At 66.2% G+C, this 57,671-nt stretch carries 46 protein-coding genes (2 of these 46 running past the window's edge); 25 read left to right on the top strand and 21 right to left on the bottom strand.

Annotation, left to right across the window (positions count from 1 at the left end; genetic code table 11):
- From MNR01_RS13270 to MNR01_RS13280, 3 genes are all read right to left on the bottom strand, one after another.
- Positions 1-453, bottom strand: the 5' portion of a protein-coding gene (locus MNR01_RS13270) for an alternative oxidase (protein WP_241918244.1). 195 nt of this gene lie to the left of the window's left edge; the window shows 453 of its 648 coding nt (coding positions 1-453); its start codon is at positions 451-453; the stop codon falls past the left edge of the window.
- 80 nt (positions 454-533) lie between these two features.
- Positions 534-1,565 (bottom strand): DUF2955 domain-containing protein, encoded by a 1,032-nt coding sequence (locus MNR01_RS13275; protein ID WP_241918245.1) that lies wholly within the window; start codon positions 1,563-1,565, stop codon positions 534-536.
- 13 nt (positions 1,566-1,578) lie between these two features.
- Positions 1,579-2,640, bottom strand: coding sequence for an HlyD family secretion protein (locus MNR01_RS13280; protein ID WP_241918246.1), 1,062 nt, complete (start codon positions 2,638-2,640; stop codon positions 1,579-1,581).
- Positions 2,641-2,905: 265 nt separating this feature from the next.
- On the opposite strand from MNR01_RS13280, the gene MNR01_RS13285 reads away from it, so the two are divergent.
- Both MNR01_RS13285 and MNR01_RS13290 read left to right on the top strand, forming a co-directional pair.
- A complete protein-coding gene (locus tag MNR01_RS13285) occupies positions 2,906-3,553 on the top strand; it encodes a TetR/AcrR family transcriptional regulator C-terminal domain-containing protein (protein WP_241918247.1) in 648 nt (215 codons plus the stop codon).
- Complete coding sequence (locus MNR01_RS13290) at positions 3,522-4,670, top strand: TetR/AcrR family transcriptional regulator C-terminal domain-containing protein (RefSeq protein WP_241918248.1); 1,149 nt, start codon at positions 3,522-3,524, stop codon at positions 4,668-4,670. The genes MNR01_RS13285 and MNR01_RS13290 overlap by 32 nt, the downstream gene beginning before the upstream one ends.
- Before the next feature lie 75 nt (positions 4,671-4,745).
- Here MNR01_RS13290 and MNR01_RS13295 read toward each other — a convergent pair whose 3' ends face one another.
- Positions 4,746-6,752 carry an alpha/beta fold hydrolase gene (locus tag MNR01_RS13295; protein WP_241918249.1) on the bottom strand — a complete coding sequence of 669 codons (2,007 nt, stop codon included), beginning with the start codon at positions 6,750-6,752 and terminating at the stop codon, positions 4,746-4,748.
- 260 nt (positions 6,753-7,012) lie between these two features.
- On the opposite strand from MNR01_RS13295, the gene MNR01_RS13300 reads away from it, so the two are divergent.
- Both MNR01_RS13300 and MNR01_RS13305 read left to right on the top strand, forming a co-directional pair.
- Positions 7,013-7,378 carry a hypothetical protein gene (locus MNR01_RS13300; RefSeq protein WP_241918250.1) on the top strand — a complete coding sequence of 122 codons (366 nt, stop codon included), beginning with the start codon at positions 7,013-7,015 and terminating at the stop codon, positions 7,376-7,378.
- 101 nt (positions 7,379-7,479) lie between these two features.
- Positions 7,480-7,923 (top strand): hypothetical protein, encoded by a 444-nt coding sequence (locus MNR01_RS13305; protein ID WP_241918251.1) that lies wholly within the window; start codon positions 7,480-7,482, stop codon positions 7,921-7,923.
- A gap of 45 nt (positions 7,924-7,968) precedes the next feature.
- Here MNR01_RS13305 and MNR01_RS13310 read toward each other — a convergent pair whose 3' ends face one another.
- The 3 genes from MNR01_RS13310 to MNR01_RS13320 form a co-directional block, all read right to left on the bottom strand.
- Positions 7,969-8,550 carry a manganese efflux pump MntP family protein gene (locus tag MNR01_RS13310; RefSeq protein WP_241918252.1) on the bottom strand — a complete coding sequence of 194 codons (582 nt, stop codon included), beginning with the start codon at positions 8,548-8,550 and terminating at the stop codon, positions 7,969-7,971.
- 57 nt (positions 8,551-8,607) lie between these two features.
- Positions 8,608-9,279, bottom strand: a complete 672-nt coding sequence (locus tag MNR01_RS13315; RefSeq protein WP_241918253.1) for a protein N-lysine methyltransferase family protein — start codon at positions 9,277-9,279, stop codon at positions 8,608-8,610.
- A 277-nt stretch (positions 9,280-9,556) separates the two neighbouring features.
- A complete protein-coding gene (locus MNR01_RS13320; RefSeq protein WP_241918254.1) occupies positions 9,557-9,967 on the bottom strand; it encodes a hypothetical protein in 411 nt (136 codons plus the stop codon).
- Positions 9,968-10,249: 282 nt separating this feature from the next.
- On the opposite strand from MNR01_RS13320, the gene MNR01_RS13325 reads away from it, so the two are divergent.
- The gene (locus MNR01_RS13325) at positions 10,250-10,780 is read left to right on the top strand and encodes a DUF4136 domain-containing protein (RefSeq protein ID WP_241918255.1); all 531 of its coding nucleotides are present in this window, start codon (positions 10,250-10,252) and stop codon (positions 10,778-10,780) included.
- Between the two features lie 12 nt (positions 10,781-10,792).
- Here MNR01_RS13325 and MNR01_RS13330 read toward each other — a convergent pair whose 3' ends face one another.
- A complete protein-coding gene (locus tag MNR01_RS13330; RefSeq protein ID WP_241918256.1) occupies positions 10,793-11,623 on the bottom strand; it encodes a hypothetical protein in 831 nt (276 codons plus the stop codon).
- A gap of 173 nt (positions 11,624-11,796) precedes the next feature.
- On the opposite strand from MNR01_RS13330, the gene MNR01_RS13335 reads away from it, so the two are divergent.
- The 4 genes from MNR01_RS13335 to MNR01_RS13350 all read left to right on the top strand — a co-directional run bounded on the left by MNR01_RS13335 (position 11,797) and on the right by MNR01_RS13350 (position 15,121).
- Positions 11,797-12,684 carry an iron-containing redox enzyme family protein gene (locus MNR01_RS13335; protein ID WP_241918257.1) on the top strand — a complete coding sequence of 296 codons (888 nt, stop codon included), beginning with the start codon at positions 11,797-11,799 and terminating at the stop codon, positions 12,682-12,684.
- Complete coding sequence (locus tag MNR01_RS13340) at positions 12,681-13,100, top strand: VOC family protein (protein ID WP_241918258.1); 420 nt, start codon at positions 12,681-12,683, stop codon at positions 13,098-13,100. The genes MNR01_RS13335 and MNR01_RS13340 overlap by 4 nt, the downstream gene beginning before the upstream one ends.
- 12 nt (positions 13,101-13,112) lie before the next feature.
- Positions 13,113-14,489, top strand: coding sequence for an aspartate aminotransferase family protein (locus MNR01_RS13345; protein WP_241918259.1), 1,377 nt, complete (start codon positions 13,113-13,115; stop codon positions 14,487-14,489).
- A gap of 140 nt (positions 14,490-14,629) precedes the next feature.
- Positions 14,630-15,121 (top strand): transposase, encoded by a 492-nt coding sequence (locus MNR01_RS13350; RefSeq protein ID WP_241918260.1) that lies wholly within the window; start codon positions 14,630-14,632, stop codon positions 15,119-15,121.
- Between the two features lie 80 nt (positions 15,122-15,201).
- On the opposite strand, the gene MNR01_RS13355 is transcribed toward MNR01_RS13350, so the two are convergent.
- From MNR01_RS13355 to MNR01_RS13370, 4 genes are all read right to left on the bottom strand, one after another.
- Complete coding sequence (locus MNR01_RS13355) at positions 15,202-15,945, bottom strand: putative DNA-binding domain-containing protein (RefSeq protein ID WP_241918261.1); 744 nt, start codon at positions 15,943-15,945, stop codon at positions 15,202-15,204.
- Complete coding sequence (locus MNR01_RS13360; protein ID WP_241918262.1) at positions 15,938-16,795, bottom strand: DUF692 domain-containing protein; 858 nt, start codon at positions 16,793-16,795, stop codon at positions 15,938-15,940. The genes MNR01_RS13355 and MNR01_RS13360 overlap by 8 nt, the downstream gene beginning before the upstream one ends.
- 64 nt (positions 16,796-16,859) lie before the next feature.
- The gene (locus MNR01_RS13365) at positions 16,860-17,333 is read right to left on the bottom strand and encodes an EF-hand domain-containing protein (protein WP_241918263.1); all 474 of its coding nucleotides are present in this window, start codon (positions 17,331-17,333) and stop codon (positions 16,860-16,862) included.
- Positions 17,334-17,424: 91 nt separating this feature from the next.
- A complete protein-coding gene (locus MNR01_RS13370) occupies positions 17,425-18,102 on the bottom strand; it encodes a DoxX family protein (protein ID WP_241918264.1) in 678 nt (225 codons plus the stop codon).
- Positions 18,103-18,356: 254 nt separating this feature from the next.
- Here MNR01_RS13370 and MNR01_RS13375 point away from each other — a divergent pair, with 254 nt between their 5' ends.
- Positions 18,357-19,298 (top strand): enoyl-CoA hydratase/isomerase family protein, encoded by a 942-nt coding sequence (locus MNR01_RS13375; RefSeq protein WP_241918265.1) that lies wholly within the window; start codon positions 18,357-18,359, stop codon positions 19,296-19,298.
- Between the two features lie 123 nt (positions 19,299-19,421).
- Positions 19,422-20,681, top strand: a complete 1,260-nt coding sequence (locus MNR01_RS13380) for a cation:proton antiporter (RefSeq protein ID WP_241918266.1) — start codon at positions 19,422-19,424, stop codon at positions 20,679-20,681.
- Positions 20,682-20,805: 124 nt separating this feature from the next.
- On the opposite strand, the gene MNR01_RS13385 is transcribed toward MNR01_RS13380, so the two are convergent.
- From MNR01_RS13385 to MNR01_RS13395, 3 genes are read right to left on the bottom strand one after another with little or no spacing between them, the layout of a single operon-like run.
- Positions 20,806-22,107 (bottom strand): sugar MFS transporter, encoded by a 1,302-nt coding sequence (locus MNR01_RS13385; protein WP_241918267.1) that lies wholly within the window; start codon positions 22,105-22,107, stop codon positions 20,806-20,808.
- A 28-nt stretch (positions 22,108-22,135) separates the two neighbouring features.
- Complete coding sequence (locus MNR01_RS13390; RefSeq protein WP_241918268.1) at positions 22,136-23,002, bottom strand: polysaccharide deacetylase family protein; 867 nt, start codon at positions 23,000-23,002, stop codon at positions 22,136-22,138.
- Positions 22,974-25,475, bottom strand: coding sequence for a glycoside hydrolase family 3 N-terminal domain-containing protein (locus tag MNR01_RS13395; RefSeq protein ID WP_241918269.1), 2,502 nt, complete (start codon positions 25,473-25,475; stop codon positions 22,974-22,976). Before MNR01_RS13395 ends, MNR01_RS13390 begins: the two co-directional genes overlap by 29 nt.
- Positions 25,476-25,826: 351 nt before the next feature.
- Between MNR01_RS13395 and MNR01_RS13400 the strand changes: the two genes are divergently transcribed.
- The 9 genes from MNR01_RS13400 to MNR01_RS13440 all read left to right on the top strand — a co-directional run bounded on the left by MNR01_RS13400 (position 25,827) and on the right by MNR01_RS13440 (position 38,353).
- A complete protein-coding gene (locus MNR01_RS13400; RefSeq protein ID WP_241918270.1) occupies positions 25,827-26,834 on the top strand; it encodes a LacI family DNA-binding transcriptional regulator in 1,008 nt (335 codons plus the stop codon).
- A gap of 317 nt (positions 26,835-27,151) precedes the next feature.
- Positions 27,152-30,184, top strand: a complete 3,033-nt coding sequence (locus MNR01_RS13405) for a TonB-dependent receptor (RefSeq protein WP_241918271.1) — start codon at positions 27,152-27,154, stop codon at positions 30,182-30,184.
- A gap of 95 nt (positions 30,185-30,279) precedes the next feature.
- Positions 30,280-31,833, top strand: coding sequence for a tryptophan halogenase family protein (locus tag MNR01_RS13410; RefSeq protein ID WP_241918272.1), 1,554 nt, complete (start codon positions 30,280-30,282; stop codon positions 31,831-31,833).
- Between the two features lie 89 nt (positions 31,834-31,922).
- Positions 31,923-32,645: a SapC family protein gene (locus MNR01_RS13415; RefSeq protein WP_241918273.1), complete on the top strand. Its 723-nt coding sequence runs from the start codon at positions 31,923-31,925 to the stop codon at positions 32,643-32,645.
- On the top strand, positions 32,629-33,648 hold the full coding sequence (locus tag MNR01_RS13420; protein WP_241918274.1) for a cupin-like domain-containing protein: 1,020 nt from the start codon (positions 32,629-32,631) through the stop codon (positions 33,646-33,648). The genes MNR01_RS13415 and MNR01_RS13420 overlap by 17 nt, the downstream gene beginning before the upstream one ends.
- Before the next feature lie 10 nt (positions 33,649-33,658).
- Positions 33,659-35,188 carry a tryptophan halogenase family protein gene (locus MNR01_RS13425; protein WP_241918275.1) on the top strand — a complete coding sequence of 510 codons (1,530 nt, stop codon included), beginning with the start codon at positions 33,659-33,661 and terminating at the stop codon, positions 35,186-35,188.
- Positions 35,189-35,198: 10 nt separating this feature from the next.
- A complete protein-coding gene (locus tag MNR01_RS13430) occupies positions 35,199-36,971 on the top strand; it encodes a cellulase family glycosylhydrolase (RefSeq protein ID WP_241918276.1) in 1,773 nt (590 codons plus the stop codon).
- Positions 36,968-37,993: a glucokinase gene (gene glk, locus MNR01_RS13435; protein ID WP_241918277.1), complete on the top strand. Its 1,026-nt coding sequence runs from the start codon at positions 36,968-36,970 to the stop codon at positions 37,991-37,993. Before MNR01_RS13430 ends, glk begins: the two co-directional genes overlap by 4 nt.
- Positions 37,994-38,002: 9 nt before the next feature.
- Complete coding sequence (locus tag MNR01_RS13440; protein ID WP_241918278.1) at positions 38,003-38,353, top strand: gamma-glutamylcyclotransferase family protein; 351 nt, start codon at positions 38,003-38,005, stop codon at positions 38,351-38,353.
- 66 nt (positions 38,354-38,419) lie between these two features.
- Here the strand turns inward: MNR01_RS13440 and MNR01_RS13445 are convergent, their stop codons facing one another.
- From MNR01_RS13445 to MNR01_RS17510, 5 genes are all read right to left on the bottom strand, one after another.
- On the bottom strand, positions 38,420-38,605 hold the full coding sequence (locus MNR01_RS13445; RefSeq protein ID WP_241918279.1) for a hypothetical protein: 186 nt from the start codon (positions 38,603-38,605) through the stop codon (positions 38,420-38,422).
- A gap of 495 nt (positions 38,606-39,100) precedes the next feature.
- Entirely contained in the window at positions 39,101-42,409 is a 3,309-nt protein-coding gene (locus MNR01_RS13450; RefSeq protein ID WP_241918280.1) for a hypothetical protein, read from the bottom strand.
- Between the two features lie 50 nt (positions 42,410-42,459).
- Entirely contained in the window at positions 42,460-43,734 is a 1,275-nt protein-coding gene (locus MNR01_RS13455) for an alpha/beta hydrolase (RefSeq protein ID WP_241918281.1), read from the bottom strand.
- A 29-nt stretch (positions 43,735-43,763) separates the two neighbouring features.
- A complete protein-coding gene (locus tag MNR01_RS13460; RefSeq protein ID WP_241918282.1) occupies positions 43,764-44,936 on the bottom strand; it encodes a DUF2235 domain-containing protein in 1,173 nt (390 codons plus the stop codon).
- Positions 44,937-45,000: 64 nt separating this feature from the next.
- Entirely contained in the window at positions 45,001-47,127 is a 2,127-nt protein-coding gene (locus tag MNR01_RS17510) for a DNA/RNA non-specific endonuclease (RefSeq protein ID WP_305852240.1), read from the bottom strand.
- A gap of 581 nt (positions 47,128-47,708) precedes the next feature.
- On the opposite strand from MNR01_RS17510, the gene xylB reads away from it, so the two are divergent.
- The 3 genes from xylB (at position 47,709) to MNR01_RS13485 (ending at position 52,139) form a co-directional block, all read left to right on the top strand.
- Positions 47,709-49,214, top strand: coding sequence for a xylulokinase (xylB, locus tag MNR01_RS13475; protein ID WP_241918283.1), 1,506 nt, complete (start codon positions 47,709-47,711; stop codon positions 49,212-49,214).
- 52 nt (positions 49,215-49,266) lie between these two features.
- Positions 49,267-50,604, top strand: coding sequence for a xylose isomerase (gene xylA / locus MNR01_RS13480; RefSeq protein WP_241918284.1), 1,338 nt, complete (start codon positions 49,267-49,269; stop codon positions 50,602-50,604).
- A gap of 101 nt (positions 50,605-50,705) precedes the next feature.
- Positions 50,706-52,139: a sugar porter family MFS transporter gene (locus MNR01_RS13485; RefSeq protein ID WP_241918285.1), complete on the top strand. Its 1,434-nt coding sequence runs from the start codon at positions 50,706-50,708 to the stop codon at positions 52,137-52,139.
- A gap of 95 nt (positions 52,140-52,234) precedes the next feature.
- Here MNR01_RS13485 and MNR01_RS13490 read toward each other — a convergent pair whose 3' ends face one another.
- Positions 52,235-53,311, bottom strand: coding sequence for a LacI family DNA-binding transcriptional regulator (locus tag MNR01_RS13490; RefSeq protein ID WP_241918286.1), 1,077 nt, complete (start codon positions 53,309-53,311; stop codon positions 52,235-52,237).
- Positions 53,312-53,526: 215 nt separating this feature from the next.
- Here MNR01_RS13490 and MNR01_RS13495 point away from each other — a divergent pair, with 215 nt between their 5' ends.
- Positions 53,527-55,659: an alpha-glucuronidase family glycosyl hydrolase gene (locus tag MNR01_RS13495; protein ID WP_241920628.1), complete on the top strand. Its 2,133-nt coding sequence runs from the start codon at positions 53,527-53,529 to the stop codon at positions 55,657-55,659.
- Between the two features lie 6 nt (positions 55,660-55,665).
- Positions 55,666-57,671 carry the 5' portion of a sialate O-acetylesterase gene (locus tag MNR01_RS13500; RefSeq protein ID WP_241918287.1) on the top strand. Its footprint extends 31 nt past the window's final position, so 2,006 of the gene's 2,037 nt are visible here — the first part of the coding sequence; the start codon lies at positions 55,666-55,668; the stop codon falls past the right edge of the window.

Genomic DNA, 57,671 nt, shown 5'->3' on the forward strand with positions numbered 1-57,671 from the left:
CAGGTAGCGCGTGTAACTCACGACCGCTTCCTCCTCGAAATAGCCGACCAGGCGGTGCGCGGTGCGCGAGGAGACCAGGTACAGCAGCAGGTAGAACGTGAAGAACAGCGCCTGCGCGACCAGCACCATCATCCGTTCGAACCAGCTTGGCCGCGCGATCTCCATGAACGTCATCAGGTGCATGCGCTCGTTGTCGGCTTCGCTCAGCAGTGTGCGGATCCAGCCCTTGTCGTCGAGCATCCAGCGCAGGCAGCGCAGGTGCAGCAGCGCGCCGCCGACCATCCCGGGTACGGCCGCGACCGTTTCCAGGACGATGGCCCTGTTTCCGTAACGCTTGGCGAACAACGTGTCGGCGAAGAAGCGCAGCACGCGCGTGGTGCCGTAGGCAACGCGGTCCGACAGGGTGCGGACCGGGTGGTGCAGGTCGACGGAAATCGGTGAGGTGGGTTTCAACTGGATTCTCCGGGGCCGGAACCAGTGCCGGCCGATGGTGGGATCAATTACCGGTGCCGCCCGGACGATTCCAGCCGGGCTCAGGTCCGCACCGGTGCGATGCGGGTGGCGGCAAACCGGTTGAGGACGGTTTCGACGGCGAACATGCACAGCAGCATGGCGAGGATGGCGACTGCGACCGAGCTTAGTCGATAGAGCGATACGCCATAGAGATCCGAACTGGGCGCCAGTTGGCCCATCAGCACGGCGATGGCGGTCGCTGCGCTCAGGCCGACTGCCGGTCCGGCGTTCTCGCGCACGTGCATGGTCGCAAACAGGAGCGCGCCTATGCCGTACAGCGCCAGGACGAACACGGCGTTGCCCAGGTGTGTGTACAGCAGCAGTTGCACGGCGAGCGCAAACACCGTGCCGAGCAGCGTGCCGACGACGCGCGTCCAGGCCGCGCGCCGGCCACCGGCCAGTGTCATCGGGAACAGGATCAGGACCGTGGCGGCCTGTGCCGAGGGCGAATCGCTCAGGTCCAGCAACTGGAACGCAACGAAGGATACCGTCGCGCAGACTCCGCCCAGCATCATCTGGTGCCGCACGAACGGCACGGGCCTGGGAGGTCCCGGCGGCTGCATGGGCCGCCGCTCCGGCAGCAGCGCATGCACCGCGGCCGACAGGAAGGCGGCGATCAACGTCGCGATGAACTGCGCGGCAAACAGATCGCGCACCGGCACGAACGGGTAGCTCGCAAGGTGCACGAGCACCGACGTCGAGACCATGGTCAGGGCGCCGAAGAGGAAGAACGGCCCCAATGCCATCAGCCGGAAGCAGAAGACGGCCAGCAGGAAGAAGGCGCATATCGCCAGCACCGGCGACACGTTGCCCAGTATCGCCAGCACGTTGGCGGCCGCGATGCTCACCACGCTGCTGGCGATGAACTGCGCAGCCACGCGGAACTTGTAGAACGGCACCAGCCCCAACAGGAGTACCGGATACAGCGCGAAGAACACGCCGAACGGCCAGTCCAGCGCTTTCGCGATGGCAAGCCCGGCCAGCGTGCCGATCGTCAACCGGCACGCCTGCCGCCAGGCGTCCTCGCTGATCGCCAACGGTTGGCGGGCCATTACGGCGGGTGCGTCAGTAGACATAGTGGAGCAGGGTGATCACGCGTATCTGCACGCGTCCCAGCCAATGCCGCAGGCCGCTGGATTGCGGATGCAACTGCACCGTGGCGCGCGCCCCGGTGATGAGCTGGCGGGGCGGCGTCTCGAGCAGGCGAAGGTTCACGCGCACGCGCTCGGCGTCGCGGACCCAGCGGTCGCTCTGATCGGTGGAGGCGAGGCGGCCGTCCGGGTCGATCTGGCCGCGGGCCACGCCGGCATCGAGCGAGGTGACCACGGCATCGAACAACCGGCCCGGCAAGGCATCAAACGCGACCTGGGCCAGCGTTCCGTCTTCGACGTGCAGCAGCGCCTTCTCGCGGAAGTCCGCCTGCAGGTTGGGGGTGGTGCTGATCAGGGCCACCTTCGGCGCACCGGCCTGGGCATAGGCGCCGGCTTCCAGTCGCATGTTGCTGACGATGCCCGGTGCCAGGGCGAACACTTCCGAGCGGCGCAGGTTGAGTTGCGCGTTGGCCAGGACATTGCGCGCGCGGCGCAGCCGAAGGCTGCGGTCGCCATCGCTGCCACGCTGGGCACGGGCGGCATTGAGTGCGGCCCGCGCGGACTGCAGCGCAGCATGGGACACGTCGGAACGTGCCTGGGCCTGGTCCAGGGCCGAGCGCGATACATAGCGCTCATCGACCAGTTCGCGATAACGGCGAAGCTCGCGCCCGGCATCGTCGGCGTTGGCCTGGGCGCGACGGACCTCTGCAGTGGCTGCCGCAATCGTGGCATCGAGCTGCGTGTTGTCCTGCATGGCCTGCTCGACCAACAGCTCGGCATCGTGGACGGCGGTGCGATAGGTGTCGGGGTCGACCCGGAACAGCAGCTGGCCGCGCTCGACCTTCTGGTTGTTGCGGATGCCGACATCGACCACGCGGCCGCTGACGTCGGGAGCGACCTGGGTCACGTGGTAGGTCAGGCGTGCTTCGGGCGACACCGGCATGTGGATGTCGGCGACGAGGTAGTAGAGGAAGCTCAGGCCGGTCAATGCCAGCGAACCGAGCATCCAGGCACGAAAGCGGGCGTCGGGGCTCATTTGCGGTGCTCCTGGCGGGATCTGCGGACCGTCCAGGCGTCATGGCTGGCCGGGCGTGCGCGAAATCTAGATCCCGGCGCGGCAAGCCGGAAGACAGCTCCGCGTAAATTCGGTGTTTCCCGTCCGGCATCAATGCCGAACCGCCGCGCAACGCGGGGCCCGGCGCGACTGATGCAGGACGGGAAACACGGTGCTGATGCGCCGACGCCTTCAGGCGCCGAACGCGACGTCCTACGATCCATCGGCTCCGACGTGGGCTGACCCGATGACTGCAATTGAAGAACCGACCCGGCGGCCGAGCGACCGCCGCTGCGCAATCCTCCAGGAAGTGTCGGACGCACTTCGCATGGCCAACGATGGTGCGACCAGCATCGAGGCATTCCTCGCCGGCACCTCCGTGTCGCAACGGGAGGTCATCGACGAATTCGGCAGCATGGATGACCTCGTCATCGCCCTGGTGGAGAACATCGTCGCCTTCATGCTCGAGCCACTGGACGAGTCACCGACGGAAGCGACCTTCATGCGCCAGCTGGTCGCCTACGGCCGTCGCGTCACGGACGAGTACGCCGACCTGCGCCTGAAGAACCTCTATCGGATCGCGATAACGGACACCATCCGGGATTCGCGCATGAAAGGAGAGTTCTATCGGCGCGGACCCCATGTCGTGCAGAGCGAGCTGGCCCGGTTCTTCCGCTCCGCGCAGCTGGCCGGCGTGAGGCTCGATCTGGACAGTCGTCGCCTCGCCGGCCACTTCATGGCCTATCTGCGCGTCGGCTGGGACTTGTCTGGCACGGGCCCGCAAGCGGATGGATCACAGCCTGCGGACGGCGTCGGCCGGCGGGTCGAGGGGTTTCTCAAAGGCATTCGACCGGAATCGAACGATGCGTGCACTGCTGTCCATGATCAACGCTGAGCAGATTGGTCGCACGGCGGTGACTATTCCGCGGCCGGTGCGCGGCACGTGGCCGATCACCGATGCGAAGGACACCGACGCCATCGAAGTGGACGCCAATGGATCGCCGGTATCGATCGAGGCCAGCACCTGGTTCATCTGCTTCGTGCCCGGGCTGAGGCGGCAATGGTGGCACCGGTTCGCCGATGCCCGGCACAAGCACGTCTTCGCGCTGCGGTCACTTGGCGATGGCAACTGGCTGCTGGTGGAACCGTGGTGGACGCGGTTGATGGTCAACGTGCTCACCCTGGACCAGGCGGTGAAGTTCCTGCGCTGGGGCGCGTCGGGCGACATCCTGAAGGTGCGCGAATCGATACCCGGCCGTGGCAGCCAGATGCGCGGATGGTCGAACTGCAGCGTGCTGATGTCGTTCCTGCTGGGACGCTCCTACTGGACGTGGACGCCGAACGGCCTGTTCCGCAAGCTGCGACGGGAACCCGACGTGGAGCAGGTCAATGTCCACCAGCTCCTGCGCGAGTACTTCCTCGTCGAGGCGAACAGGAATGCCAATGCAGCGCTGAAGGCCTCGCGCGTCCGCCAGGGCGAGCGCTTCGACGAGGTGCTGGTCGAGCTGGGAATGCGGGTCTTCAGCGCGATGACATCGTCTGCGGCGATCGGCTTGCACAAGGCCGCTGTCTCCGAGCATGGCCGATTCGGCGATGCGGCCGATGCGTTCTGGACGTTCGGCCCCGAGCGTGCCGTGGAACACATCCGCGGTGTCCTGCTCGATCCCAGGATCCGCAGCGAAGTTCGCCCGGATGATTGCGATGCCGCCGCGCGGGCGTTCCTTGCAATGCTGCGCAGCAACCTCTACCTGGAAATCGTGTTTGGTCTGCGCCCGTCGCTGGACATGGGCGAGGTCCGTGAGCACGTGATGTCCGTCGTCGACGTGTTCCTGCGCGGAGCGTGGCTGACGGGTGCCTTGCCCGTCGCGTCTGTTGCGGAGCCGCGTGCCCTGGTTTCGGATGCCGGCCCGCCGGCCGCCAACCTGCTGATCCATGAGATCGGAGCCTCGGTGCGTGAGTCGGTCCGCAGCGACGACTGGCAATCGGTTTCCGCATGGGCCGAGGCGCTGTGAAGCGAGTACTCGACTGCCACCGGCTTGTCCTGGGCGCAGGCATCCGGGCGGATCCGCCAGGCGTGGGAAGCGCATTCAGAGCCGGGCGTGCTGGCGAATGTCCTCGTGCAGGATGCGCCGCAGTTCGATGATGCTGGCGGCGTCCTTCTGGACGCTGTGGTCGGAGATGACCGCCACCTCCGATGAAGCCGACGGCAGATGCGAACTCCAGTAAGGCACCAGCCCATCGGTCGACGCCTGGAGCGGGCCATTGCCGTTTCGCCGGGCGATGATGGAGTGGCATTGCACGGCGGGCGAGATCGGCATCTGCGCGACCGCACGGATGAAGGGGCTGGCGGCGTCGAGATTGCGGACACTGTTGGCCAGGTCCTTGCGCTTGCGTCGGTTCGCCGGGCCGGGAGCGTCCAGCAGCTGACGCACGCCGCCGGTCAGCTCCGCAGGCAGGCGCAACGGCGCCGACAGCGTGCGTGCCCACCAGCTGCCGGCAGCGTGCGTACCCCGATGCGGCGTTGCCAGGAAGATCACACGCCCGGCATTGGGAATGGGATCGAAGACCAGCGCCGGCCTGACGCTGGCAAGCACGCGCTTGAGTTCGGCATCGTCGAGGTCGTGGTCGTCGCGCACCATCTGCACCAGCGCGTCGCCGGACGATGACACCATCAGGCGCGCCATCATGCCGCCCATGCTGTGTCCGACCAGCACCATGTCATGGGACGCCACCGATGTGCCGTCGGGGTCGAAATGGTGGAGCGCCGATTGCAGGGTCTGCCGGATCGCGTAGTGGTTGAACACGAGGGGGACGTTGGTTGGGTAATAGACCTGCCATATCTGGAAGTTCTGCCGCAGTTCCTCGTCGCCCATCAGCTCGTTTGCAACGTTGGCCCAGCCCTCCGGGCTGCTGGCCAGGCCGTGCAGCATCAGGATGATGCGGCGGTCCGGATCGAAGGGCTGGATCATGTAAAGGTGCGGGCGATCGATGCCGTTGGCCCGGCCCAGCAGGCTGTCGAGCGACTGCTGATAGAACCCCGAACGCGCCAGCCACCATCCATAGCCGGCCGTGAAGTTGGCGGCGAGCGGCACCGATTGTCCCTGCAGGTTCACTGCCGAATGCCGGTACGGGTCGAGCAGGGTCAGCGTGGCGTCGTGGGTGGCCAGCACCTGGGCCAGGTCCTTGCCCGGGAACCGGGTCAGCACGGAGATGACCGGTGAGTTCATCTCGCCCCATACGCCCTTGCCCCATTGCGATGGTTGCAGACGCGTGCTGCCGAACTTCAGTGGTGGCATGGCGTTGCCGACGCTGCGAGGCGACGTGGGTGTCACCGCCAGCAGTTCGGCGCCGAGGCCGTCGCGCCGGTAGATGCTGCGCAAGCCGGCGAACGACAACGACGAGGCCGGGATCAGCTCGCTGGGGCGCCTGGCGTTTCCGGGGAACCGGATCCCGGCCATGTCCACCTGCACGTTCCAGGCGCCCAGTGTCATGTGGTCCCCGGTCCCTGACCGGGGGGTATGCCTGGCCAGCGCAAACAGGATCCGGGCCGCGTTCTCGGTGGCGAGGTTGTAGTAATCGCGCACCTGCGTCTGGCGTTCGTCGAAGGCGCGGTCGGATGACGCGCGCTCCGTTAGAAACAGGTAGGCGTAGCTGTGGCGTGCCGCTTCCATCCACGAATCGAGCAGGGCAGCGTTGCCGGCATCCGTGCTTGAGTTCATGGCGCTTGAGTTCATGGCGCTTGAGTCCATGGCCATCGCGTGCGCGATCCACAGCTCGGCCAACGCCGACTGGCGCTTCTCTTCGCTGATGCCGGGGCTGGCGACGAGTGCGTCGATGCAGGCGCGCGAAACGCTGGCGCAGGGGCCTTTCGCCAGACCGGTCACGTTGAACGTCTCGCGGGTCGCCACGCTGAGCCTTCCGGTCGTGATGGTGTCGCCGCGCTTGAGTGCGATGTAGCCGGCCGGCGTCATCGGGCCGGTGCTGACTTCCGGCTCCCACAGCGCCGTCACCACCAGCAGGGCCACGCCCAGCACCACCATCACCAGCAGGGCCGGCAACGCCAGTTCGATCTTGCGGGCAAACAGATGCTTCATCCGTACTCCGGCCACGGTCCCACCAGCTGCCCGCCGCGCGTGCATGCCCCCGCTCGCGTCGCTCGCGCCTTCGAACGTGCAGTTCTAGGCATTCCGGCCGCCGATGGGTAGCCCGGTCCGCGGGAATTCATTGTTGATGCAAAGGCATCAATGCGCCCGCGGCGCAGACAGCGGCAGCGAAGCTCCATTCCGACCAGTCTCCGACACCTCGAGCCGCAGACTCAGTGGTTTGAACGGACGCCCTCCGGGGCGGTTGTGCAGTGGCTTCCTGGACTTCGCTCGATCTCGCCCGCTACGTCGTCACCACCTTGGTTCTGGCCTGGGCGGGCTTCGCCATCGTGCGTTCCCAGAAGCCGTTGCTCGTTGCCGGACGCGGCTGGCTGTGGGTCACCCTGACCGCCGCGATCGCACTTGGCCACTGGCCGGTGAACTTCTGGCTGGACAACCCGCTGATCTGTCCGATCGTGGTGTCACTGCTCTACCTGGTGTCGCTGATCGGGCTGGCGCCTGACGACACGGTCCTGACCGCCAGTACATCGCCCGTATCGCACTGGTTCCAGCGTGGCCTGGTCGCCGCGATGGCGGGGACGATCGGCGGCGTCATGCTCTGGACCTTCTTCCTGTAGTCCAGCCGGGCCTCCGGCGGAGCGCCTGGGCCGCCTGGCTGTCCGCTTTGCGGCCCCAGCGCCGTTGCATGAGCTTGAGCTCATCGCCCTGGGGAACCGCCATGACCACCTGCCTGCTGCGCCTGTCCGCTATCGTGCTTGGCGTCGCGGTCTCAGGACCAGGCCTGTGCGATGCGCCCGGCACCACGACGCAGACGCTTCCGGACAATGCCGAGTCCCGCTTCCAGTTCCTCGATGCCAATCGCGACGGCGTGCTGAGCAAGTACGAGTACGACAGCGAGGTCGCCTTCGAAACGGCCGACAGCGACCACAACATGCTCATCTCCGCACAGGAGCTGCAGGAGATCCTGGGGCCGCCGGTGCAGGGAGTGCCAACCGCGGCGGACCGCCTGATCGTTGCCGACCTCGATAGCGATGGCGAACTCGACGATGGCGAGCTGCGTCGCGCGCTGGAGATGCGGTTCGGCTGGCTCGACCGAAACAGCGACGGCAATCTCGACCTGGACGAAATGAAGTCGGGATTCGGCGTTCGCGTTCGTCCCTGATCGCTGGGTGACGCCCGTACCCGTCGCCGTCAGTCCCGGCTGCGATCAGCCGGCTGCGGCATGCAGGTGTTCGTAGAGGATCGTGGCGCCCACCAGGATCAGGATGACGCCGCCGGCCATCTCGGCGCGCTTGCCGATCAGCGTGCCCAGCACCCGGCCGGCCATGATCCCCAGCGTCACCATCGTGACGGTGCACAGTCCGATGACGACGGCCACGATCAGGATGTTCACCTCCACGAACGCCAGGCCGACACCGACGGCCATGGCGTCGATGCTGGTCGCCAGGCCGGTCAGGGCGATCGACCACAGCCCATCCCTGCGTCCGCCGACTGCCGCTGCTTCAGCTGCATCCTGGTCGGTCGCGGCCTTGTAGATCATGTGGAGTCCCAGCGCCCCGAGCATGCCGAAGGCGATCCAGTGGTCCCATGCCTCGATATGGCGCGAGGCGGCAGTGCCCAGCAGCCAGCCTATGATCGGCGTCAGGCCTTCGACGACGCCGAATATCAGCCCGATTCGCAGCGCTTGTGGCCAGCGCGGCCTGAGCATGCCCGCGCCCTTGCCCAATGCCGCGGCAAAGGCATCGGTGGACATGGCCAGGCCCAGCAGCACGATCGATACCGGATTCATGACGAGGCACTCCGCGTGGCCGATCAGGGTGCTCGTGTCCGCGACGCGCGGCAAGCCTCAATCCGGTTTTGCGGGCGCGCGGCGCGAGTAATGCAGCAACCGTCCCCGGTACGGTGGCAGGTCGTTGTCGTCCATCGGGCAGCGCTCCTCGACCAGCACGAACCCCTGCGTTGCCAACAGGCGGGTGAAGCGGGTGCTGTGGCCGCGGCCGGGATCGGTGACCACGATTTCGGCCGCCGGCAGCGCATGCCTTTCGACCACGTTTGCCAGCAGCAATGCGTGATCGAGTTCATACAGCACGTCGCTGGCGATGATCAGATCGAAATGCCCCAGCGTCGGTAGCGGTACGTCCCAGAGCAGTTGCCGATAGTGCAATGCAGGCAGCGCGTTGAGTGCAGCGTTGTACGCGAGGAAGGACTCTGCCAGCGGGTGCATGTCCGATGCGACGACGTTCGCGCCGCGCCATTGCAGCACCAGGCTGGCCAGGCCGATGCCGCAGCCCAGCTCCAGGACGCGCTTGTCGACAACGTCGAAGCGGTGCATGGCCTGCGCGAGCAGGCGTCCGGCCGGCCATACCTGGCCAAACAGGCTCCACTGCGCGGAGGAAATGCCCAGCCGCTCGCCATGGCCGTCGGGGTCCGAGTACTGCTGCTTGTCGCTGAGAACACGCAGGCGATAGTCGTGCCCGCCGACGAGCTCGATCTGGTTTCGGGTTGTATAGCCCGGCATCTGCGCTCCCGGAGGCCTCGGATGGAGGCGGGTAGGTCGGACGTGAAGGGGAGCGAGGAGGGCGGGCGCCGAGCGGCCGAACGAACGCGCGAAGTGGGCGGTTGCGCGATCCATGCTACACCGCGCCCGGCCGCGGCCGCTCATGAACCTGACTCGGGTCCAATCAACCTCCGTAGCCCGGGTAAGCGGAGCGCACCCGGGTTCGCGCTTCCACGAATCCGTCTGCGTGGAGAGGGACCGACGCGCAAAAGCCCCGGGTGCGCTGCGCTTACCCGGGCTACTTTGCGTAGGAGATTGTTACGTCGGCGGCGGTCTTGTTCTGCTTGAACACGCGAGCCGATCCGAGTCCTGAGACTGTCAGCGCAGTTTCCGAATCCCAGCGGACCTTCAGCGGGATGTCGCCGCCCACGATCAGCGTGTTGCCGGGAATGTTGGCCAGCTGGGCCGATTTCGGGAGCACGGCGACCTGCGTGTTGCGTTCCGTCGTTGGGCCGCAGTTGCGATGGAACACGATCGCCCGGAACTGCCCCGACGGCGATGGCGCGACGCTTACCTGCTCGTTGTGGCACTTGTCGCCGCAGCCTGTAACGGCAATGGCCCATACGGCGACAAACAGACCTGGAAGTGGAAGCTTCATGCTGGTGCCAGCCTCGAACAGTGAGATTCGGCGGTCGACTTCGTGCGTCATAGCGTCTCCCGCAGGGGTGACGGCGTCGTGAACGCACGGAGGTCGTCACGTCTGTTTCACATGCGCTGATCGGACGATTGCCAAGGCGCAATGCTTTCGAACCGCACTTTGGCCACCGGGCCGGGGGCCCACGAGTGCGTTGATCTCACGTCCCCGCGTCACCTCCCCGAATCCGGAGCACCCTTCATGAAATGCCTGCAGTCCTCCTTGCTCTTCTGCGCCCTGTCGCTCTTCCTCGCGCCTGGCGCCGCGGCTGTACAAGAGCCGGATGCATCGGTCCAGGTGTCAAAGTCCGCGACCTCCCTGCCAGGCGCCCGCTACGCCTGGGTGGCCATGCCACCGCAACTGGCGGCAGAGTTCGACACGCGCGTCCAGGACCCGAAACTGCGACAGCGCATGGAGGCGTCGCTGGACAAGGCGCTCCAGGCCAAGGGCTACCGGCGCACCGAAGACATCCGCCAGGCCGATATCGCCGTTGCCTACCGCGTCGGCGTACGTGACACCGAGGAAACCACGGTGCGCGACACCGGCTTGGCCAGCGCGAACGAGGCAGGCGTCCAATGCAAGGCCGGTGGTTGCTCGCAGATCGTGACCAAGGGCGCCAACGGCGTGCCGGCGGTGAAGCTGGATACCAAGGATATCGTCGAAGGCGGACTGCTGGTGGAAGTGCTGCAGCCGGACGATATCCGGGTGCTGTGGCGCGCCCTCTATCGCGGATCGGTGCAGGCCAAGCACCGCGGCCCGGTCAACCTCGATGATGTCGCTGCAAAAACCCTGGCGGAGCTGCCTGGCGCTTCGAAACGCACGCCCTGACCTGCGCAGGCATCAGGGCCGGCCGACCCCTGGTGCGGCAGGCCGACTGCCATGGCCTCCGCGCAACCTCGCGCGGATCCGCCGTAATGGTGCCTTCAGCGGAAGCGCGAGGTGCCGGTAGAACCACGAGATCACTCGCCGCGAAGCGGGTACCCGGCGCGCCAGGCCTTCCTCGATGGTGTAGAGGCAGGGCGCGCAGGTTCCGCAGGGCCGGCCACGCACAGGCGTGTGGCAGAACCACGTCATGTCCATGATCTCGCCCCAGCCTTCGGCCTGTGCCTGCCGGTCGATGCCGACCTTGTCGATGGCGAACAGCGGGAAGCTGAAGTAGCGGAACAGGCGGTACTCGGCGGTATCGGCATGGCGCGAATCGACGCGAACGCTGCTGTAGCCGTCCGGGTGGTCGAACTGCTGGGCGTACGGACGCACCAGTGCCTGCACCTTGTCGTCGACGTGCACGCCGAGTTCCATGTCGCCGATCGCGTGGTGCTTGCAGAATGCCGGCAGCCACGCGTACTGGCTGCCGATGAAGCTGCGCCTGCGGATCTCGCGGAGTGCGGCGTTGATCTCGTCATCATCGACGACATCACCCACCGAAGCGACACGGATCGGCCCGAGCAGATCGCGTGTGTGCGGGTACATCGCACGCAGGCGCTCGCCGATGCAGACCATGGTCTCCAGTTCGACCTGGGTCGATGCCCTGGTCGGGTCCTCCAGGTAATAGGGTGCGACCGGAACCCGATGCGTCAGCAGAAGCTGAAGCAGTCTGAATGTCGAATCCCATCCGCCGGTCCAGAGCAGGTTGACGGTGGATCCGCGCGCTGGTTCGCCTGACGCTTCCATCGTTGGATCGTAACTCCGGTGATTGCGCTTTTTGATGTCCAGCTATAACGCACGCCTGGTAGTGAACGAACGCTGCATGGCGTTGCGGCGATTTCCAAACGGGGCATGAACCGCGCGGGCATCAACATTGATGATGAATACGCGTGAGGTGCAATGAAGGCACGCATCATCCAATGGGTGATGAACAATCGCGCGAAACTGCGACACGCTGGTCAACGCAGAGTGAAATGCAACCGTGCTGTGAGAAGTATGCTCGCGTCGAACTCTCCAGGGTTGGACGAATGACATTGCTGAAGAGCTTGGGCGCGCAGGCAACACCCTCTTTCGAATCCGGCGTGATGCACTCCGGTGCGTTGGATCGACAGAGCTTCTGGCAATTCGCCGACGCTGCGAAGGAGGCCACCGAAGCGCTGGCCGCGCAGAAGATGGCCGTATTGCCACAACTGTCCATCGAAGACCTTCGCCAGGTCTGCACGCAATACCGCTTCTTCACCATCGACTACATCAGCGACCTGGCCCTGCTGGTGGCAAAGCTTCCCTTCGGCGGGCTGCGGAGTCTGTTGAGCGAGATCCTGGCCGAGGAACTCGGTGAGGGTGACCCGGACAAGGCACATCCGGCCATCTACGACCGCTTCCTGGCGACCATCGGTGTGGAGCCGGCACAGCTGCACCGCTCGCTTCCGGCCAATCGCGCGAATCTTGATTCGCTGACGCGGCAGCTGTCGGCCCGCAGTTCGGCATTCGGTGTCGGGCTTCGCGGAATGGGCGGCGAATGCCTGTGCCAGACCTATCTTTCGGTCATGTTTGAGCACCTGCAGACCCATCCCTACATGCGCGAGCATGCCGATCGCATCGACTGGGAGTTCTGGACGATCCATACCGGCGAGCAGGACATCATCCACGGCGAGTTGACGCGCCAGGCCATCGACGACTACATCCGGCACGAACCCGGAGCGCTCTCTGAACTTGCCCAGGGTTACGAATGCAGCATCACCGCCTGGAACCAGTTCTGGCAGAACATATTCGACGCCTGCCGCACGCGCCCGGGATCGGTGTCATGAGTTCGATCCCGCAGTTCCACCTGGCCTTTCCGGTGCGCGACCTCGACGAGGCGCGCGGCTTCTATGGCGACGTGATCGGTTGCCCGCAGGGCAGGAGCGACACCAACTACCAGGACTTCGATTTCTTCGGCCATCACCTGGTCGCGCACCTCGGCGGCGATGGCCAGCCGCTGCTGGACAGCCGCTTCGACGGCGAGGCCGTGCCGGTCCCGCACTTCGGCATGAACCTCGACCGCCAGGCATGGGAGGCGCTGGCCAGGCGCCTGAAAGCCGCTGGCATCGCCTTTGCCGAGGAGCCCCATCTGCGGCTGAAGGGCAAGCCGGGCCAGCACGTGACGATGTTTCTCTTCGATCCCTCGGGCAATGCGCTAGAGTTCAAGTCGTTCGACGACCCGGAACAGACCTTCATTCCCTGAGTGCGCAACGCCATGCGTGACGTGAACCTTGATAGCGTGCCCGGCGCGGGCGAAACGCGGTCGGCCGCTGCCCGCGACGACCGACTGCATGTCCTGCATTCGTGGTCCTCGCACGGGGCGCTGGATCCTGTCGTCGTTACCGGCGCGTCGGGGCTCCACTTCCACGACGAGAGCGGGCGCCGCTGGCTCGATTTCTCCAGCCAGCTGGTCAACGTCAACGTCGGTCACCAGCACCCGAAGCTCATCGCCGCGATCCAGGCGCAGGCACAGACGCTGTGCACGATCGCGCCCTACCACGCCAACGAAGCCACCAGCGAAGCGGCGCGGCTGATCGCGGAGGTCGCTCCGGGCGATCTCAACCGGGTCTTCTTCACCAACGGCGGCGCCGAAGCGATCGAGAACGCGATCCGCATGGCGCGCCTGCACACGGGACGCCACAAGGTCCTGACCGCATACCGCAGCTACCACGGCGCGACGGCTGGAGCGATCACCGCGACCGGTGATCCGCGCCGCTGGGCGTCGGAGCCGGGTGCTCCCGGTTTCGCCCGGTTCTGGGGTCCGTACCCGTATCGCTCCGCATTCCACGCAGCCGACGCCGAGCAGGAGTGCGAGCGCGCGCTGGCGCATCTGGCCGACACGATCATGGTGGAGGGCGCGCAGGGCATCGCTGCGATCGTGCTGGAACCGGTGATCGGTTCCAGCGGCGTGCTGGTGCCACCCGACGGCTACCTGCAAGGCGTGCGTGCCCTGTGCGACCGGCACGGCATCCTGCTGATCGCCGATGAGGTCATGGTCGGTTTCGGTCGCTGTGGCGAATGGTTCGCGATCGATCGCTGGAAAGTCGTGCCTGACCTGATCACGTTCGCCAAAGGGGTGAACTCGGGATACGTGCCACTGGGCGGCGTGATCATGAGTGACGCGATCGCCGCCAGTTTCGAGTCGCGTGCCTATCCGGGCGGATTGACCTACTCGGGCCATCCCCTGGCCTGCGCGGCAGCAGTCGCGTGCATCGGGATCTACAAGGAGGAGGGCATCATCGAACATGCCCGACGCCTGGGTGACGAGGTGTTCGCACCGGCGCTGAAGGCAATGCAGGCCCGGCACCCGTCGGTCGGCGACGTGCGCGGTCTCGGTGCGTTCTGGGCGATCGAGCTGGTGCGCGATCGCGCGACGCGCGAACCGCTCGTGCCGTTCAACGCCGCCGGCGCCGACAACGCACCGATGGCGGCATTCGCCGCCGCCTGCAGGCAACGCGGACTGTGGCCGTTCGTGGTGGGCAACCGTTTGCACGTGGCGCCGCCGCTGATCATCGACGAGACGACGTTGCGCGAGGGTCTGGCGATCATTGACGAGGCGCTGGAGACTGCCGATCGCTATTGCGTCGGGTAGGTTCCCCTTCCCCGGGTGCGCTTCGCTTACCCGGGCTACGCCTTCATTCCTACCCGTAGCCCGGGTAAGCGAAGCGCACCCGGGATCTGACGCCGCCTAACATCCGCCAGGCACACGGATCAGTGCCGAGGCCCGCCAGGATGGTGCGATACCGCCGCAACCACGTCGCCGGAGCGACGTACTTCTTCACCGTGACCCTGCGCAACCGGCGCGGCGACGCGCTGGTTCGGAACATCGACCTCCTGCGTGAATCCTGGCGATGCGCTATGAAGCGGGTGCCGCACGAAGTCATAGCCGCGGTGGTACTACCCGACCACCTGCATGCGGTACTCACGATGCAGGACAACCGCGACGACTACTCGCGCCTGTGGCAGGAGATCAAGAAAGGGTTCACTCGGCGCCTTGGCGCACCGTCGCCCTGGCAGTCCCGCTTCTGGGAGCATACGATCCGATCGGAGTCAGACTTGTCGGCACATGTGGATTATGTGCACTTCAATCCGGTGAAGCATGGATTGGTTGCGTCGGTTTCGGCTTGGCCACAATCGACGTTTCATCGATATGTGCGAAGCGGGCAATTGCCGGCCGATTGGGCGGGTAGCAGGGAGTTTCCGCAGGGTTTCGGTGAACGGTGAGGGCGTCCCGGGTGCGCTTCGCTTACCCGGGCTACACGCGGCCGGTAGCCCGGGTAAGCGAAGCGCACCCGGGGACGCAATCACGCCACGGTCCCGATCACCACACCCTGCGCCCGCAATGCCTGCAACAGCTCCCGCCCCTGCGCAAGCACGGACTCGGCATCGGCGCCGGTCTGCGCCGCGAGCGTCGCCAGATGCTCTCGCCCTGTCCAGGCGTTGGCCTGCAACGAGGCCAGCAGGCAGTACGCCAGCGGCGCAATGCGCGTGAAGCGCACCTGATGCCCACCGTCGCGATGCACCAGCAGCGTTGTCGGCGCGTCCGGCGCGATGCGCGGCACATGTCCCGGTCCGATATCCGTCACCGGCCAGCGGTAAGCCAACGGCAAGGCGAGCGGCGACAGCACCGGCACGCCTTCCATCAGGTCACCGTCCGGGTCATGTCCGGGCGCCTGCGCATCGCTGGTGAACAGTGCCTGCTCGACCCATTCGTAATGCGCCAGCTCGGGCAGCCACGGCGGGATGTCATCGCCGCCATCACGGCCCTCGAGATAGTCGACGAACTCGCCGGCAATCTGCGGGAACAGTGGCGTGCGACTGCGATGGCCGGCATAGAACGCGCGGACCAGCACCCTCCAGCGCTTGTCGCCCAATGTCTCGCGTATCACCGGGAATCCAGCCGCCAGCAAGCCTTCGATGGAGTTGAAGAACAGCTCCCGGTAAATCCGCAGGCGCCGCTCCTCGAGTCCGGGCGGAGGCGCGTGGGTGGCCGGGTCGCGCAGATGCTGCGCCAGGGCGAACTGCTGCTCGCGAAGAACGTCATGCATGGATCTGCTCCAGCAGGCGATGGCGGTCGGCGTGCGTCGTCTGCATCATGCGGATCCGCCAGGTTTCGGCCAGAAGCTCCGCCAGTGGTGGAAAGTTGAAATCGCGCTCGAGCAACGTGGGACGCACGCCGAAGCGGCGGTAGGCGCTGTCCAGCAGCGACCAGACGTCGCTTTTGACCGGTGCGCCGTGCGTATCGACCTTCAGGTCGATGTCCTCATCGAAATGGCCGGCGATGTGGTACGACGCAATCCGCTCGCGCGGCAGCTGTGCCAGGAACGACTGCGGGTCGTAGCCGTGGTTGATGGAGTTGACGTAGAGATTGTTGACGTCCAGCAGCAGGTCGGTGTCGGCCTCGGCCAGGACAGCGTTGATGAAGTCGATCTCGGCCAGCGCCTGGTAGGGCGCTGCATAGTAGGAGACATTCTCGACCGCGATGCGGCGGCCAAGCACGTCCTGCACCTGGCGGATGCGCGAGGCGACGTGGACGATGGCCTCGTCGGTGAAGGGGATCGGCATCAGGTCATACAGCTGTCCGTCGTCACTGGTGTAGCTCAGGTGCTCGCTGTACAGCACCACGTCGAAGCGGTCGTTGAACTCGCGGGTGCGCTTGAGCAGCTCCATGTCGAGCGGCTCACTCCCGCCCAGCGACAGCGACAGGCCGTGGGCACTGATCGGGAAGCGCGTCGACAACTGCCCCAGCTGCTCGCCGAACTTGCCGCCCACGCCGATCCAGTTGTCGGGAGCGACCTCGAGGAAATCCACGGCGCCGTCGTCCATGGCCAACAGTTCGGGAATCAGCCCGCGGCGCAGGCCCAGGCCGGCGGATGTAGGGGTAACGATGGAGCGCATGGCGGTGGTCTCGGTGTGCGCCCCCGCGGCATGGTGGCCGCGGGGACGCGAGGCGGGCAGGGGATTACTCCGGGAAGGCGGCGAAACGGCCGATCGGCAGCTTCTTGCCGTTGGCCTCGTAGCGCGACTTGGTGTAGTCGTACGCTTCGCGCTCGGAGATGAAGCCATCGCGGTTGCTGTCCTTGTCGCTCCAGCCCTGGCCATTGGGCACGACCTTGAGGTACTCGGCCTTCGACACCTGGCCGTCGTCGTCGCTGTCGGTCTTGTTGAAGCGGGCATCGCCGCACTGGCCTTCGCCGCACTTGCCTTCGGCGGTCTTGCTCGCGGCTGTCCTGGTTACGGCGGTGGTGTTGTCGGACTTGGCGTCGCTGGCGCCGCATTTGCCTTCGCCACACTTGCCTTCAGCGGCAGCATGGCTGGCGGCGAGCATGTAGCCCTGCGACAGCGGCTGCATGGCGAACGCCGAACCACTCAGGACCAGGCCGGCCAGGGCGATGCCGAGCATGCCGGCGGAATTGCGATTGTTGATACGGGACATGGTGTAGCTCCAGGGGGGGCACGGCATTGCCGTGCGGGGGGGACGCCACGGTTGTGGCGAAATACGAAGGGGAGGGTGGACAGCGGATCGATCAGGCGACTGCGTAGCGGCCACCGGGCTGCGAGCGAAGACGCGTCCAGGCCAGCAGCGCGATGCCGGCGACGGCGGCCACGCCACCGAACCAGGGCAACAGCACCGAGACGGTCGCGCCAACGGCGAACAGCACCAGGCCCCAGGCAGACGTGTCGGCAGCGGCGGGCGAGGCCGGCGCCGGACGCAGCGCATTGATCACGCGATCCAGGCTGAAACGCCCGCCACCGTTGAGCATCAGCGGCAGCAGCATCACCAGGTAGATCAGCGGCAGCTTGTAGTTGCCGTAACCGTCATTGCTGATGGCATAGCCCTGCCACAGCTCCGACAGGCTCGACCAGTCCGACGGCCAGTGCACGGCGTAGATGGCGACGACCGTCAGCACCCACAGCGTGGCTGCGGCGTATCGCGTGCCGATGCCCAGCAGCAGTGCGACGCTGCCGATCAGTTCGAACCAGGTGGCGAGGGTCCAGTTGACGTTGGCGCTGAGCAGGGAGAACGGCAGCGGGAACTTGTCGCCGAGGTCGGCGAACCAGTTGTCGCCCTGCAGCTTCTCGCGACCGGCTTCGAAGAACTCCCACGCCAGCAGCACGCGCAGGCCGAGCGGGGAGAGCCATTGGCCGACACCGTCGACGCGCGACAGCAGGCCCGGGGATGTGGTGGAAGGGGTGGCGGACATTGCGGATTCCTCGGCGAGGCGGTGGGGATTCGATGGCGCCATTTCGAGGTCGCGAGGTATCGCGCAGTTGTCGCCGGACCCGCGGTTTTGTCTGCGAGGTTGGCCTGGGCGGCCGCGGATACGTTCAGTTACAAAGCCGGACGGGGAAGCGCTTCATTGCAGGAATCGGAAGACTGGCTGCCGGACGCCGGCGATTCCGGTGGGCCAAGGCCGGTCGCAGACTTTGGCCACTTCCCCCGCATCGGAGTTCCACCATGAACCTGCATCTCATCGCCGCCGCCATCCTCGCCGCCGGAATGGCCATCGCCAGTCCTGCACTCGCCCAGAAGCCGCCGGCATCGCACGCTGCGTCAAGCACCGTTGCGGCGAAGCAGATCCACGTTACCCGCGTCACCCCCGAGTACTGGCGCGTCACCTTCCACAATCCGCCCTACAACATCTATGGGCCGGAGACGATGCCGCAGTTGAACGAGGTGGTCAGCGCGATCGAGACCGACCCCAGGCTCAAGGTCGTCGTGTTCGACAGCGACGTGCCCGATTTCTTCCTGACCCATTACGACTTCGTCCCGCCGCTGACGGACACGACCCGTCTTCCGCCCGGCCCGACCGGCCTGCCGCAGCTGCCGGACATGCTGGTGCGCATCAGCAAGGCGCCGGTCGTTTCGATCGTGTCGATCCGCGGCCGTGCGACGGGCGTCGGCAGCGAACTCGCCCTGGCCAGCGACATGCGCTTCGCCAGTCGCGAGAAGGCCATCCTGTCGCAATGGGAGATCGGCGCGGGCCTGGTTCCCGGCGGCGGCCCGATGGCCCGCCTGCCTCGCTTGATCGGCCGTGGACGCGCACTGGAGGTGCTGCTGACCGGCAACGACATCGACGGTGCACTTGCCGAGAAGTACGGCTACGTGAACCGTGCGCTTCCCGATGCCGAGCTGGACCCGTTCGTCGACACCATGGCCCGCCGCATCGCGACGTTTGACAAGCAGTCCATTGGCGAGATCAAGCGCCTGGTCGACGCCAACAGCCTGCCCGGCAACGACGAGATCGCCGCCGAATGGGAAGGCTTCATCGGCTCGGTCAAGCGCCCGGCGGCGCAACAGCGGATCGGCAAGCTGATGGAGCTTGGCCTGCAGAAGAATGCCGACGTCGAGAAGCGTATTGCGGACTACACCGGCACGCTGGGTGAAGCTTCGAAGTGATCGTGGCTTTGGTGGTCGCACCCGGGTCCCGGTGATCGGGGTCCCGGGTGCGGCCTTTGGCCTTACCCGGGCCACGGTTTGGGGGGGGCGGGCGGGGGGATGGGTGGTCCATTGCCGTCGCGGATGGCTATGATCGACACCGTGCCGTCACTCATCGCAGCCGCCCTCGATGCGCTCGTATTCGTCGTCCTCGCCTGGTGCGTGTGGCGCGCGATGGGCCGCTCCATTCCGATCGCGGTGATCCCGATCGTCATCGGACTGGTGCTGGCGGCGACCGGCGTAGTGCCGGCGTCATGGGGCCTTCCCTCGGTCATCGGCGACAACATCGGTTGGGCCGGCGTGCTGGTGCTGGCCTTCGCCGCCGGGCTGGAGACGCGCCAGTCGGCGCACCTTCCCGGGCATGCCGATGCGAGCGCGCAGACGAACGCGCGCAAGCTGCGCTTCCTCGCCAGCGCCGCGGTCGCGCTGCTGCTGCCCTTCTGCGCCGGTACCATCGCCGCCCATTTCCATTTCACCCAGTTGCCCGGCTGGGCGGCGCCGCGTGGTGGCGAATGGCTGGGGTCGATTGCGATCGGGCTGTGTGTAGCGGTCAGCGCGCTGCCGGTGCTGATCGGCATCGTGCGCGAACTGGGGCCATTGCACCGTCCGTTGTCGCAGCTGGCATTGAGCATCGCGGTGATCGATGACGCCGTGCTCTGGATCGGGCTGGCGGCATTGTTGCTGGCAGCCGATGGCGGCTCGTTGTTCGATGGCGTGTCGGCTGCGCAGTGGCTTGCGCTGCTGCTCATCGTGGCGCTGGCACTCAGCGCAAGCGCAGTGACGCGCCTGGGCCTGTCGCCGCCGCGCTGGGCGGCGTGGGCGGTGCTGCCGGTGTTTCTGGCCGTGGGTTCGTGGTCGACCTCGCAGCTGGGACTGCACGAACTGCTGGGTGCCTACTTCGCCGGCGCGATGGTGCCGCAGGCATGGGCGAAGCAGGTTCCGGTCGAACGCATCGGCCAGTTCGCGCTGCTCGCGCTGGCGCCGCAGTTCTTCGGTCACAGCGGCCTGAAGATCGACGGCGAAGTGCTGGGCTGGGCGTCGATGCAGGCGGCGGTGTTACTGCTGGTGCTGGCGGTGGGGGCCAAGCTCGCCGCCGTGCTGATCTGTCCGCCGGCGCCGCGACTGCAGCGCCGTGAAGCACTGGCCGTAGGCGCGCTGCTGCAGTGCAAGGGCCTGATGGAGATCGTGGCGGCCACTATCCTGCGCGACAAAGGCCTGTTGTCCGAGCACGCATTCGCCGCGCTGGTGACGCTGGCCGTGCTGTCGACGCTGCTGACCGGACCGGCATTCCGCTGGCTGGTACGCGAGCGCGCAGCCGAGTCCCCAACCCGCGAGATGGCCTGAACCCCCGTAGCCCGGGTAAGCGAAGCGCACCCGGGAACGAGGCGCACCCCGGAACCCAAGCGCACGCTCGAACCGATACACGTGAACCCGGGTGCGCTGCGCTTACCCGGGCTACGTTCTGGTGTCAGTGGCGCGGATGGGCAATCGCTGCGCCTGCGGGCTGGCCGAGATGCTCGGCCACCCTGGAACCGCGCATCCCGTACCACGCGATATACGCGTAACAGGCCAGCGGCACCGCGAATGCCGCCTGGATGCCGATGCGGTCGGCCAGTCCGCCTTGCAGCATCGGTACCAGCGCGCCACCGACGATCGCCATCACCAGCAGGCTAGAGGCCTTGCCCGTCAGCGGTCCCATGCCCTCGATCGCCGACGCGAAGATTGTCGGGAACATGATCGAATTGAACAGGCCGATCGCCAGGACACTCCACATGGCGATGTTGCCGTGCGTGCCCATCGTCGTCGCCAGCAGTGCCGCCGCGACCACCGCGAACAACGCCAGCAGCTTGCGCGCATCGATCACGGTCATCAGCGCCGCACCGATGAACCGCCCGACCATCGCCCCGCCCCAGTAATAGACCAGGTAACGGCTGGCGGTGGCCTCACTGAGCCCGCCGATGTCGGGCTGGGCCATGTAGTTGATCAGGAAGCTGCCGATCGAAACCTCCGCGCCGACGTACAGGAAGATCGCCAGCACGCCCCAGCGCAGGTGCGAATGCTGCAGCGTCTCGCGGTAGGTGTGGTGGTGCAGCGTGTCGCCGGCGTCGGTCGCCTCGCGCAGCGACGGGATGCGAAGCAGCAGCACCAGTGCCGCCATGGCGAGCAGGCCGCCTGCCAGCAGCAGGTACGGCACCTGCACCGACTGCGCCTGCGTGGTCTTGTACGCGGCCACCGCCTCCGGTGCCATCGCCGCCAGCTGGTCCGCGCCCAGCACCGCGCCGGACAGGATCAACGGGCCGATGAAGAACGGAAAGACCGTCGTGCCCAGCGAGTTCAGCGCCTGCGCCAGGTTGAGGCGGCTGTGCGAAGTCGCCGGGTTGCCGAGCAGGCTGATGTAGGGATTGGCGGCGACCTGCAGCAGCGTGATGCCACTTGCCAGCACGAACAGCGCCGCCAGGAAGACCGCATACGAAGGCAGTCGCGCCGCCGGGTAGAACATGGCCGCACCCACCGCCGCCGTCAGCAGGCCAATGACGATGCTGGACTTGTAGCCGATCCGCGACACGATCGCGCCCGACGGCAACGACATCAGGAAGTAGGCCCCGAAGAAGGTGAACTGGATCAGCATCGTCTGCGCGTAGTTCATCGCGAACACGGCTTTCAGGTGCGGGATCAGCACATCGTTGAGGCTGGTCATGCCGCCCCACGCGAAGAAGATCAGGCTGATGATCGCGATGGTGACGGGAGTGGACAGCTGGCGTTGCTTCATGTGGGCTCCGCTGACGAAAGTGTGGGCCTCAGGGGGCGCCCGGTGCGTTGCTGACCGCCGCCTGCTGCTGCCTGACGTGGGTCATGATGTTGACGAAGGTGTCGACCCAGTACACATCGCGGTGCCGGGCCAGGTAATCGAGGAGCTCGTCGTGCGCATTGGCCGAAGTGGTGAGGTAATCGCCGCCGACCCCGTGGAAGGTCAGGCTGACCAGGCCGTGCCGGCGCCTGGCCTCCTTCACCAGGGCGATCATCTGCTTGCCCGTCATCCCGTCCGTCGAGACGACCGTGACGGCAGCCGGGTCCATCTGCGAGACATTGGCGGTGATGGCGTTGCCGCCGATGCGGACACCGACGAAGGCGTCGGCGACCAGCGCCAGGTAGTTGCCGTCCTGCGCGGTGGCTTCATTGCAGGGCAGGGCCAGCGTGCGGCGGGTGTTGCCGTCGATCGCATTGAGCATCGTGCTGGCCAGCAGCACCTGCTCCTTCATCTGCATCGCCGTGGTGGTGTCCAGATCGCGCTGCGGCTCGACCCACTCATGGCCCTTGGCCGAACGCGAGCACTGGTGGAACAGCGTGTGGTTGCCCAGTTCGTGGCCGTTGGCGGCGGCGGCACGCCAGTCGGCAAGACGCGCTGCCACCGGCTTGTTGGCCATCACCAGGTAGAACGACCCCTTGAAGCCGTGCCGGTCGAGGGCGGGGATGGCGATGTCGAGCTGCGAGTCGAGCGCATCGTCGTAGCCAAGGCTGACCGCAGCCTGGCGACCCTGCGGCCAGGCGAACTCCTCGGCGGCCAGCGCGGCATGCGAGCACGCCAGCGCCGCCAGCAGGACCAGCGCCGCTGTCGCGGCGCGTGGCCTGGTCGCCCTACTTGGCCTTGCCACAGTCGATCGCATCGGCTTGCCTGGCAGCACCTGCAACGACGGCGATGCGCGTGAACGCAGCCTCGAACGGTGCCTGTGCGGAAACGCTGAAGGGGACATCGACGCCGCCGATATCGACCTTGCGATCGCCGAAGCAGCGCAGCGGCACGTTGATCGTCACCTTGCTGCCGATGCCAGCCGCGGTCAGCTGCGGTGCGATGTCGATGCTGGCCGAGACCTTGCCCGAGCCCATGCCCAGCAGCACCGGCGACGTCGGCGCCTTGTGCACGACGACATCGAACTGCAGCGCACCCTCGGCGAAGGCCAGGGCATTGAGGTTGTTGGCGCCGGTGCTGCGCGCGAGCAGCCGCGCCGGAGCCAGCCACGTCACCCGCTTGGCATCCTGCTGCGTGTTGATCTGGCTGGTGCTGACCCGGATCGCCGGCTTGGCCGTGGGCCAGGACAGCGTGTCGTTGAGGGACGCACCCACCGCCTGCACGGAATCGCCGGCTTCGACCTGGAGCTGGAAGGGCACGGCATCATTGGTGTTGAAGACCGGCAGCGAGGTCGCCGGACCACACGCCGCGACATCGGGCTCATCGAGCCTGGGCACGGACGCCGGCCTGGCGTAAGTCAGGCCGTAGCCGCGCTGGAACAGCGGTGGCTTGCCCGCATCCGGGCGGTTCTCGGGGGCCGGGCAGGGCACGCCCGGCCACGAGAACGACAAGCGGCCGCGGAATTCGAAACGCTTCGCTGCCACCAGCGCATCGGCGACGCCGGCACCTTCAGAACCCGGCAACCATGCTGCGACAAAGGCATCGGACAGGTTGATCAGGTCGTTGCTGTAGAGCGGTCGGCCGGACATGAAGACGGTCACCACCGGCTTGCCGTGGGCGGCGGCCGCCTTCAGCGCGGCCAGGTCCTCCGGATGGCGGCGACTGTGCGCCATCGAGTCCGAACCGATGATGTCGCCATTGGTTTCGGCATAGGGCGTTTCGCCGATCACCGCCACGACGACGTCGAAATCGCCGGTGCCGGCGGTCGTGCCGGTCGGGTCGAACGTCACCCGGTCCGGTCCCAGTGCTTCGCGCAGACCGGCAAGTACGGTGTCGGCGTTGAGGTAGTCGGCGCTGGTGTTGTCCGTTCCCTGCCAGGTCAGCGTCCAGCCACCGGTCTGGTTGGCGTAGCTGTCGGCGCTCTTGCCGACCACCAGCACGCGCTGGCCGCGCTTGAGCGGCAGCGCCTTGCGCTCGTTCTTGAGCAGCACCAGCGACTCGCGCACGGCCTGGCGGGCGAGTTCGCGGTGGACCAGCGCGTCTGCCTTGCCGGCGTAACGGCCATCGGACGGCTTGCGATCGAACAGGCCGGCGCGCAGCTTCACGCGCAGGATGCGGGTGACGGCATCGTTGATCCGCGCCATCGGGATCGTGCCGTCCTCGACCTGCTTGATGGTGTTGGCGATGAAGGCCTTCCAGTCCTCCGGCACCATCACCATGTCGATGCCGGCATTGATCGCCTGCGGACAGCTGGCGTTGCTGCAGCGGGGCACCTGGGCGATGCCGTTCCAGTCGGAGACGATGAAGCCGTCGAAGCCGATCTTGTCCTTCAGCGCGCCGGTGAGCAGCGCCTGCGTGCCATGCATCTTGCCGTAGTTGACGCCGCCCTCGACGTCATCCCAGCTGTTGAACGAGGCCATCACGGTCTGCACGCCGGCACCGATCGCGCCGTAGTAGCCCTGGCCGTGGACGTTGATCATCTCGGCGCGCGGAATGATCGCGTTGCCCTGGTCGCGGCCCATGTCGGTGGCGCCGTCGCCGATGAAGTGCTTGGCCGTCGCCACCACGGTGCCGTCGCCGCGCAGGTCGCCCTGCAGGCCGCGGATGTAGGAGGTCGCGTATGCATGCACCACTGCCGGGTCGGACGAGAAGCTCTCGTAGCTGCGTCCCCAGCGGAGGTTCTGGGCGACGGCGAGGGTGGGCGCGAATGCCCAGTCGATGCCGGTTGCACGCGTGGCCTGCGCGGTGGCGTGGCCGATCTTCTCGACCAGCTGCGGGTCGTGTGCCGCGCCCAGGCCGATGTTGTGCGGGAACAGGGTCGCGCCGACCACGTTGTTGTGACCGTGCACCGCGTCGGTGCCCCAGATGACCGGGATGGGATTCTTGACCGCGGCGGTCATCGACGCCTGGTGATAAGCGTCGGCCAGCGCCAGCCAGTCGCCCACCGTGGCGTGCTTGTTCATCGCCGGCCACGAACCGCCGCCGTTGAGGACCGAGCCGATGTGCCAGGTCCGCACCTCGTCGGGGGTGATCATCTTGATTTCCGGCTGCGTCATCTGCCCGATCTTCTCGGCCAGGCTCATGCCGGCGAGGATCCTTGCGGCGCGGGCCTCGATGGTGGCGTCGCGGCGGATGGCGCTGTCCACGTGCGGCCAGTCCTGCAGCACCGGCGCGGTGTCTGCGGCGTTGCTGGTCCCGCCATATAGATACAGTGCTGCACCGATCGCCAAAAGACTTGCTCCAACGAAGACTCTCGCCTGCACCGTGTGTTCCCCATGGCCGGATTGTGAAGCGGCAAGCTGATCGCGATCGTGCCTTGGCAGCGAGCGAATCAGCCAGTTGACAGCGCTGTCAATACAAGGGCGAATGCGCCCTTGTCAACGTTCGCGGCCGCCGGGCGTGCCGGAATGTGGACTCGTCCAGACTTGGCGGAGGCCTGTGCAGGCGACGCTGTTGCGCCGCAGCAAGCCTTTGCGATGCATACTCTGGCCGCTCGGAGCCGTGGCCGGTCCTGTCATCGTGGACCGGTACGGTTCTGGCACCATCTGCCGCGTTCCGCCCCCTGGAGCATCCGTCGCTCAATGCGTATTCGAATCGAGGATGTCGCCGCCGCTGCCGGCGTGTCGATGAAGACTGTCTCGCGCGTGCTCAACAACGAGCCCAACGTGCGCGAGGAGATGCGCGAGCGCGTAATGCAGGCGGTGACCGAGCTGCAGTACAAGCCCAATCCATCCGCGCGCAGCCTTGCCGGCCAGCGTTCGTACAGCGTGGCGCTGGCCTACAACAACCCGTCGCGCAACTACATGATGGAAGTGCAGAACGGCATGCTCGAGGCCTGCCATGCCAGCAACTACAACCTCTTCCTGGCCGCGGTCAGCCTGGGCCGCGAGCGCGTCGCCGACATCCAGGGCCTGTTCCGCAACTTCGGCCCGGACGGCGTGCTGCTGATCCCGCCGCTGACCGACGACAAGCTGATCATCGACGAGCTGGAGAAGATGGGTGTGCCGTTCGCCTGCATCGCGCCCAAGAGCGCCGCTGGCCGGATCGGCGTGGCCATGGACGAGACGACGGCGGTACTTGAACTGATGGCCAAGCTCGTCGAGCTGGGTCATACCCGCATCGGCCACATCAAGGGCGCCACCGCGCACGGCGCCTGCCGCTGGCGCTTCGACGGTTATAGAAAGGGCCTGCAGAACGCCGGGATCGCCTTCGATCCGGAACTGGTGGTGCAGGGCGCGTTCTCGTTCGAGTCCGGCTGCGCCGGCGCGCAGGCGCTGCTGGACCTGCGCAAGCCGCCGACGGCGATCTTCGCCGCCAACGACGACATGGCGGCCGGCGTGATTCGCGTTGCACGCGAGCGCGGATTGAACGTGCCAGGTGACCTGTCGGTATGCGGCTTCGACGACACGCCGATCTCGCGCCATATCTATCCGTCGTTGACCACCATCCGCCAGCCCACGTCCGAGATGGGACGACTGGCCACGCTCGAATTGCTGGCCAGGATCCGCTCGCCGGAGGCCGGTCGCATGCTTCGCGTCGACCATGCACTGGTGATGCGCGAGTCCACGCAGGCGCCTGCACGCCGCTGATCCACTAGTCCTCTTGATCGCCCCCCGTCCCTGACCGGTGGCGAATGCATCGCGCATGCAGTTCGCCCATGCAGTTCGTATGGATGCTAGCGCTAACACTTTGCTCCGATGTCTGCTCGCGCACGGCGATCGGACTCGAATTCGCTGCACTGCACAACGGAAAAACGGGGAAAAAACCCGCTTTTTGACCGAAATCAGCCTTCTGACAGGGGTGTGTTGACAGCGCTGTCAATTCAACGTCAAATCGCCTCGCACTAAAACTGCGGGCCGCGTGGCGACGCCTGCATCTCTATCGTGAATTCTGGGGAGGAGTTTCGATGAAGCAGTCGCGTGTCGCCCCCAAGCGCACACTTCTTACGTCTGCATTGCTGCTGGCGCTGAGCCAGCCGTTGTATGCGCAGCAATCCACATCCAGCACCGAAGCCGGGCAGCGCTCGGCGACGGTCGACGAGGACGCCAGGACGCTTGATACCGTCGTGGTCCAGGGTATCCGCGGAAGCCTGACCTCGTCGATGAACCTCAAGCGGGACTCGCAGGGTGTCGTCGACGGCATCGTCGCCGAGGACATCGGCAAGTTCCCGGACACCAACCTGGCCGAGTCGCTGCAGCGCATCAGCGGTGTGTCGATCGACCGCTCGCTCGGCGAGGGCGCGCGGGTCACCGTGCGCGGCATCGGCCCGGACTACAACATGGTGATGCTCAATGGCCGGCAGATGCCGGCTTCGAGCAACGCCAACGGCGCCGGCGTGTCCAACTCGCGTGCATTCGACTTCGCCAACCTGGCGTCGGAAGCGATCTCCAGCGTCGAGGTCTACAAGACCAGCCGGGCCAGCATCCCGCCCGGCGGCATCGGCGCGACCATCAACATCCGCACGGCACGACCGCTGGAATCCGAGCCGGTCATCAACGTCGGCATGAAGGCGGTGCACGACACGTCCAACGGCAACCTGCCTGATTCGCTGCAGGGCCACGACATCACGCCCGAGATCTCGGGCATCTTCAGCCAGCGCTATTTCGACGGAAAGTTCGGCGTTGCGCTGACCGGGAGCTACCAGGAACGCGACTTCGGCTTCAGCCAGGTCGGCGTGCCCAACGGCTGGCGTCCGTTCCGCGGCGACGAGAACAACTGGGGCACCATTCCGCAGCCGGGCACGCCGGGCTCGGAGAACATCACCAACCGCCCCGGTCCGACCGACATCTATTCGGTTCCGCAGAACCTCAACTACAGCGTCAACGGCGTGCAGCGCCAGCGCACCAACGGCCAGATGACCCTGCAGTGGCAGCCGGTCGACAACGTCACCACGACGCTCGACTACACCTACTCCGAGAACAAGATCCAGCAGCAGCGCAACGAGCTGTCGGTGTGGTTCAACTACGGCCCGTCGGTCTCCTCCTGGACCGATGGCCCGGTGGCCGCGCCGCTGATCTACAAGGAAATCATCAATCCGGCCACCAGCGACGTCTCGATGGGCGGCATGCGCCTGGCCAACGTCAACGAGAACAAGTCGCTCGGCTTCAACGTCGACTGGCAGGTCAACGACGCCCTCGACCTGTCGCTGGACTACCACAATTCCTCGGCAGAGACGCGCCCGGACAGCCCGTGGGGCTCTGCCGGCGTGCTGGGCATGTCGGCGTTCGTGCGCGGCGACACCACCGCGGACTTCAGCCGCGACTTCCCGGTGCTGACCATCGCGCTTCCGCCGGGCGTGGCGCAGGTTGATCCGTCGCAGGCGCTGGTGTCCGGTTCGGTGTTCAACAACGCCTACAACAAGTCGGAGATCGAACAGACCCAGGTCAAGGGCCGGTTCGAATTCGGCGAGTACTCCGGGCTCGACTTCGGCGCGTCCTATACCGATGTCGAGAACCGCACCGCGTTCGGCTTCATGCAGCGCGATACCTGGGGCGGCGTCGGCACAGCAGCCGATTACGACGACAGCATCTTCTCCCCGGACAACATGGGGGACTACTTCGAGAGCTTCTCCGGCCACAACGATCCGGCCTTTACCGACCGCTTCCTGCTGTTCGATTTCGATCGCCTGCGGGCCCGCGCGGCGGAGCTGACCGGTCACCCCGAGTGGTACCGGGCGCCGGACGCGTTCACCCGCGACCTGCGCACGGAAGAGAAGTCCACCGGCGGCTACATGCAGTACACGACGACCTTCAACTGGTCGATGCCGCTGAACCTGGCGGCGGGCGTGCGCTACGAGAAGACCGAGGTGACCTCGTCGGCGCTGGTGCCCAACGCCACCGGGATTTCGTGGAGCGCGGCGAACGAGCTCAATCTCAACTTCGGCGATCCGGGCTTTGCCACCCTGCGGGGCGAATACGACTACTGGCTGCCGAACCTGGACGCCAGCCTCGACATCACCGACAGCATCATCCTTCGCGGCAGCTACAGCCAGACCATCGGCCGGCCGGGCTGGGCGGACATTCAGGGCGGACGCACGCTCGACCAGATCGTGCGCGTCGACGGCGGCACCGGCACCCAGGGCGATCCGACCCTCAAGCCGCTGCTGTCGGACAACTTCGACCTGTCGTTCGAGTGGTACTTCGCCGAGTCGAGTTACGTGTCGGTGGGCTACTTCCGCAAGGACATCGAGAACTACATCGGTACCTCGCAGATCGTCGACGTCGGCGGCAGCGACGGCGAGACGCCGTTCAACCTGCACACGCCGGTGGGCGGCGGTTACTGGAACGCGGCGTTGGCCAACGGCTGCCCGCAGGCGGACGTGGTGTGCATCCGCAACTACATCCTGGGCAACTTCAACGGCCAGCCGGGTGTGACCGCGACCGGCACCGACGCCAACGGCAACATGACCGGCACGATCAACGGGCTGGCCAGCGACCCGCTGGCAAGCTTCAGGATCACCACGCCGGCCAACAAGCAGGACTCCACGCTCGACGGCTGGGAATTCAACGTCCAGCACGTGTTCGGCGAGACCGGCTTCGGCATCGCCGCCAACTACACGATCGTCGACAGCCCGGACCTGAACTACGACAACGCCGTGCTCGGCGGACAGTTCGCCCTGGTCGGCCTCAGCGACTCGGCCAACCTGGTGCTGTTCTACGAGAAGTACGACTGGTCGGTCCGCACCGCCTACAACTGGCGCGACCAGTTCCTGTCCGCGGTGTTCGACGGATCGGGCATTCCGAACCCGAACTACGTCGATGACTACGGCCAGCTCGACATCAGCATCGGCTACCAGATCAACGAGCAGATGTCGGTGCAGTTCGAGGGCATCAACATCACCGACGAGACGGTGCGCGTGTTCGGTCGCAACGAGCGGCAAACGCTGTTCGCCACCCAGAACGGGCCACGCTACATGCTCGGTTTCCGCTACCAGTTCTGATGTTCGCAAGCGTCGGGAGTCGCCGGTACGCCGGCGGCTCCCGTTCGCTGTCCAGGGGAGGGTGCCACGCTAACTGACGTGGCCAGGGGGACGATTTGAGTCAGGCGGTAAAGCACGTTGTGATCCTGGGCGGTGGCTCGGCAGGCTGGCTGACGGCGGCGGTACTGGCCGCCGACCACAACGCGGCCTCCGGCACCGGCCTGAAAGTAACCCTGATCGAGTCGCCTGACGTGGCCACCATTGGTGTTGGCGAGGGCACCTGGCCGACGATGCGCGACACCCTGCGCAGGACCGGCGTCACCGAGACCGACTTCATCCGCGAGTGCGACGGTGCCTTCAAGCAGGGCTCGAAGTTCGCCCGCTGGACCGAAGATCGCGACGACGATTACTACTACCACCCGTTCGTGCTGCCGCAGGGCTACCTGGAGACGAATGTCGTCGCCGGCTGGATGCAGCACGCGCAGGTGCCGTTCGGCAAACTGGTGAGCTTCCAGCCGCACCTGTGCGAGGCCGGCAAGGCGCCCAAGCAGTTCTCCACGCCCGAATGGGCCGCGGTGGCCAACTACGCCTATCACCTCGACGCCGGCAAGCTCGGCGTGTTCATGCGCAAGCACTGCATCGAACGCCTCGGCGTGCGCCATGTCAGCGACCACATGACCGGGGTCAACGCACACGACAACGGCGATATCGCCTCGCTGCAGACGCGCGACAACGGCGCCATCGAAGGCGACCTGTTCATCGACTGCACGGGCATGCGCGCGCTGCTGATCGGCCAGCACTACGGCATCGACATCCAGTCGCAGAAGCATGTCCTGTTCAACGACCGCGCCATCGCGTTGCAGGTGCCGTACGCCGATCCGCGCCAGGAGATCGCCTGCCAGACCATCTCCACTGCGCAGAGCAGCGGCTGGGTCTGGGACATCGGCCTGCAGACGCGCCGCGGTGTCGGCCACGTCTACTCGAGCACGCACACGACCGACGAGGCGGCGGCCGACGAACTGCTGAAGTACGTGAAGGCCACCGGCGGGCGCGAGCATGACATCTACACGCTGCCGAAGATCACCATCCGCCCGGGCTACCGGCCCAAGTCCTGGCACCGCAACTGCGTCGCGATTGGTCTGTCGAGCGGGTTCATGGAACCGCTGGAGGCGTCGTCGCTGGTGCTGGTGGAGCTGGCGGCCGGGATGCTGAGCGACCAGCTGCCGGCCACCCGCGGCGACATGGACATCGTTGCGGCCCGCTACAACGACTCGTTCCAGTACCGATGGGAGCGGGTGGTCGACTTCCTCAAGCTGCACTACGTGCTGACCAGGCGCACCGACACCGACTACTGGCGCGACAACTGCCGGCCCGAATCGATCCCGGACCGGTTGAAGGAACTGTTGCAGCTGTGGCGCCACCAGCCGCCGTCGCGCTACGACCTGTACCGGGTGGAGGAAGTGTTCCCGTCGGCCAGCTACCAGTACATCCTTTACGGGATGGGCTTCCACCCCGACCCGCGCCCGACGACGCGGCGAATGGACGATGTCGCGCGCGCCGAAAGCTACTTCCGCGAGGCGGCCGAGCTGACCCGCAAGATGCTCGCGGCGCTGCCGGGACATCGCGAGATGCTCGACCACGTCATGACGCGGGGGATGTCGCGGATCTAGGGCCGCGGATCCAGGGTCGCGGCCGCGCGCAGGGACGCCCCGGCGGCATAGGATAGGAACTCACGCGTTTGCCAGGACACACCAGGGCCATGCCGAACCACGTACTGCTCAACAACATCGATCACATGAGCCTTCGCGTCGATACCGGGCACGACCCCGCGCTGGGCGACGATGTCATGTTCACCGTCACGTTCCCGGCGGAGTTCCGCAACGTCCAGGCGCATTACCCGATCGTGTTCCACAAGGACGCGCAGGGAGAGCTGCAGCCGGTGGCACTGTTCGGCTTCCATCAGGGCAATCAAGGGCAGGGCAGCAACCTGTTCCTCGATGGCGGACGCTGGGACGCGAGCTACGTGCCGCTGGCGATCGAGCGCCAGCCGTTCCTGATCGGTCGCGATGGCGAGGAACTGATGGTGCACATCGACCTCGACCACCCTCGCGTGCGCAGCGACCGCGGCGAGATGCTGTTCCGCGACCAGGGCGGCACCACCGACTACCTCGACCGCATCACCTCGGTGCTGATGACGCTGCACGATGGCCTGGGCAGCACGCCGGCGTTCATGGAGGTACTGCTGCGGCACAACCTCATCGAGTCGTTCACCCTGGATGTCGAGCTCGATGACCGCTCGCTCAACCGGCTGGTCGGCTTCTACACCATCAATGAAGAACGGCTGCGCGCACTCGATGCCGATGCCGTCAACGAGCTGCACCGCGCCGGTTACCTGGAGCCGGTGTACATGGTGGTCGCGTCGGTTTCGCGCTTCCGTGACCTGATCGCGCGGATGAATCGCCGCCATGCTGCAGGGCACTAGCGCCATTCCCGAGCGGGCGGGCGTTGATCCGCACGCCATCCCGCAGGAGCTGCTGCAGTCCGGCGAGCCCATCGTGCTGCGCGGACTGGTCGCGCAGTGGCCGATGGTGCAGGCCGGCCGCGAATCCGCCGAAGCAGCGGTCAGCTACCTGGCCGGCTTCGAGCGTCCACAAGCGCCGCCGGTGGTCGCCACCGTCGGTCCGCCGGAGATCGGCGGGCGCTTTTTCTACAACGACGACATGAGCGGCTTCAACTTCCGCCAGGAGAAGGTGCCGCTCGGCGTGGCCCTCAAGACCCTGCTGAAGTACGCGCAGCAGGACACGTCGCCTGCGATCTACATCGGCTCGACCACCATCGATACCTGGCTGCCCGGGTTCCGCACGGGCAACGACCTGTCGATCCCCGGCGCCGAACCGCTGGCCAGTATCTGGATCGGCAACCGCACCCGCATCGCCGCGCACCAGGACGTCCCCGACAACCTGGCCTGCGTCGTGGCGGGCCGTCGCCGCGTGACCCTGTTCCCGCCGGCGCAGCTGCCCAACCTGTACATCGGTCCGCTCGATCACACGCCGGCCGGGCAGCCGATCAGCCTGGTCGACTTCGCCGCACCCGACTACGCACGCTTCCCGCGATTCGCCCAGGCGCAGCAGCACGCGCTCAGCGCCGAGCTTGGACCGGGCGACGCGGTGCTGATCCCGAGCCTGTGGTGGCACCACATGGAGGCGCTGGAACCGTTCAATGTGCTGGTCAACTACTGGTGGCGGCAGACGCCGGCGTGGATGGACACGCCGATGAACGCGCTGATGCTGGCGATCATGACCGTGCGCGACCTGCCCCCGGACCAGCGCGCCAACTGGGAGGACGTGTTCCGTCACTACGTCTTCCAGCCTGGCGAGGCCACCGCCGACCACATTCCCGAGAGCGCGCGCCGCGTGCTCTCGCCCCTCGATGAAACCCAGGCGCGCAGTCTGCGTGCGCGCCTGCTGCAACGACTCAACCGCTGAGGAAGACGGCATGACGAGCGACAACACCAGTTTCCCGCCCAAGGCAATACGGCGCGTGGTCATTGCCGGTGGCGGCACCGCTGGCTGGATGGCGGCCGCCGCGCTGTCGCGGACGCTGGGCAAAGTGCTCGACATCACCCTGATCGAGTCGGAAGAGATCGGCACCGTCGGCGTGGGCGAGGCGACGATCCCGACGCTGGTGACCTTCCACCGGCTGCTCGACATCAACGAGCAGGAGTACATGTCGGCGGTGAAGGGCACCATCAAGCTCGGCATCTCGTTCGAGAACTGGCTCGACGAAGGCCACCGCTACATCCACTCCTTCGGCATCAGCGGCAAGGACCACTGGTCGGCCGGCTTCCAGCATTTCTGGATGCGCGGGCGCGAGCTTGGCATCGCCAGCGGGTACGAGGACTATTGCGTCGAGCTCAAGGCCGCGCTCGAGGACAAGTTCGCGCACCTGCCGCGCGGCGGCATCAACTACGCCTACCACATGGACGCGAGCCTCTACGCGCGCTTCCTGCGTACCCTGAGCCAGGGCCATGGCGCGCGCCGCATCGAAGGCAAGATCGTCGATATCGAAACCGACGCGGCATCGGGTTTCATCACCGCGCTCAAGCTCGCCGACGGTTCCACCGTCGAAGGCGACCTGTTCATCGACTGCACCGGCTTCCGCGCGCTGCTGATCGGCAAGACCCTCGGCGTCGGCTTCGAGGACTGGTCGCACTGGCTGTTCAATGACAGCGCCCTGGCCACGCAGACCATGGCGGTACGCGATGCGGTGCCCTATACGCGCGCCATCGCCGGCAAGTCCGGCTGGCAGTGGCGCATCCCGCTGCAGCACCGCGTCGGCAACGGCATCGTCTATTCCAGCCGCCACATGAGCGACGACGAGGCCAAGCACGAATTCCTGTCCAGCGTCGAAGGCGAGATCATCAAGGATCCGTGGCCGATCCGGTTCAAGCCGGGACAGCGCAAGAAGAGCTGGGAAAAGAACTGCGTGGCGCTGGGCCTGGCCGGCAGCTTCATCGAGCCGCTGGAATCGACCACCATCCACCTGATCCAGCGCGGCATCGTCCACCTGCTGCGGATGTTCCCGCAGGTGATCAGCCAGCCCGACATCGACCAGTACAACGCCACGCTCGATTCGGAACTGCAGCACGTGCGCGACTTCGTCGTCCTGCACTACCACCTCAGCAACCGTCGCGATTCGCAGTACTGGCGCGACATCGCCGCGATGGAGATTCCGGCGACGCTCAAGCACCGCATCGACCTGTTCCGCGAGACCGGCAAGGTGTTCCGCCAGGCCGAGGAACTGTTCGCCGAGAACTCGTGGATCCAGGTGATGATGGGGCAGGGCATCATGCCCAGGCACTACCACCCCACCGCCGACGTGATGAGCCAGGCCGACCTGGGCCGCTTCCTCGACGACATCCGTCGCAATGTCGACAGCACGGTGAGGGCGCTACCGCAGCACCAGGCCTACATCGACCAGTACTGTCCGGGCCCGCGCGAGCCGGCGCCGGTCAGAGCGACCTGAGGCCCGCCACGTGCGCGCGCTCGACGAGGCCGGTGGCGTCTGCCGCCGGGTCAGGCGAAGAGCGGGCCCGGTCGCGGCCTGCGCGCTCATCGCCTGCTGCCTGCTCGCCGCGCCGCCCGCCAATGCGGGTGGTTTCCTGCGCGCACAGGCCAGGCAGATCGTCGACGAGCAGGGCAACCCCGTGCTGTTGCGCGGCATCGGCCTGGGCGGCTGGATGCTGCAGGAAGGCTACATGCTGGAAGTGCCTGGCAGCGGCACCCAGCGTTCGATCCGCAAGCGCATCAGCGAGCTGATCGGTCCGGAGAAGGCCGAAGTGTTCTACCAGGCGTGGCGCGACAACCATGTCACCAAGGCCGACATCGACGCACTGGCGGCATGGGGCTTCAACTCGGTGCGCCTGCCGATGCACTACGAGCTCTACACGTCGCCGGTGTCGGAAGAGCCAGTGCATGGCCAACAGACCTGGCGAGAGGAAGGCTTCCGTCGAACCGACCAGCTGCTGTCGTGGGTGAAGGCCAATGGCATGTACCTGGTGCTGGACCTGCACGCGGCGCCTGGCGGGCAGGGCAACGACCTCAACATCGCCGATCGCGACCCGGCCGCGCCGTCGCTGTGGGACGACGCCGCCAACCGCGACAAGATGGTCGCGCTGTGGCGAAAGCTGGCCGAGCGCTACAAGGACGAGCCGGCCATCGCCGCCTACGACATCATCAACGAGCCCAACTGGGGTTTCGCCGACGCGGCCGACAAGCACGGTTGCAGCGAGAACGGCAACGCGCCGCTGCGCGAGCTGCTCGTGCGCACCACCCGGGCGATCCGCGAGATCGACCGTCGCCACATCGTCGTGATCGAGGGCAACTGCTGGGGCAACAACTACCGAGGCGTGCTCGACCAGGGCCCGTGGGACGACAACCTGGTGATCAGCTTCCACAAGTACTGGAACGGCACCGGCCGCGACACCATCAAGGACCAACTGGCCTTGCGCGAGCGCTGGAACATGCCGCTGTGGCTGGGCGAGACCGGCGAGAACTCCAACGACTGGCTCACCCGCACCATGGCCACGGTCGAGTCCGAAGGCATCGGCTGGGCGGTCTGGCCGATGAAGAAGATCCGCTACAACAACCCGCTGCAGATCCAGCCCAATGCCGGTTACGACAAGGCGCTGGCGTACTGGCGCGGCGAGGGCGGCAAGCCGGCGCCGGCAGAGGCGCAAGCGGCGCTGATGACGCTGGCTGCGCACGATATCCGCTTCGAGCACAACACGTTCCATCCGGACGTCGTCGATGCCCTGCTGCGTGCGCCGGGCGATGATCGCAGCGTGCCGTTCAAGGACCATCGCATCGGCGCGGGCGGCGGCACGATCGCCGCCGTCGACTTCGACATGGGGCGCAATGGCGTCGCCTACCGCGACCTGACGCCCGCAAACGAAAGCGGCAAGCCAAACACCGACTGGAACCCTTCGAAGACCTACCGCAATGATGGCGTCGACCTGGCCGCCGGCAACGATGGCCTGCAGGTCGACGACATGCAGCCGGGCGAGTGGTTGAAGTACACCTTCATGGCCGCCAGTGCGGGCCGTTACGAGTTGCAGCTGCTGGGCAGTCGCGGCGAGGCACGGGTCACCCTCAACGGTGTGGTGGTCGGGAAAGCCGCGACCGGACGGCCGCGCGCGGTGGCGCTGCTCGAAGGGCGCAACACGCTCGTGATCGAGGCCGTCAGTGCCGGCACCGACCTGCAGTCCCTCCAGTTCAGGCCGCTGCCCGCGGCATCGGAGCGCAGATGAACAACGCCGCGGCGTTGGCAAGGCGGGCAGGCACGCGCGTGCTGGTCAGCGACATCGGCGGCACCAATGCGCGTTTCGGCCTGGCGGACGTTGGCAGTCGCGGCATGTTGCTGGACGGCAGCATCCGCGAGTTTCCGGTGGCGGCGTTCCCCTCGCTCAGCGAGGCGGCCGCGAGCTACCTGGACATGCAGCACGAGCGTGTGGACGCCGCGGTGTTCGCCGTGGCCGGTCGCATCCTCGGCGACGAGGTCCGCATCACCAACCACCCATGGGTGATATCGCGCGAGCGGACGCAGCGCGCGCTTGGCGTCGCACACGTGGCGTTGCTCAACGATTTCGCAGCGCAGGCCATGGCCATCACCTGTCTGGAGCGCGACGACGTCGTCGCGATCGGTGGGCGGGACTGGCGCCCCTTCGACGCGCGAATGCCGCGCACATACGCGGTGATCGGTCCGGGCACCGGGCTCGGCGTCGGTGGGCTGATGGTGCGCAACGGCAGGTGCCATACCCTCGAAACCGAAGGCGGCCACGCCGGATTCGCGCCGGTGACGGTGGCGGACCTGCGCTTGCTGGAATGCCTCATCGGCCGGTTCGGCCGCGTCTCGTGCGAGCGGCTCGTGTCGGGCCCCGGCCTCGTGAATCTGTACAGCGCCGTGTGCGAGATCCACGGCCGCGCAGCGGACGTGCTGGAGCCATCGGCGATCACGGCGAGGGCAGCGGCAGGCGATGCGGATTGCCAACAGGCGATCGAAGTGTTCTGCGAGGCCTTCGGCTCCATGGCCGGCGACCTGGTGCTGACGCACGGCGCCTGGGATGGCGTGTTCCTCGCCGGTGGGCTCGTGCCGAAACTCCTGCCCGCACTGCAGGCGTCATCGTTCCGCGCGCGCTTCGAAAGCAAGGGCCGCTTCTCTTCGGCGTTGGCCGACGTTCCATCCCTCGCCATCGTGCATCCCAGCTCCGGGCTGCTGGGTGCGGCCGCACACGCAGCGGAGCTGTTTCACTCACCGCCTGCGCGAGGCTAGAGTTGCAGCATGAGCAACCGTCTCTTCGTTTATGGAACCCTCGCACCGGGGCGGCCCAATGCGCACGTGTTGGCCGACGTGCCTGGAACCTGGGAGCCGGCCACGGTTCGTGGAACGCTGTTGCAGCAGGGATGGGGCGCCGCGATTGGCTATCCGGGGATCGTCCTGGACGAATCAGGCAACGAGGTCGACGGTCTTGTCTTCACCTCGGACGAGCTTGTCGGCCACTGGTCGCGCCTGGACGATTTCGAGGGCGATGGCTATGAGCGAGTGCTGACGGTGGCGACACTGCAGGACGGCACGCAGGTCCAGGCCTTCGTCTATCAGCTAAGTGATCGACCTTCTGCCGAGTGCATCTGACCCTGTCGGTGCGCAGATTGTGGCTGCCATCGTCGATGGCTGGCGGCAGATTTACCACTCGTGGCATCAGTCCTTTGTGACGTCATTTTCCAGATTTCCCATCGAATGAGCTACGCCACCGGCAAGTAGAGAAACGACGCCAGCGCAGATGAATATCCCGACAAGGGCCTTAAATGCCGGAAAACCCATGGCCACCATGGCAAACGAGGCTATCGCCCCCAGCAAGGAAATCAACCCAGCCTTGAGTACCATCGAGATCGCTCCTTCATAAGCAGATAGTTACGGCCTTGCAGTGCAATCCACCGGCTGCTTGACTTCCCCCCGGAACTCCTCCGCCGACCCCAACCATTCCTCGTGAGACAGATACGCCACTCGAATTGCCTGTAACTTGGAACTCACCCATTAAACCCTCGGCATGGCTATAAATTCGCTTCAATGACAGGCCCATCTCCCCTGCGCTGGCGAAGTCCAACTCGGCCTCAACCTTGTTGCCGGTAGAACGCCCCACGGGATTTCCGCTGCAATCATTGGGATCGACCCTGATTGCCTCGCCACGCTTGGATTAAACCAGTTTCCCAGACGCGCCGGCCTGCGCGGCTCCGTCATGGGGTGTCACCCGCATGGTAGAAACTCGCATGGAGGGGCGACAAGGGGCGGGACGTTACAGCCGGCTCCGACGAATTGGTATGAGAATGGTCTTATGTGCAGACGGGAATTGCTCTCTAGCTGTGATCGCCGCCGGGACGTCTACGAAGAGACCCAGATACTTCCGCCTGTCAGCTTCAGCAGCGACTTGAACAGTCCCTCGCCCCAGTCGAGCACGCCCGGGACCTGGACGATCGCCAGGCAGACCGCGAGGATCACGAACGGGAACGCGGTGTAGTTGAAGAGCGTGGCGGAGAACTCCATCTTCGCCGAGCGGTTGCACAAGATGCTGCTCATGACTTCGTTGCGCTCGAAGGACATCGCCGTGAATCCGGCAAAGAATCCAACGACAACCAGCAGGCCCAGGTTGAACAGCACAAGGGTGTTTCCTCCCGATACGGGATACAGATAGACGAATGCCGCCACTGCCAGGCTGCAGAAGGCACTGCTGAACGTTGCCCAGCGGGTCTGCGAAATCTCGCTGGCCAACAGCAGGTACACCGCGACCCGGGCATCTCCTTCGCGATCCGGCTTGTCCAGTTCGGCGATGCGCGCTGCCAGCGCCTGCCACTTCGACCGACCGAGCAGCTGCAAAGCCTCCTCTCCGGCATCCTTCAGGCGCGCCGAGGCGGGAGTGGCAGCAAAGCGGACGCGAAGCGCGTCGCCCTTTGGCCACAGGGCCACAGTGCTCCTGTCGGCTTGGGACGGCGCCGGCCTGTCGCCCGTGCCCTTCGGAGCGGGATCCGGCGGGGCTACGGCTGGTGGTTGCGTCATCGCCTGCCGCAGGATCTCGGAGATGCGCAGCGCGCGCTGTTGAAGCCGGACCGCATTGGCAAAGAAGCTCAACGCGACGAAGCTGAGCGAAGTGGCAGCGATCGCGGCGACGATGGCCGCCGTCCTGCCGAAGATGGTCAACTTCCACGGATAGACGGTGACCAGGCACAGCGCCAACAGCAGCGCTCCGATGGCCATGATGGCCGACCTTGGCACGATGCTGATGTGGAAGATCGCCTTGTAGTTCCGGCCGAAGTCCGTGTCGTGACCGAGACCAAGCCCTTTCACCAGGACATACCGATTGCGTCCCGATGCACTACGCGCGACGCAGATGGCGTTGTCGGTGTACACGATGGCGAGGATCGATATCACCATGGCCACGCCGAGTGCCATCCCATGGTCGGTGTTGTAGGCCAGGCGCGCCATCGCCGCGTACTCCTGCGGATCGCCGCGCAATACCAGTGCGATCCACCAGCCCGCCACGATGGCCAGCAAACCTACCGCCACAATCAAGACGGAGTGGCGACCTGTCTTCATCCTGATCTGGCGCAACATTGTCAATCCACTGTGCACAGGCGGGCTGTTCATCGCGTGAGTGCCGGCCTGGTAGGCGACTGCCCAGCAAAATATGGGCAGGACGAAAAGCGCAAGCGTGAAGGTGCTGCGGCCACCGCCAAGGAACGCCGCCAACGCCAGCTCGACCAGGCCGAGAACCAGTCCAAGCGCAGACGGGTTGATGGCCGGGTCGCTCGACCTCATGGCGCGGCGAACCTTCACGCAGAACCAGCGCGAGGCGCCGCGTGGCGCGGGTACACGCCCCAGCAGGGATTGCATCGAGGGGCTGGCCAGCATCAGCGTCACGATTGCGATGATGGTGAGCAGGGGCACGGCGAGTACCTTTCTCTGTACTTCCCACGGGGCGGGGCAGTTGGTCGGAACCATGCTCTTGCGACCAACCACGTAGAGGATCGGGCCAATGTCGCAGGGGTCGCGCTGGACCGGATCATAGTCGTCGATTCGCCGGACAGCACGACGCAGCATGGCCTGGTAATCGGTGGAGGCCATCGACACTTCGACCACCTGCTCGGACTGGTCGTACGTGGTCACCCGGTGGGATGCCACCAGGACGGCGCCACGCGTTGCGTGGATGTAATCCGGCGACACCATGAGCGCATCCGCCTCCAGGTCGACCAGCTGGGACTGGGGGACGCCCTCGCGCAACAAGTCGAAGAGGAACAGTCGGTCCCTCACGTCTGTCGCGACGACGATGATCAGGCTCGGACTCACGGCTGCCAGGGACCGGATCGCCTTGCGCAGTTCAATCTCCGTACCGGCCGCGGTCAGTCGCGACTGGAGGCTGTCGGGAAGCTCACTGCCACTGCCGTTGCCGTCGTCCAGTGACAAATGCTTCTCGCTCGGAATCATTGTCGCCAGCCCGCGCCCCCCCTCCTTGGCCTCCTTTCGCAACCCGACACGGACGTCGGCGATGTTCGACGGAAATGAAACCAGGATCGCGTTCCTGCAGAGATCTTCGCGCCCGGTAGACGGTCCCGCTGGCGCCAGGTCCGGATCAGGGCATACCTCGTGACCAAAGACCGAGGTTTCGCTGAAGATGGCAACGCCGTGCCATCGGTCGGCCCTGATCCGTCTGGCGAAATCCCATAGCGCCGTCAGCTTCTTCTCGTCGTCGGTCGCCAGCGAATGGAGTTCCGGTGCCGGCGCGTTCTTGGCGTGGTTTCCCGGAAACCACTCGATCTTTGCGTTCGATGCAACGGTCGCAGACGTGGACACGGCGCAGATCTGCGGCAGGCCCAGCGTGTTCGCCCTCAGGTTGATCTGGGCGACGGAGTCCACGGAGCCGGAGAAGTTCGGTCCGAGCAGGAGCAGTTGGCCGGCAGGGGATGTGCATTCCCGAAGCGTTGCCCTGCGGGCCAGGACGCGGGCCGGTGTGTCGTCCGCCTGATCAGTCGCTTCAGCTTCGGGAGCACCGGTGGCAGGTGCGCCGGCCGCGGCGTCCGTGGGCGACGAAGGTGCCTGCGCAGGCTTGCCCTCGTGACAGAGGTCGAGTCGCTTTCCCGGCTCCTTCTGTGTCTGCCGGGATATCTCGCCCATTGCCGACAGGGTCGTGTTGCGGGGCAGGCCGTAGGTCGTGGTTTCCGGAACCAGGTAGAGGGCGCGCAGTCGTGGTGCATTCTTGCTGGCCCGGGACATCGCGGACCGCCACTCGTCCCTGCGAAAGATCATCACCCCGAACCTGCAGTCGTCGGTGAGACGGTTGCGGATGCCGGATCCGTCCTCGCCCTGGCTCAGGACGCCCTCCCATGGGAAAACGTAGCGATCGAGCGCGTATCCGGAATCCAGCATTCCCTGGATCATGGCGACGATGCTCAGATCGTAGGCGCGGCGATGGCGCGGCACGCGCGGGTCGGGAACCGCGGCCAGCGCCAGCGACACGTCGGATACCGCGTCGAAGTGCGATGCAACGCCTTGTTCGGGCTCGATTTGCCGGAATACAGGCTTGGCTTCGGCCTTGCTTGCCTGGGACGTGGTGGTGCCGCTTTCCTGCGTTCTGTCTACTTTCGAGGCGCCGACATCACCCGGTGCGATCGATGCGGCAACGATGAGCGCGAGCGCCATCCATCCCTGCCGACGGATAAGGTGGTCTGTAATGGGTGGCGAGATCGCCCTCAGCCATCGCATCCGGGCACTTCCCGCCACGACTGCACCGCGACGAACCGGTAGAGGAACTGACTGAACCGGTCGCCCCAGATGCCGTTGTGGGCATCGATGATCCCAGGGTCGACGCTGACCACGTAGAACGGGTTGCGGCGCTGACCGTCGGTCTGCATCGTCGGTCGGCGGCTCAGCGCGAGCTCTCCGAGCGACCAGGCATCCGTGGTTCCGGCCTGGTAGGCCTGCCAGGCGCAACCGTATTCGGAGTAGGTGGATAGCCGCAGCAGGGCCTGTGTATCGGTTCCTGCGGCGGTGGTCAGGTTGAGGTCGTGGGTCTGGAACAGGGTGTAGTGACCCAGCGCCGTCCGGTTCTCGCGACGCTGCTCGTCCGACGTATGGCTCTGGAACAGCGTGCCCAGCGTCCGCCCGACCGGGAATGCCCTGCCGGTCGCCGTATCGTTCCTCGAGGTGAACACGGCCAGGATGGGCCGCTGGGAATCCGGATGGGTCATCCCGGCAGCGCGGCGATTCAAGGCGTGGAAGCGCGCAGCCTCGAACGCTGGGTTCACCAGGACGATCAGGTCGGCGGCGTTGCGCGCCATGCTTCCCCGATTGAGGTACCACGTATCGCGCATGAGCTGCTGCTGGATCGCGGTGTAGATGAGCGCGCCGCCGAAACTGTGGCCGACGATGATCATTCGACCCAGATCGTTTCCGCCCTCGATCTTCTTCAGCTCGGCGAGGACTTCCATCGCGCCATCGGAGCCGACCCGCTGGGCCCGGTCCTTCCTCGTCCAGAAGGACAGCTCCTTGAAAGGCTCGACGGAGGCAGACAAGCCGCGCCAGCCGAGGAACACGCCCACCACCTGCCGATCGGCGCAGGAGTGGCCTGCGCACGCCTTCTCATCTTCGACGGCAATGCGCTGGAGCAGCCTGCCGAAGTCGACCACGTTCGAATCGGACGCCGCAGCGTTGTGCTTCCAGCCATGCGCGAACACGACGATCAGCAGCGGGTGCGCATCCGCTTCCGCGCGGACACGGGCCATCAGCGCGTTCTTCAGTTCCGGATGCCTGAGTTGCCCCTGGTCGTCGAACTCGACGAATCCCAGACCGACCGGATGGCGCGAAGCGGGAAGGCCCGGGCTGGAAGCAGGCGGCAGGCGTTGCCAGACATCGCTGTCGCATGCGGCTGAGGCCAAATCGCAAGGTTCACCGGTAGGCGCCATCCGCGTCCGGTACGCAGCATTGGGGGCACACCCGCAGATCACGACCGCCGCGAGCAGGAACATGCTTGCGTACCCGGCGCGCCTGAAGCGGGTCATGGCGGCGACACCACCGGTGTAGGAGCCGAAGTCGGCACAGCGGCCATGCCGGGGCAGAGCGCTTGCTCGGAGCGATCGACCCGGATGTTCGCCGGAAGGTTCGTTGCTCGATAGTGCAGCTCAGGCGACGCCTGGCGCTCCAACACGCCTGGATGAACCCAGGGACCGTCGGGGATGAAGCGGCGCCTGGCAAGATTGAAGCGAAGCCGCCTGCGGAAGCCCTGTCGCGGATCACGGAACCACTTCGGGACGATCTCCGCCAACCACCATGCGCCGCGCAGCGAGCGGTGCATCGGCGCCAGCGGGTCGGGTGCCACCGGCTCCCCCGGCTGCGTCGTCTGCGGAAGCCAGCGAAGCTGCGCCAGGGGTTCCAGCTGCAGTCCAGCCGAGCGCGCGTGGCAGACCATCCAACGCAGCGCCAGTTGCGCCAGTCCTGCCTCCGGCTCCGGATAGGAACCGCCGATGTCGGAATGCACCCCGGCGAACCAGGTTTGCCTGACATCCTGGTTGGTGGCCGAGTCGTTCCACAGGTTGGTGCGGAAGAACGCGCGACGTTCATCGATCGCCACCGCATGTCTGACAATGGCGACGCTGGGGTTGTCGCGCGTATAGGGCAGCACTTTCGGGTTCCACACCCATCCAACCGAGCTGACCGTGTCCCACAGTCCCAGGAAATGCACCGGGCACGCTTGCGAGAACGTGTCGCGGAACCCGTGGACCACCGATGATCTGTTCTCTTTCTTGAAAATGTCGACCGCATACGGAACCAGGTCGTGCAGTTCCGGCCGCAGCAAACCCACCTTGTGCAGCATCCCGGCCAGCGCACGCGCGGCGTAGGCGCCGCGACTGAAGCCGAAGATGTACACGCGGTCGCCTGGCCGGTAGTTCCTCTGCAGGAAGCCGTAAGCTTCGGCCAGCGTGGTGGCGAGCCCATAGCCGAACGCAAGCCCCATCACGCGCGTGATCCATTTGCTTGCGCGCGTCCACGCGCCTTGCGCGCTGAACGTTCCCACGCCCGGGTCGTAGTAGGCCACCTGCACACGGGGATCGTGATCGAGCATGGCGTAGATCTTCACCACATTGGTGTTGGCACTGCCATAGGCGTTGCCGGTGCCGTCGAGGCAGACCACCAGGTTGCGACTGCCGATGTCGTGCAGTTCCGGATTCATGGCGCTGGCTCGCGGGCTGGGTTGCACATAGTCAGGTGGCCCGGTCAGGAAGTCATTGGTCTCGCTATCGCAGGACGATGTCGTTCAACGACGTGATGCTCACGCCCTTGTCGTCGCGCAGGCTCTCGTTCGCGCCGCCGCGGCGCAGGACGTCGGCGGCCAGGATCGAGTCGTCGAACTGGACACCGGTCTTCTTCGTGATGTCGCCCACGGGGACCTGGTGAATCTCGTACTCGCTCATGTCCATCCGTTCGAAGCCCAGTCGCTCGATCGCCTCGGTCTGGTCGAAGATGAAGGCGTAGGCCAGCGGCTCGGAGCCGTCATCCTTGTTCGACACGCACATCACGATCTTCCAGAACTTCATCGGTACCTTGATGAGGTTGTCGTCGTCGTACCCGTGCCTGGGATCGCGAAGCCCGAGGACGGGCCCGGCGAATACGCACAGGCGACCGTCGAGCGCCTTGGCTTCGCGCTGGATATGCTCTTCGAACTTGCCCCAGATGCCGTGCTCTCCGGACTGATTGAAGGCCTGGCTCTGCGGCGTGCAGTTGGTCCAGTGATAGGTGTCGGAATTGGCGAACTCGGCTTCCTTGGCCGTGCTGCCCCAACACGCGTCCTCGCGCCGGACGATATGCCCGCGATCGATCTTGGTGGCCGGGCGATAGAAGTCGACGTCCTCGATCTGCAAGCCAGGCACCTGCAGCGCCACGCGCGGATCCAGGCGCCAGTTCTCGCCGCCGTATTCCTTCCGGGGCTTGGTGCGTTTCCTCGCAGCAGGGCTGTAATCGACGTTGCTGGCCGCCCAGATCAGGAGTCGCCGGGGTTCGTGCATGACCAGTGAGTAGTGGTAGTACTTCAGCACCCAGGGGCTGCCGTTCTTCTTCTTGAGGGCCTTGGCCTCCAGTGCCTGGGTCAGTTGCGGTGCCGGGATCCTCCATCCGCGCAGGAACGTGGCGTCGTAGCCGAGCGCGTCGCGCGACCCGTAGTCCTCATCGAAGCGCAGCTTCTTCTCGAAGAATTCCGTCGCCGCGATGCCTGCGCTTGCCGATGGTGCCGCCGCTGCAGCGGGCGTGGCCGCGACGGTAGGCTCCACGGTTGCGATCCGGACGGCCGCCGCCGCGGCATGTCCATCGCCAACGTAGATGGTCACCGGCCCTGAAAACTGGAAGGTTTGGCTGGCCATGGGATTGCCCCCGGGCGACGCGAGTGATTCGGATTGGATCAGCGGACTGTTCGTGGCGACCAGGCTCAGTGTGTCGAAGGTGCTTTCGATGATCCTTTGCAGAATCGTGGACTGCTCCGTTCCATCGACGCGCTGCTGCTTGAAGGACTCCACCATGGCGCTGACGCGCACGCCTTCGTTTGCGATCCAGATGAGGTCCTTGTCGTCGACTTCGGCGCTGGTCGGAACGATCTCGCCATTGCGCTTGACCAGCTTGCCGTCCTGCATCTGCGGGACGCCGCAATGGTGCAGGCCGATCACTTCCCACCACTGGCTGAACACCGGGGATCCGCTCGATCCTTCCAGTGTGTCGGTTTCGTACAGCAGGAAGCCGTCGTCGCGCAGGTCCAGCAGGAGGTTGTTGACGGTGGCGTACTGCTTGGGTCGTCCTTCCGGGTGCTGGATGATGTTGACGGGGCCGCCTTTCTCTATCTTGCCCTTCGCCCCGATCAGGGGCAGGAACTGGAACTGATCGAGCGACGCTTCCGTCAACGACTTCGCCTTGACACCCACGAGGGCGTAGTCGAGTTCGCGGCAACTGATGAAGAACCGATCCGGGTCGAGTTCGAATATGAGGCCCGACCGCACCCCCTGTTCGATCCGTTCGAACAGGAACTGCGCGCCACAGTGGGATGCGTCGCTGGGTTTCTGGAAGACGTGGAAGTTGGTCAGGATCACGTCCTTGGCGATCAGGAAGCCGGTGGCAAACCCCTTCGGTTCGATTCCGTTGCCGCCCAGCGATACCAGCCTGGCAACGGGACGGCCGGCCTTGAGTGCCTGCTCATTCGGCGGAAGGTCGGCGAAGTCGAGGGTCGCCCCGACTTGCCGCTCCGCGGCAATCCTTACGCCTCGGTACGCAGCGCTTTCAAACACCTGCCGCAATCGCTGGCGTTCCTCGAACCGCGTCTTCTGCACTGGCGTGCTGACTGCGACGGTCGGCCGCGGCACGGAACCATCGATGTTCCGCATGGCCGATTCGAGCGGCCGTTTCGCAACGGCAAAGTTTTCCCAGCGGCCGTAAGCGTCCGTCCAGAGTCCACGACGCTTGGACATGACTTCCCTGACGCGATCCATGACAGCCTCCCTTGAGGTACTGCGAGTTCAGACCATGAACTCGCGGATCCACTCTCTGAACACGTCGCGGGAAGATTCGCGCGGTCACCTGATCGAGCAGTGGAACGCTAAGCGGCACTGCCGCAATGCGTCGCAAGCCCCTTGCCGCGGGCTGGCGCGGCAAGTGGGCAGCGAAACCCGTCAACATCGCGACAGACTGGATGCCCGGTTAGGCGCCCTTGCCCAGGGGCAGGCGGCTACCCACCCGCGGCAGGCACATCCGGCCGAGGACCCGTTCACTGGATCGTGCATACTTGTAAGTGATTGGTGCAAAAGGAATTCCGCATTGCAGCAAGCCATTTCCCGAAACGCTGGGTAGAGTTCCACCATCCGTCCCGGGACCCCCTTCGACCTATGAATCGGCTGGCCGACATCCCCAGTGATGTTTTTTTATGCGTCCGGAGTGGTAGCGCTAACTTTTTTTCTGGAAGGTCTGCATGAGCCTGTTCGTCGGTCTCGACGTTGGTACCCAGAGCGTCAAGCTGATTGCCTACGATGCGCAGGCACGCAAAGTCGTGGCCACGCACGGCCAGGCACTGGAGCTGATCGCCGGCGATGACGGCAGCCGCGAGCAGCACGCGCAGTGGTGGATCGACGCGATCCGCGCCTGCTTCGCGCGCATGGAACCCGCGCAGCGTGCTCGCGTGACCGCGATCGGTGTCTCCGGGCAGCAGCACGGTTTCGTGCCAGTCGCTGCCGGCGGCGAAGTGCTCGCACCTGCCAAGCTGTGGTGCGACACCAGCACCACAGTCGAGTGCGACGAGATCATGGCCGCGGCCGGTGGCGCCAAGGGCTGCATCGCGCTGGCAGGCAATCCCATCCTGGCCGGTTACACCGCATCCAAGCTGCCGTGGACGCGCAAGCATCGGCCCGAGGTCTACTCGCGCCTGGCCGCGATCATGCTGCCGCACGACTATGTCAACTTCTGGCTGACCGGCGAGCGCTGGATGGAGTACGGCGATGCCTCCGGCACCGGCTGGCTCGACGTGCGCACGCGCCGTTGGTCCTCGCGCATGCTCGCCGCGACCGATGCGCAGCGCGATCTGTCGGCGATGCTTCCACCGCTGGTCGAGGCCGATGCCAGCTTCACGATCGCTGCGAAGATCGCCGACGAGCTGGGCCTGCCGCACGGCGTGCGCGTGGCCGCCGGCGGCGGCGACAACATGATGGCCGCCATCGGCACCGGCAACGTTGCTTCCGGCGTGCTGAGCATGAGCCTGGGCACGTCCGGCACGCTGTTCGCCCACGCCGACCACCCGGTCGTCGACGAGGCCGGTGGCTGGGCCGCGTTCTGCTCGTCCACCGGTGGCTGGCTGCCGCTGATCTGCACGATGAACTGCACCGTCGCCACCGAGAGTGTCGCGCGCATGTTCGGCTTCAGCAGCCGCGACGGCGATGCGGTGATGGCCGGCACCGCGCCGGGCGCAGGCGGGCTGGTGATGCTGCCGTTCCTCAACGGCGAGCGCACGCCGGACCTGCCGCATGCGCGCGGTTCGCTGCACGGCATGGACTCGACCAACCTCACCCGCGGCAATGTCTACCGCGCAGCAATGGAAGGCGCTACCTACGCGCTCCGCTACGGCTACGACGCACTGACCGCAGCCGGCCTGCAGTTCGATGCCATCCGCCTGACCGGCGGGGGCAGCCAGAGCGCCGCCTGGCGGCAGATGGTGGCCGACGTGTTCGAGCTGCCGGTTGCCGTGCCGGAGCAGAGCGAGGGCGCCGCGTTCGGTGCTGCGCTGCAGGCGCTGTGGGCGCACGGCCGCGCCAGCGGCGGTGGCGACGACATCGCCGCCATCGCGCGCGAGCACGTCGCCACCGACGAAGCTTCGATCGCACGCCCCGACGGCAACGCTGCCACCGCCTATCGCTCGCATTACCGCCAGTTCCGCCGCCACCTCGATGCGGCCATGCAGTCCCACGCCAACTCCAACAACCCCTGATTCCAGCCGGGCTGCCGCCCGCCACTCCTCACACCCGACAGTGATTCCCACCATGACGACTCCCTTCATCGGCGCCCGCGAATACTTCCCCGGCATTGGCCGCATCCCGTTCGAGGGACGCGATTCCGACAACCCGCTGGCGTTCAAGCACTACGACGCCAACAAGCGCATCGGTGACAAGACGATGGCCGAGCACCTGCGTTTCGCGGTGTGCTACTGGCACAGCTTCTGCAATGCCGGCCACGACCCGTTCGGTCCGGGCACGCGCGTCTATCCCTGGGATGCCGCCGCCACGCCGCTGGCTCGCGCTGAAGCCAAGGCCGATGCCTCGTTCGAGTTCTTCACCAAGCTCGGCGTGCCGTACTACTGCTTCCACGACATCGACCTGGCGCCCGACGCCGACGACATCGGCGAGTACGAGAAGAACGTCAAGCACATGGTCGCCATTGCCAAGGAGCGCCAGAAGGCGACCGGCATGAAGCTGCTGTGGGGCACGGCCAATCTCTTCAGCCACCCGCGCTACATGAACGGTGCCTCCACCAACCCTGACTTCGCCGTGGTCGCGCGCGCTGCCGTGCAGGTCAAGGCTGCGATCGAAGCCACGGTCGAACTGGGCGGCGAGAACTACGTGTTCTGGGGCGGCCGCGAAGGCTATGCCTCGCTTCACAACACCAACATGAAGCGCGAGCTGGCGCACTTCGGCCGCTTCCTGACGATGGCGCGCGACTACGGCCGCAGCATCGGCTTCAAGGGCAACTTCCTCATCGAGCCCAAGCCGATGGAGCCGATGAAGCACCAGTACGACTTCGATTCGGCCACGGTGGTCGGCTTCCTGCGCGAGCACGGCCTGGACCAGGACTTCAAGCTCAACATCGAAGCCAACCACGCCACGCTGTCGGGCCACACCTTTGAGCACGACCTGCAGGTCGCGTCCGATGCCGGCATGCTCGGCAGCATCGACGCCAACCGCGGCAACGCCCAGAACGGCTGGGACACCGACCAGTTCCCGACCGACCTGTACGACACCGTCGGCGCGATGCTGGTGGTGCTGCGCCAGGGCGGCCTGCAGCCGGGCGGCCTCAACTTCGACGCCAAGGTGCGTCGCGAGTCGACCGATGCCGACGATCTGTTCATCGCGCACATCGGTGGCATGGACGCGTTCGCGCGCGGCCTGGAAGTGGCGCACGCGCTGCTGACCAGGTCGCCGTGGGAGCAGTGGCGCGCCGAGCGGTACGCCAGCTTCGACAAGGGCGCAGGCAACGACTTCGCCTCCGGCAAGATGGACCTGGCGACGCTGAGCGAGCAGGCGCGCAAGGGCGCCGAGCCTGCCAAGATCAGCGGCAAGCAGGAGCGCTATGAGAACCTGCTCAACCAGTACCTGATGCGCTGAGCGGCACAGGCCTTCCCCCGTTCCGGCGACGGGGGAAGGAAGGGAGGGTCACCGCGCCACGCGCGGTGACAGGGGGCCGGATCAACGATGAGGGGTAGGCCATGAACAGCGCCACGCTCGAAAACGCCACGTCCAACCACGACGCCGAGAACACCCGCCTGATCATCCTGGTCAGCTGCGTGGCCACCATCGGTGGCTTCCTGTTCGGTTTCGACAGCGGCGTGATCAACGGCACCGTCGACGGATTGCAGCAGGCATTCGGTTCCAGCAAGGCCGGTCTCGGTTTCGAGGTTGCCTCTATGCTGCTGGGCTGCGCGATCGGCGCGTTCTTCGCCGGGCGCCTGGCCGATCGCTGGGGCCGACGCTCGGTGCTGATCATCTCGGCGGTGCTGTTCCTGTTGTCGGCGATTGGCGCCGGCGCGGCGGCGACCTCGTGGATGTTCGTCACCGCGCGCGTGCTCGGCGGCTTCGCCGTCGGTGCCGCCAGCGTGATGTCACCGGCCTACATCGCCGAAGTGGCCTCGGCGCGCTACCGCGGCCGCCTGGCCACGGTGCAGCAGATCGCGATCATCGGCGGCCTGTTCTGCGCCTTCCTCAGCAACTACCTGCTGGCCAAGGCCGCCGGTGCCTCGACCGAGGGCCTGTGGCTGGGCCAGGCCGCATGGCGCTGGATGTTCTGGGTGCAGGCGATCCCGTCGCTGCTGTTCCTGCTGTTGCTGCTGACGATTCCGGAAAGCCCGCGCTACCTGGTGGTGAAGAAGCGCCAGGCCGACGCGCTGGCCGTGCTGACGCGCCTGTACGGCGCCTCGGAGGCGAAGGCGAAGCTGGCCGAGATCGATGCATCGCTGTCGGCCGACCATCACCGCCCGCAGTTGTCGGACCTGGTCAACAAGGCCACCGGCAAGATCCGCCCGATCGTCTGGATCGGCATCGGCCTGGCCACGTTCCAGCAGCTGGTCGGCATCAACGTCGTCTTCTATTACGGCGCGGTGCTGTGGCAGGCGGTCGGCTTCTCCGAGAGCGATGCGCTGCTGATCAACGTGCTGTCGGGTGCGCTCAGCATCGGTGCATGCCTGGTCACGGTGCTGCTGATCGACCGCATCGGTCGCAAGCCCTTGTTGTGGGTCGGCTCGGCCGGCATGGCGATCTCGCTGGCGCTGATGACGTGGGCCTTCACCACCGGATCGATCGACGCCAACCACAAGCTGGCGCTGTCGGATTCGATGGGCACGCTGGCGCTGGTCGCGGCCAACGTCTACGTGATCTTCTTCAACATGTCCTGGGGCCCGGTGATGTGGGTGATGCTGGGCGAGATGTTCCCCAACCAGATCCGCGGTTCGGGCCTGGCGGTCGCCGGTGCGGCGCAGTGGACATCCAACTTCGCCATCACAGTGACCTTCCCGATGCTGCTGGGAAGCATCGGCCTGGCCGGCGCCTACGGCATCTACACGGTGGCCGCGATCATCTCGGTGTTCTTCGTCCTGCGCTACGTCTACGAGACCAAGGGCAAGGAACTGGAACAGATGGAAGGCTGAGCCGGAGGATGCTTCCGGTTCCGCCCCCACTGCCGGACGTACGCATGCATGACGTACGCATGCATGACGTTCGGATCAAGCCGGCGGCGCAGACCTCAAGGGTCCTTGGCGTCGCCCGGCTTGGCCGGCGGCGCGACCGAGTCGCGCGACACGAGCTGGTGGGGCAGGACATGGTCGACCACCACGCGCGTGTTGCGATCCTTGCGGCGGATGTTGCGCAGCAGGATGTCGACCGCCGAATCGGCCATCGAGGCGATCGGCTGGTGGATGGTGGTGAGTTCCGGCCATACCGTGGTCGCGGCCGAGGTGTCGTCGAAGCCGACAACCGACAGGTCGCGCGGCACGTCGAGCCCCCGCCGGTGCGCGACCGAGATGACCGCCGAGGCCATGTCGTCGTTGCTGGCGAAGATCGCGGTGGGTGGCTTGCGCAGCCCCAGCAGCTTTTCCGTGGCGTCGAGACCCGAGCGATAGGTGAAGTAGCCCTGCTGGACCAGAGCCGAATCCAGCGCGATACCGGCTTCGCTCATTGCGGCCTGGAAACCCTCGTATCGGCGCGCGCTGGCAGTCTGGTTCGGATTGCCCTTGATGTAGCCGATGCGGGTATGGCCGAGCGCGATCAGGTGCGCGGTGATCTCGCGGCTGGCATGGAAGTCGTCGATGCGGACGCTGGAGATTTCCTGGCTGAAGCGACCCGACGCAATCGCCACCACCGATACGCCGGCGCTGACCAGTTCCGAAACCACCGCCTTGGATTCGCACAGCGGCGGCGGCAGGATCGCGCCGGCCACGGTCTTGGCCAGCGCACGCGCGGCATGGCGCTGCTGCTCGGCGTCGAAGTTTTCCCAGGTGTCGATGACCAGCTGCGCCGCGGTACGCGATGCACCGTTCAGCGCACCCACCAGCAGCTCGCGCAGGTACGCGGCGCTGGGGTTGGTGTAGATCAGCGCGATGCGGGTGTCCTGCGCCGCGGCCAGCGAGCTGGCGGCCTGGTTGGGCGTGTAGCCCAGCTCGCGCACGGCCTGGGTGACGCGCTCGCGGGTGGACTCGCGGACCTTGCCGTAGCCATTGACGACGCGCGACACGGTCATAGGCGAGACGTTGGCGAGCGCCGCGACCTCGTCGATGGTGACGGCGCGTCCCTTGCGGCGGACCGATTTCTTGGGCTTCTCCAACGTTCCTTCCTTCGCTCTGCTTGGGTCGGCGCAGACGTTCTCACCAACGTGGTCTCAATCAACGCGAGCACAACCAACGTGACATCGGACAAGGCATGACAGCAAACCACATGGTACCGACAACCGCTGCCAGCAGCGAACGCACGCCGCCGATGGCGGGGACGAAGCGGCGGCTGCGCCAGGCCTTCCATCGCCTGGGCCTGGCCGGTGTCGCCATGGTGGCCCTGTTCGCGGCGCTGTCGGCGGCGCCGGTCGCGCACGCCGAGGATGGCTACGACCTGTGGCTGCGCTACCGGCCACTGCCTGCCGATCGTGCCGCGGCCTACCGCGCGCAGGCCTCGCAGCTGGTCATGGCCGCTTCGACGCCGACCCAGGCCGCGACCCGTAACGAACTGCTGCGCGGCCTGTCCGGGCTGCTGGGCACGGCACCGGCGGTATCGGATCCGGTCAGCGCAGACGGTGCCGTCATCGTCGGCACGCCGGCCTCCTCGCCGCTGGTGGCCGGGCTGCGCCTGAAGCTGCAGGACCTGGGCCGGGAGGGCTACCTGATCCGCAGCGTCAGCGTCGACGGTCATCGCGCCACGGTCATTGCCGCCAATGAAGACGTCGGTGCGCTTTACGGCGCGTTCCATTTCCTGCGCCTGGTGCAGACCGCGCAGCCGCTGGCAGCGCTCGACCTGCGCCAGGCCCCGCGCGCGCAACTGCGCGTGCTCAACCACTGGGACAACCTGGACCGTTCGGTCGAACGCGGCTACGCCGGCGAATCGATCTGGGACTGGCACAAGCTGCCCGACTACCTCGACCCGCGCTACACCGATTACGCCCGCGCCAATGCCTCGCTCGGCATCAACGGCACCGTGCTGAACAACGTCAACGCCAACGCGCTGAGCCTGACGCCGATGTACCTGGAGAAGGCGGCGGCGCTGGCCGGCGTGTTCCGGCCCTATGGCATCCGCGTCTACCTCAGTGCGCGCTTCAGCGCGCCGATCGAGGTCGGTGGACTCAAGACCGCCGACCCGCTCGATCCGCAGGTGCAGCGCTGGTGGCGCGACAAGGCCGACGAGATCTACAAGGTCATTCCCGACTTCGGCGGCTTCCTGGTCAAGGCCAACTCCGAGGGCCAGCCCGGCCCACAGGATTACGGCCGCACACACGCCGACGGCGCCAACATGCTCGCCGACGCGGTCAAGCCGCACGGCGGCGTGGTGATGTGGCGTGCGTTCGTCTACTCGCACGAGGAGCCGGACGACCGCGCCAAGCAGGCCTACAGCGAGTTCGTGCCGCTCGACGGCAAGTTCCGCGACAACGTCATCGTGCAGGTCAAGAACGGCGCCATCGACTTCCAGCCGCGCGAGCCGTTCCATCCGCTGTTCGGCGCGATGCCGAAGACGCCGCTGATGATGGAGTTCCAGATCACCAAGGAGTACCTGGGCTTCGCCACGCACCTGGCCTATCTGGGGCCGATGTACCAGGAGACCCTGGAAGCCGACACCCACCGTCGCGGCAAGGGTTCGACCGTAGCCAAGGTCGTTGACGGTTCGCTGCACAAGTACGCGCTGACCGGCATGGCCGGCGTCGCCAACATCGGTTCGGACCGCAACTGGAGCGGATCGCAGTTCGACCAGGCCAACTGGTATGTCTTCGGACGCATGGCCTGGGATCCGTCGCTCAAGGCCAAACCTATCGCCGAGGAATGGGCGCGGATGACGTTCTCCAACGACGCCGACGTGGTGAACCCGATCGTCGGGATGATGATGGGCTCGCGCGAAGCGGTGGTCGACTACATGACGCCGCTCGGCCTGCATCACCTGATGGGCAACGGTCACCACTATGGTCCCGGTCCCTGGGTGTCGGGCGGACCGCGCGCCGACTGGACCTCGGTCTACTACCACCGCGCCAACCGCGACGGCATCGGCTTCGACCGCAGTGCCAGCGGCACCAATGCCGTGGCCCAGTACGCGCCGCCGGTGGCGCGTGAGTTCGGCGATACCGAGCGCGTGCCGGAGAAGTACCTGCTCTGGTTCCACCACGTGCCGTGGGATTACCGCACGCAGTCTGGCCGCACCCTTTGGGACGAGCTTGTGAACCGCTACACGCACGGCGTCGACGGCGTGAAGCAGATGGAGCAGACCTGGCAGGGGCTGGGCGGCCGCATCGATGCCGAGCGCCACGCCCAGATCGCCACCTTCCTGTCGATCCAGGAGAAGGAGGCGCAGTGGTGGCGCGACGCCAGCATCGCCTACTTCCAGACGTTCTCGCAGCGGCCGTTGCCGGAAGGCCAGGCGGCGCCCGCGCATCCGCTCGAGTACTACGAGGCACTTTCCTTTCCCTTTGCGCCGGGTCACTGAGCCAGCATGAAATCCACCGCATCGAACCCATTGCGTCTCCCGCGTGCCGGCGCGCTCGTGCTGGCGCTGTTGGCGGCATCGGCGGCACACGCCGGCAGCAACGCCCACGAACCATTGCAGGACCAGCCCGGTACGACGACGACCGAGCGCAGGCCGGCACCGCTGCTGCACGAGATGTTCCAGGACCACGCAGTCCTGCAGCGCAATGCACCGATCCGGGTGTGGGGGCAGGCGGGGCCGGGGCAGGTGGTGAAGGTGACACTCGCGCGCAAGCAGGCCAATGCCCGCGCCGACGAGAACGGCCGCTGGCAGGCGACCTTGCCGCCGATGGCGGCGGGCGGCCCGTACACGCTCAACTTGAGCGCGCAGGGCGGCATGAAACAGACCGTCGACGACGTGATGGTCGGCGAGGTCTGGCTGTGCTCCGGCCAGTCCAACATGGTGTTGCAGGTGCATCGCACGCTGGACTCGCGCGCCGAGATCGCCGGATCGGGCAACGACAGCATCCGCATGCTCACCGTCGGCGAAACCGGCAGCGTCACGCCGCTGGAACACTTCGCCACCCAGGTGAAGTGGCTCAAGGCGTCACCGGAGACCGTGCCGGATTTCTCCGCGGCGTGCTTCTACTACGCGCGCGAACTGCAGAAGACCGTCAAGGTGCCGATGGGCCTGGTCACCGCGGCCTGGGGCGGCTCGCGCATCCAGGCCTGGACCAGCGGCGAGGCGCTGCGTGCCTCGGGCCAGTACGACGACGAGCTCGACGTGCTGGCGGCTTACTCGCGTGACCCTATTGCCGCGGTCGGTCAATGGGGCGAGGTCTGGGCCAAGTGGTGGCGCGGTCGCAAGGAGTTCAAGGCTGGCGATGAGCCGTGGGCGGCCAATTACGCCGCAACCGAAGGCTGGCGCAACGCGCCGCGCGCGCTGGGTCCGTGGGAGGAGTGGGGCGTGAAGGACCTGGCCGAATACGACGGCCTGGTCTGGTTCCGCACCTCTGTAAAACTCACCGGACAGCAGGCCGCGCAGGACGCGGTGCTGCTGCTGGGTTCGATCGATGAAGTCGACATGACCTGGGTCAACGGCCATGGCGTCGGCAGCACGTATGGACCAGGCTCCGGACGCGAGTACCCATTGCCGCCGGGATTGCTGAAGGCCGGCGACAACTCGGTCACCATCAACGTGCTCGACACCTATCGCGCCGGTGGCATGAGCGGTCCGGCATCGGCGTATGCGATCCGGTTCAAGGACGGCACGAGCGTGCCGCTCGATCCGGCGTGGAAGTACCGCCCGGCCCCGGGCCACGACTGGCCGCCCCGCGCGCCGTGGCAGACCGCCGCAGGCCTGTCGACGCTCTACAACGGCATGATCGCGCCGATCGGCAAGTACGGTTTCCGCGGCATGCTCTGGTACCAGGGCGAGTCGAACACCTTCGAAGCCGACCGCTATGCCGACCTGCTGCGCATGTGGCGCAAGGACTGGCGCTCGCGCTTCGGCGCCGACCTGCCGGTGCTGGTCATCCAGCTGGCCGGCTTTGGCATGCCCAAGCCGCAGCCAACCGAAAGCGGTTGGGCCGAACTGCGCGAAGCGCAGCGCATCGTCGCCAACGAGGATGCCAATAGCGGCCTGGCGGTGGCGATCGACATCGGCGACCGCTACGACATCCATCCGCCGAACAAGCAGGAACTCGGACGCCGTCTCGCCCGCGCCGCGCGCCACGTGATCTATCGCGGCAAGCAGCCGCCGTCTGGGCCAGTGCCGGCGTCGGCCACGCGCGAGGGCGGTGCGGTGAAGCTGGTCTTCGCCGACGTCAGCAATGGCCTGGTCGCATTCGGCGCTGACGGTCCGATCGGCTTCGAACTGTGTGGCGCGGCGAAGGACAGCTGCCACTACGCCGATGCCCGCATCAGTGGCGACACGGTGACGCTGCGCGCGCCGAACGCAGTGGATGTCACGCGCGTGCGTTATTGCTGGGCCGATGGCCCGGTCTGCACCCTCTTTGACGGCGCCGGCCTGCC

Origin of the sequence: Lysobacter sp. S4-A87 (assembly GCF_022637455.1) — a bacterium.
GTDB lineage: Bacteria > Pseudomonadota > Gammaproteobacteria > Xanthomonadales > Xanthomonadaceae > Lysobacter_J.

What these genes read in the sequence shown, in the direction of transcription:
- MNR01_RS13275 (WP_241918245.1), bottom strand. Translation starts at nt 1,565, where the DNA reads ATGGCCCGCCAACCGTTGGCGATCAGCGAGGACGCCTGGCGGCAGGCG.
- MNR01_RS13280 (WP_241918246.1), bottom strand. Translation starts at nt 2,640, where the DNA reads ATGAGCCCCGACGCCCGCTTTCGTGCCTGGATGCTCGGTTCGCTGGCA.
- MNR01_RS13285 (WP_241918247.1), top strand. Translation starts at nt 2,906, where the DNA reads ATGACTGCAATTGAAGAACCGACCCGGCGGCCGAGCGACCGCCGCTGC.
- MNR01_RS13290 (WP_241918248.1), top strand. Translation starts at nt 3,522, where the DNA reads ATGCGTGCACTGCTGTCCATGATCAACGCTGAGCAGATTGGTCGCACG.
- MNR01_RS13295 (WP_241918249.1), bottom strand. Translation starts at nt 6,752, where the DNA reads ATGAAGCATCTGTTTGCCCGCAAGATCGAACTGGCGTTGCCGGCCCTG.
- MNR01_RS13305 (WP_241918251.1), top strand. Translation starts at nt 7,480, where the DNA reads ATGACCACCTGCCTGCTGCGCCTGTCCGCTATCGTGCTTGGCGTCGCG.
- MNR01_RS13310 (WP_241918252.1), bottom strand. Translation starts at nt 8,550, where the DNA reads ATGAATCCGGTATCGATCGTGCTGCTGGGCCTGGCCATGTCCACCGAT.
- MNR01_RS13315 (WP_241918253.1), bottom strand. Translation starts at nt 9,279, where the DNA reads ATGCCGGGCTATACAACCCGAAACCAGATCGAGCTCGTCGGCGGGCAC.
- MNR01_RS13320 (WP_241918254.1), bottom strand. Translation starts at nt 9,967, where the DNA reads ATGACGCACGAAGTCGACCGCCGAATCTCACTGTTCGAGGCTGGCACC.
- MNR01_RS13330 (WP_241918256.1), bottom strand. Translation starts at nt 11,623, where the DNA reads ATGGAAGCGTCAGGCGAACCAGCGCGCGGATCCACCGTCAACCTGCTC.
- MNR01_RS13335 (WP_241918257.1), top strand. Translation starts at nt 11,797, where the DNA reads ATGGGTGATGAACAATCGCGCGAAACTGCGACACGCTGGTCAACGCAG.
- MNR01_RS13340 (WP_241918258.1), top strand. Translation starts at nt 12,681, where the DNA reads ATGAGTTCGATCCCGCAGTTCCACCTGGCCTTTCCGGTGCGCGACCTC.
- MNR01_RS13345 (WP_241918259.1), top strand. Translation starts at nt 13,113, where the DNA reads ATGCGTGACGTGAACCTTGATAGCGTGCCCGGCGCGGGCGAAACGCGG.
- MNR01_RS13350 (WP_241918260.1), top strand. Translation starts at nt 14,630, where the DNA reads ATGGTGCGATACCGCCGCAACCACGTCGCCGGAGCGACGTACTTCTTC.
- MNR01_RS13355 (WP_241918261.1), bottom strand. Translation starts at nt 15,945, where the DNA reads ATGCATGACGTTCTTCGCGAGCAGCAGTTCGCCCTGGCGCAGCATCTG.
- MNR01_RS13360 (WP_241918262.1), bottom strand. Translation starts at nt 16,795, where the DNA reads ATGCGCTCCATCGTTACCCCTACATCCGCCGGCCTGGGCCTGCGCCGC.
- MNR01_RS13365 (WP_241918263.1), bottom strand. Translation starts at nt 17,333, where the DNA reads ATGTCCCGTATCAACAATCGCAATTCCGCCGGCATGCTCGGCATCGCC.
- MNR01_RS13370 (WP_241918264.1), bottom strand. Translation starts at nt 18,102, where the DNA reads ATGTCCGCCACCCCTTCCACCACATCCCCGGGCCTGCTGTCGCGCGTC.
- MNR01_RS13375 (WP_241918265.1), top strand. Translation starts at nt 18,357, where the DNA reads ATGAACCTGCATCTCATCGCCGCCGCCATCCTCGCCGCCGGAATGGCC.
- MNR01_RS13380 (WP_241918266.1), top strand. Translation starts at nt 19,422, where the DNA reads ATGGCTATGATCGACACCGTGCCGTCACTCATCGCAGCCGCCCTCGAT.
- MNR01_RS13385 (WP_241918267.1), bottom strand. Translation starts at nt 22,107, where the DNA reads ATGAAGCAACGCCAGCTGTCCACTCCCGTCACCATCGCGATCATCAGC.
- MNR01_RS13390 (WP_241918268.1), bottom strand. Translation starts at nt 23,002, where the DNA reads ATGCGATCGACTGTGGCAAGGCCAAGTAGGGCGACCAGGCCACGCGCC.
- MNR01_RS13400 (WP_241918270.1), top strand. Translation starts at nt 25,827, where the DNA reads ATGCGTATTCGAATCGAGGATGTCGCCGCCGCTGCCGGCGTGTCGATG.
- MNR01_RS13405 (WP_241918271.1), top strand. Translation starts at nt 27,152, where the DNA reads ATGAAGCAGTCGCGTGTCGCCCCCAAGCGCACACTTCTTACGTCTGCA.
- MNR01_RS13415 (WP_241918273.1), top strand. Translation starts at nt 31,923, where the DNA reads ATGCCGAACCACGTACTGCTCAACAACATCGATCACATGAGCCTTCGC.
- MNR01_RS13420 (WP_241918274.1), top strand. Translation starts at nt 32,629, where the DNA reads ATGCTGCAGGGCACTAGCGCCATTCCCGAGCGGGCGGGCGTTGATCCG.
- MNR01_RS13425 (WP_241918275.1), top strand. Translation starts at nt 33,659, where the DNA reads ATGACGAGCGACAACACCAGTTTCCCGCCCAAGGCAATACGGCGCGTG.
- glk (WP_241918277.1), top strand. Translation starts at nt 36,968, where the DNA reads ATGAACAACGCCGCGGCGTTGGCAAGGCGGGCAGGCACGCGCGTGCTG.
- MNR01_RS13440 (WP_241918278.1), top strand. Translation starts at nt 38,003, where the DNA reads ATGAGCAACCGTCTCTTCGTTTATGGAACCCTCGCACCGGGGCGGCCC.
- MNR01_RS13445 (WP_241918279.1), bottom strand. Translation starts at nt 38,605, where the DNA reads ATGGTACTCAAGGCTGGGTTGATTTCCTTGCTGGGGGCGATAGCCTCG.
- MNR01_RS13450 (WP_241918280.1), bottom strand. Translation starts at nt 42,409, where the DNA reads ATGGCGCTCGCGCTCATCGTTGCCGCATCGATCGCACCGGGTGATGTC.
- MNR01_RS13455 (WP_241918281.1), bottom strand. Translation starts at nt 43,734, where the DNA reads ATGTTCCTGCTCGCGGCGGTCGTGATCTGCGGGTGTGCCCCCAATGCT.
- MNR01_RS13460 (WP_241918282.1), bottom strand. Translation starts at nt 44,936, where the DNA reads ATGAATCCGGAACTGCACGACATCGGCAGTCGCAACCTGGTGGTCTGC.
- MNR01_RS17510 (WP_305852240.1), bottom strand. Translation starts at nt 47,127, where the DNA reads ATGCGGAACATCGATGGTTCCGTGCCGCGGCCGACCGTCGCAGTCAGC.
- xylB (WP_241918283.1), top strand. Translation starts at nt 47,709, where the DNA reads ATGAGCCTGTTCGTCGGTCTCGACGTTGGTACCCAGAGCGTCAAGCTG.
- xylA (WP_241918284.1), top strand. Translation starts at nt 49,267, where the DNA reads ATGACGACTCCCTTCATCGGCGCCCGCGAATACTTCCCCGGCATTGGC.
- MNR01_RS13485 (WP_241918285.1), top strand. Translation starts at nt 50,706, where the DNA reads ATGAACAGCGCCACGCTCGAAAACGCCACGTCCAACCACGACGCCGAG.
- MNR01_RS13495 (WP_241920628.1), top strand. Translation starts at nt 53,527, where the DNA reads ATGGTGGCCCTGTTCGCGGCGCTGTCGGCGGCGCCGGTCGCGCACGCC.